Below are 57,671 nucleotides of genomic sequence, written 5' to 3'. Positions count from 1 at the left end.
TCCACGCTTTAATAATTCCTCGAGTTCGGCCTTAGGTCGAATGCTTGAAAACATAAAAAAAATACCTCCCAAAAATAATGAATAATAAGGTAATAATAGCATATTACAGAGTGTTTTAATAGACATTTCAAATGTCTTTGCTAAAATGAAAATATCTTATTACAGCAGGGAATGTGGCAAATATGTATACAATTATTTACATGAAAGCTGATTATGAGCCTTGGTGGAAGTTTGAAGGCTGGGAGGCTTTTATTCAAACAAATGAAACATTTGAAACGGAGGAGCAATTTGAGGCAGCATTACAAAGAAAACTACAGCACTTCCGAATAACATATGACAATGAGGTAACGAAAGAAGGGGGATTTTGGGCCTTCTGGTCAGAGGACGAAAGTGTTTTTTGTGAAGCCTGTGATGATGATGTACAAATATATCACGGTATTATCGTTTTGAAATCTGAGGAATAGAAATAAAATTTAGAAATTAAAAAAAAAACATTTTTCTTTATTTGACAAAATTATGAATGCCGGTTATACTTAGTTTAACAATTAAATTGCTTCACCGGAAACATGAATTCACATATTACAAAAAGTGATCGCGTTAGTTCGGTACTCTTTGTAATATGTGAATTTTTTCATTCGCTGAAGAAATTACATATTGTTCACTTTTATTTTTTGGAGGTTTTCTTAAATGAAACAAGGTACAGTAAAATGGTTTAACTCAGAAAAAGGTTTTGGATTCATCGAAGTTGAAGGTGAAAACGACGTATTCGTACACTTCTCAGCTATCCAAGGCGAAGGTTTCAAAACTCTTGACGAAGGTCAAAAAGTGGAATTCGAAGTTGTAGATGGCAACCGCGGACCACAAGCTGCTAACGTAACTAAACTTTAATTCTCAGTAATTAAAATTACTTTCGTTAAATTAAGGCATCCTATTGATATAGGATGCCTTTTTTTTGCATGCTTCGAACATTTGAGAGTTACAAAATATGAACGCTAGTGAGCTAGTAATATGAAAGTTACATACTACTATTAAGACGGATCAAAAGTTAAGCTTGACTGAGAAAAATGATGGGGAGGAATAAATCGATTTTTTAAATTGTGAAAATAATTTTATTATGTAAACAAAATAAAGTGCTTGTCTCGTTAGTTTGAGGACAAGCAACTTTTCGCACAATTTACTTATTTAATATACGCTGTAGCACTTCAACAGGTATAAACAAACCGACACGACCATAGGGATCTTTTTTCGCCGTTGCAAAAACGATTCCGATAACTTCACCAGCAGCATTAATGACGGGACTGCCACTATTTCCCCGATAAACAGGGGCTTCCATCATCATAACAGGCTCCTGCCAATCCTCAAGGTATGTTGATTCCAATAAAGTACCTTCATTTGCAATGCCCGTAAATGCTAGTGGATTACCAATGAAATAGACATGCTCATTTTTGCTATAGCTAGGATTTTCAGCAAGTGAGAGGGAGGGTAACTCATCACCAGTAACTTGCAATAATGCTAAATCTACGTCTGGGAAACTTTGCAGTAACTTGGCACTCATTAAACCTTCCTCAGGGAAAATGACGAATAATGATTGAGCATCTTCTACAACATGTGCATTGGTTACGATAAGGCCATCTGAAGAAATCGAAAAACCAGTGCCTTTACTAGAACCTGTAGAGATCTCTACAACAGCTTTTTTATAGGTTCTTATATCTTCTTGCGCTGATAGCCGAGAAGACACCTTCAAAAATTCAAGAGCTGGAATGGAGTAAATTTGAAAGATAAGTGCAAATGTATTCAAAAACAACACAAATGCCATACTCCAGACAATCCATTTGACAATTGGTTTTTGTTTTTTAGGCTTTTTTCCTTGCTGACGTTCTTCTTGTTCTAGTGCTAACGCCTTCTGCTGTTCAGCGAGGACAAGCTCAATCAATTCTTCTTCCGTCAAATCCTCATCTGTTGTTGACCTATGTATATCATTCATAAAACCCCTCCTTACCAAAAAATGAAAAGCTCTAAGCAGGACACTTGTGAAGTAAATTCTTATTCAATTTTTGTAGGGTAGAGGTAATAACAAACGATTCTTATTTGTTGTCACCATCGTGTCTTTTATACAAACTATATCGTCATTATACCCTCTGAGCGTGAAACTAAATATCATCATGATAGACAGTTGTTCCTGTAGTGAAAGTCGGATTGATTGAATTGCACAAGCATTAAAGATCTTTCCTACTTTATATTAGGACTCATACGCAGATTCCTTCATTATACGCGAAGTAAATAGGTTATACGAATGTTATGAAAACCAGTTTTCTAAAAAGGTAATCTCTTTACTAGTCGCATTGACGCGTGCACGTAAGCCGATGGGCATGGCATGAAGGGGATGAGTGTGGCAGCAATCAACATCCGCGATAATAGGTATAGTACGTCCATCTAGCTGCTCTAGCAATACATCATAAGGCTTTCTCCCGGTTCCCAAATCATCATATTGTTCATGTTTACCTAAAATAATCGCTGAAGCTTTGTCGAAAATGCCGTGTAGTTTTAGCATAGCAAAGTTTTTCTCAACAACCGCAATTGTTTTAGAAGTATCTTCAAGAAGTAAAATATCTCCTTCATTTATGTGAGGGAAGTAAGGTGTTCCAATGAAGCCGTACATCGTATTTATATTTCCACCTATTAAACGACCTTCAGCAATGCCAGGTTGCACTGTAATCCATGAATTATGATGTTGAGTTTTTTCAGTCGTTTTTTCTAACCAATTTAGTCGATCATCTGTCCAAATAGGTGGGATTTGCATGTTATAGGGAATCGATAATGAATGTAAAAACAAATCTTTAAAATATTGCTCCGTATAATGGACAAAAGGTGGAAATTCACCAAATGTAGAAGCAACAGAAGGTCCATAAAAGACAGGAACACCAGTCTTTGCATACATTGCAAGGAGTATAGCGGTAACATCAGACAATCCTATAAGTATTTTTGGATTCTGCTTAAATGCTTCATAGTCTAGATAGGGCAGCATACTATTGGCGTTAGTACCACCCATAGTTGGTAAGATCATTTTGATGTGGGGATCACGAAGTAGGGCATTCAGCTCTTCTGCTCGTTCTTTCGGTGTACCGGAGCGATAAAAATCTTCTTTTCCAGTTAACGAGCCTTCTTTTATCGTAAAGCCGAATGCTTGCAGACGTTCCTTTCCTCGTTCATAGCGAGCCTTTGCAATAGTCGTAGCTGGTTTAGAGGGCGAGTAAATGCCAATGGTATCGCCTTTTTTTAATGGGGAAAACATAAAATACCTCTTTCAATTTAAGATAAAAGCTATTATACATGATTTTACAATTTAAAGAGTAGTATACTTGTTTTGACGAAAGTCATGTAAAAAGTAACTGAATTGAATAGTTATAGCAGAATACAATATAATAATATTATGTAAACTTAAAGTTAGAAACTTGTAAGAAAGTCTCTTATTTAATAAGATAGAAATGTACTTACGAAAATGGGGGGCGTTATTATGTATCGACAAGTAGATGATTTTTTAAATGAGTGGTCAGCATCAGCACAAGGTACTATTCAAGTATTAAAAGCAATAACAGATGACAAGCTAGAGCAAAGCATCGTGGAAGGTCATAGCACACTAGGTTGGTTAGGTTGGCATTTAGTTGGTGCTACTGGTTATTTCAGTTACTTGGCAGGTTTAAAGGTGCCAATGACTCGACAAGAAGATCCAATTCCATCTACAGCTGCTGAAATTGTAGCTGCTTACGAAAATGTAGCAAATAGTGTGAAAGAGGAAGTGGCAAAGCTATCAAATGAAGATTTGCTGGAGGAAGTAAAAGGCTTCACTGGACCAATAGCTAGAGGTGCACTATTACGTGTAATGGTCGATCATCAAACGCATCATCGTGGACAAATGACAGTGCTCTTACGTCAAGCGGGCTTACCGGTACCAGGCGTATTGGGACCAACGAAGGAAATGCAAAAATAAACGTAAATGGCAGATACACAGTGTATCTGTCTTTTTTTTATGAAAAGATTTATTGTTCTTTGCTTTCTTGTAATAAATCAAACATCGATTTTTTATAAGTAAAGGCAGGTATAAAATAACAGGGTTCTCCTTTTTGAATAGGAGAACCCTGTTTGTTGTTAGTTTAAGCCTTGACTATCTTTCCACTCTAGGAATTCATCATAAGTTAATAGTTTATCTAAAATTGTGCCGTCTTCACGGATTTCGATGACACGGTTCGCAATTGTTTGGATGAACTGATGGTCATGAGATGTGAAGAGCATCGCACCTTTGAAACGCATAAGTCCTTCGTTTAGTGCTTGAATAGATTCAAGGTCAAGGTGGTTCGTAGGCTCATCCAGTAAAATAACGTTTGCTGTGGCAAGCATCATTTTTGATAGCATACAACGAACTTTTTCGCCCCCTGATAAAACTGAAGGAGATTTTTTCACTTCTTCACCAGAGAATAGCATACGACCTAAGAAGCCGCGTAAGAAGCTTTCTGTTTCATCATCAGGAGAATATTGACGTAACCATTCCACTAATGATTTCTCTGAACCTTCGAAGTATTTATCGTGATCATTTTCAAAGTAGCTTTGAGAAGTTGTTACGCCCCATTTGAACGTACCAGCATCTGCTTTTCTTTCGTCCATTAGAATATCAAGAAGAGCCGTTTTTGCCATTGGATTACCAAGTAAAATGATTTTATCTTCTTTGTTCATTGAAAAGCGAATATCTTTAAATAGTGTTTCGCCTTCATTGCTTGCTGAAAGGCCTTCCACTGTTAACACATCATTACCGATTTCACGTCCAGTTTGGAAGTTGATAAATGGATATTTTCGGCTAGAAGGTTTAATGTCGTCAAGCTCGATTTTATCCAACATTTTCTTACGAGAAGTCGCTTGGCTTGATTTCGAAGCGTTCGCAGAGAAACGAGCAACGAATGCTTGTAGCTCTTTAATCTTTTCTTCTTTCTTCTTGTTTTGGTCTGCCATCATTTTTTGTGCTAATTGGCTAGACTCATACCAGAAGTCATAGTTCCCAACATATAATTGGATTTTAGAGAAATCAAGGTCAGCAATATGTGTACATACTTTGTTTAAGAAGTGACGGTCATGGGATACGACAATAACCGTATTTTCAAAGTTAATTAAGAATTCTTCTAACCATTGGATTGCTTTTAAGTCAAGGTGGTTGGTAGGCTCATCTAGTAATAGAACGTCTGGTTTACCAAATAGAGCTTGTGCTAATAATACTTTGACTTTGTCAGAACCTTCAAGGTCAGCCATTAGCATATAGTGAAGCTCGTCGCCAATCCCTAACCCGTTTAATAATGTTGCTGCTTCTGAGTCAGCTTCCCAACCATTTAGGTCAGCGAATTCACCCTCTAATTCAGCAGCACGCATGCCATCCTCATCAGAAAAGTCTTCTTTTGCGTAGATAGCGTCTTTTTCAGCTTTTACTTCCCAAAGACGTTTGTTGCCCATAACAACTGTATCTAATACATTGAATTCATCGTATTCAAAGTGGTTTTGTTTAAGGACTGATAAACGTTCGTCCTTACCCATAGATACGTGACCTTCTTGTGCTTCAATTTCACCAGAAAGGATTTTTAAAAATGTTGATTTACCAGCACCATTTGCTCCGATTAAACCGTAGCAATTCCCCGGTGTGAATTTTATATTTACGTCTTCAAATAGTTTACGATCGCCATAGCGAAGACCTACATTACTTACTTGAATCATGCAAGTTCCTCCTTTTTTCACAATGGCACTAGTATATCATGAAATATGTACCATAGTCTATAAACATTATTAAATCAACGTTTAGCGTTATGGGTTGTCAGGTGTTTGAGTGGGATAGGAGAGTTGGGTAATGTTAATAAAAAGTGAATCCAGATACTTTTATATGTATTTTATCGTCTCTAAGGTAAAGAACAGGTAATATTAATGAAAGCCCTCTCTAGTGGCATGGGTCGTACTCATCAGTTCTGATGTTTCTTTGCTTATCAATCCATTATTACGCAAGGGTCTGTCACAGTTGTATAAGACATGATTTTATAAAATATACAATAGAAAAATGTTATTTATATCATGTTACAGATGGTTCGGCAAATATAAATAAAATAAACGGTAATAGTATTACAATCGAATAAATATATACATATTGATAGGTGCGTTAAGTTTTTCTCTCTTTTATTTTATACAAATTATTTCTCAATTTTCTTATGATGTACACAAGGGGGAGTGAAAAAAATTGAGAGATAAACTAAAAAAACACTTAAATGAAGATATGTCATTTTACGGTAAGTTTAAAAATTATGGACTAAGAAATATCCAAATGGAAACAAAAAGAAGAAATTTAAAAGTGACGAAAGTTGAAAGAGTGTTACTGCATGACTTATACGATTTCGAAGGTAATTTTATGTGTGATCATATATGGGTAAGTAACTCTTCTTTATTTAAAAATCAAAATGTAAAAGACGGTGATATCGTACAATTTAAAGCGGTTGTTGATAGTTATATAAAGGGGTATTTTGGGAAAAAAGATGATAAAAATACTGCCTAAAATTAGATTATGGTCTTAATCATGTAAGAGATGTTAAAATCTATCAGGGTGAGTTAAATATTGGATGAATATAAAAAATGGAGTTACTCTTATTAAAAGAGTTGTAAATGATTTAGTTGGTAGTGTTAAGAATGAAGAATTGACTTATGAAACTACCATGACAAAAATTGCTGAATTACAAGGACTCACAATTGAATAATTAACTTAAAAGAATTTTCAATTTGGCTATGAATTATTTTACTAAGTTTTTACTGATATATGCAGGGTTAGGCAGTATACTAATAAAGTAAAAAGGTTTACTTCAGTAAAATAAGGTATATTATATTTGTTGAATAGATTCTCTTTAAAGACAAGAAAAGTAGGTGAACAAAGTGGGGAAATATCAATTGGATACCAAAGGTCAGGTGGCTGTGGCAAAGTATCATGAAAAACATAAGCCGGCCAAATTTGATAGAAAGCAGCAACTTGAAAAAATACGTGCGGAGTATTTGAAAAAAAAGCAAAAACAAACAGATAAATAATACGATTGAAAACATAGGAAGACTAAAATCTCCCTATGTTTTTCTTATTCGAAGTTCTTTTTTCAATTGATGATAGAGTTTATTATTCTCCTAAATTTCAGATTCGGTGACAAAAAACTCGTCATCAGATATTCATTCCTCACTAATTGATTTTGACATTGAAACGACATAGCCATTATTTAAAATAATAACGTTGTAAACAAGGGGTTCACCAGCTACGATTGAGTGGGAATAATTAAATAACAATTAGAAAAAGCTTGGAGAGCATTAGAAATTAATCCTTCTCATCCTGATTTTGATTTTTGGATGGAGGATTAACTATTTCAAGAGAAAATATACAAGCCCTCACTATTTTTCACAACTTGCTCAAGCAAATCACCCGTTTCCAATGCTTCCGCTAACACATTCGTTTCGGTAACATCGACGTTTTTCTTGTACCAGCTCTTTATATAATCCTTTAAATGATTAATAGCAATACGCCACAACCATGTCTTCAAGCTGGCATGCCCCTGATATGTTGAGAGAGCCTTATAGCACTTGATAAAAACCTCTTGCGTCAAATCCTCAGCAAGGGCTGTATCATGTACATATGTATAAACAAGCTGCAGAACCGTTTGCCCATAATCGGTCATTAGCTCCTCAATCACCTGATCACGTGATAATCCGCTTGCTGTTATTGTTTCCTCCATATCGTCCCTCCTTACGTGTTCATTCATTAGACGATTGCCAAATATTACTGGTTTTACTTTTATTATATAAAAACCATTGTAAATGTGTTGTAAGTACTCGTTAGCAAAACAGAAGAGTTCTAGATGGCAAGTATGAGGGGTACTATTAATTAGTAGGGGGAAAAGACAAAACTTTATCAGAATAGATCCTTTTAATTTTATAATAGTGGAAAGGGAGCGGATTTTGAAAAGATTTTTATTTATTTTGATAATCATCATAATGATTTGCATTGTCTTTAGTAAAAAAATATTTTCAATTGATGATCATAATGCTTCTGAATCTAAGCTTTACATCAATGTGTTTGATCCTAAAAGTTTGAAGTTTACATTCTATCAATTTGACCAGCTTCAAAATAAAAGTAAATTCTTATTAAGTAAGGAAACGGGGGATTATACTGCTTTCACTTATTCTGAAGGGAATAATAAATTGTATTTTGCTGATGGCATAACAGATCATACAATACAATTATTTGAAAATGACCTAAACACGAATCAAATGAAACAATTAACCACTGTATTTAATAACGTTGATTTTATCCAAATAGACAAAGATCAAAAAATCATCTTTATGAGAGTGCTATTAAGAGATGCATTTAGAAATTTTCATATAGCTACGTATAATCTTCAAACAAAGAAAATACAAATATGGGAAGAAGAAAACAACGATAGAAGTGTTTTAGATTTTAATTATAACCCGAATAATAATCAATTAATTGTAGTCTCTTTCTCCGAGAACGAAGATCAGAAGAAACTTACCGAGGCTAATAAAAATCAAACGAAATTACAACCGACCAAATACAGTTTAGATATTTATGATATTGAAGGACAAAAAAAGAAACATATAGCCGATGTTGAGAGATTTATAAGTGGAGCATCATTGGCACCAGATGCTAGCTCAGTAATAATCAGCTATGATGAAGCCGTAGACAGTCCTATTTCGCATGTTGTTGAAATAGATATCCAGTCAAAAAAGGTAAAGACTTTACTAGATAGTGCTGGTATTTATTCGAAAATTCGCTCCGTTAAATTCGATGAAAACAAAGACGGATTTTATTTTTTATCTAGTATAATTGATGAAAATAAACGTTATAGTATTTTAGAAATGCCTAAAGAGAGCGTACTGTCATACTATGACTTCAAGAAAAGTAAGGTGCGAAATGTATGGAGGGCTGAAAAAAGTGTTATTGTTAATTATTCAGCAGAACATTTTTAATGTACAATTTACTTCTTAATAATTCTGAAAAGACTGTTGACTTAAAATGGTGACTCGTGTAGAATATTTTGAAATTACAGTTAAATTCAGTGAAAAAGAGAGTAGTTTATGGAGTTACTGGAAAGCGAATTAGGGATGGTGTGAGCCTAATGCAGCAGCCATAAATGAAACGCACTTTGGAGAAGATTCTCGAATTAGAAGTAGAGAATATCGGGGAGTCACCTCGTTAACAATGGAAAGTGGTCATATTATATGGCAACTAGAGTGGTACCACGGGATTACTATGCTCTCGTCTCTATATTTAGAGATGGGGGCTTTTTTTTATCTTCATTCAGTAGAAATCTCTTACCTCTATTGGTACGAGATGAAAAGGAGATGTGGTCCCTTTTCAGTGAATGTACAAACACCTACCGAATGAAGATAAAGCCTCCGGCGGATGTCACGGATTTTCAAAGGAATGAATTGTGCTGGCACAATTCAAAATCCGGACGCAATTACGCCAAGGCGAAATTGATTTTAAATTGAGAGGAGAATGAACATGAATACACAAATCGCGAAAAGAATCGCTGTGGCATTAAATAACGAGCTGTCTGTCAATGACATTCAAAAATTACTAGAAAAACCGAAAAATATGGACTTAGGGGATGTGGCATTTCCGTGCTTCACGCTGGCAAAAAAATTTAGAAAACCCCCCCACACAATCGCTATCGAAATTCAAAACAATTTAAGCAGTGATTTAATACAAGAGGTTCAAGTATTAGGAGGGTATGTCAATTTATTTTACGATCAGCCAACGATTACACATCAAGTGCTTAGCCAAATAGTAAAAGAAAAAAATTTATACGGAACTCAACAGGAATCGAAGGGGAATATAGTGTTGGATTTTTCCTCACCTAATATAGCGAAGCCTTTTTCCATGGGTCATTTACGTTCTACAGTGATCGGCAATGCTTTGGCCAATATTGCGGAGAAAAATGGCTATCAAGCAATCCGCATTAATCATTTAGGTGACTGGGGAACACAGTTTGGTAAGTTAATTGTTGCCTATCGAAAATGGGGATATCAAAAAACGATTGAAGCTGCCCCAATAGAGGAACTGTTAAAAATTTATGTAAAGTTCCATGAAGAAGCGGAGCAGGATGAAACACTCAATGAACAGGCACGTAGCGCATTTAAAGCATTAGAAGACGGGGATGAAGAGGCGCTAGCTTTATGGCAATGGTTTAGAGATGCATCACTCGAAGAATTCAAGACCATTTATCAACTGCTCGGGATTAACTTTGATTCATTCGCTGGGGAAGCGTTCTACAATGACAAAATGGCTGCTGTTGTTAAAGAGTTGAAAGAAAAAGAGCTGCTTGTGCAATCTGATGGTGCTTTTGTTGTTGAAATCGATAATATGCCACCATGCTTAATTACGAAAACAGACGGTGCCACGCTCTATGCTACACGTGATTTAGCAGCTGCTATTTATCGTAATCAACAATATGGCCCTAAAAAAATATTTTATGTTGTAGGGCATGAACAATCTCTTCATTTTAAACAACTATTTAACGTGATTGAGAAGATGGGATACGATTGGGCAAAAGACTTACAGCATGTGCCTTTTGGGATGATTCTAAAAGACGGTAAAAAAATGTCGACGCGTAAAGGAAAGATCGTTTTATTAGCGGATGTACTAAAAGAAGCGATTGCTACTGCGAAGCGAAATATCGAGGAAAAAAATCCAAATCTAGTGGATAAAGCGAACGTCGCACGTCAGGTTGGTGTAGGAGCGGTTATTTTTAATGATTTGAAAAATGATCGTCTTCATGATATTGAGTTTTCGATTGAGCACATGATGCATTTTGAAGGGGAAACAGGGCCATATATTCAATATACGTTTGCACGTATCTCATCTCTATTGGAAAAAGCAAATGAACATAGTTATGAAGTATCGTTTGAAGCATTAGGGGAGCAAGCATGGCCGGTGATTTTATTGTTGGAACAGTTTCCGAAAGTAATTGCCAACGCTTTTGAGCAAGCAGACCCATCGCAAATTGCTAAATATGCCTTACAATTAGCGCGTCAATTTAATAAATATTATGCACACAATAAAGTATTGGTCGATGACAACCAAAGAACATCACGATTAGCGTTTTGTCAATGTGTGGCCGTTGTTTTAAAAGAATCGTTAGCATTATTGGGAATCGCTGCGCCTAAAAAAATGTAAGGACTATTCATTAATTACCATGAAATTGACCGATACTAGAAAAAATGGTAAAAGGAAATAGTGAGAATTCAGAGGTCTGACAATAATGTTAGATTTCAGTTGAATTTTTAACCGTATCAATAGAGAGAAGGTTTTTAGAAAGTATGGAGAAAAAGCAATGGCGTGTTTCCATGGTAATTGTGGTTGTTAGTATTTTCTTCGTTGCGCTCAATATGCGCCCAGCAGTCACAGGAATAGGGCCACTATTTAATGTACTTTTGGAATCACTCCATATATCAAATATCAAAATGAGCTTTTTAACATCTATTCCGGTGTTTTGTATGGGACTTTTTGCACCATTCGCAGTACCATTACAAAGGAAACTCGGAACAAAAACAGCTATTACGCTCTTAATAATTATCCTAGCATTAGCAAATGGGCTACGATTTTTAAAAGAAAGTTATGTGCTACTTGTAGTCACAAGCTTTGCTGCAGGATTTGCCATTGCACTTATTGGACCTATATTAAATGCTTATATAAAGAAAAAATTCCCGCACCGTTTTACTACCGTGGTAGGTATTTATTCATTTGGAATAGGAACAGGGGCAACATTGAGTGCGGCACTAACAATAACATTTTATAATCATTTTCATGAGAGCTGGACAATAGCGCTTGGCAGTTGGGCAATACTTGCTATCATCGCTCTTTGTATATGGGTCCTAGCAATACAAAATCAAGAGCTGCCAGAGACTGGTGTATTGACAGAAAATGCAGCACGAAATCCTTGGAAAAATGCCCGTGCTTGGACAATTTTAATTTACTTTGGCATACAAACATCGTTGTTCTTCTCGATAATGTCTTGGCTAGTACCGATATTACAGGCTAAGGGCTTTTCCCTTATTGCTGCAAGCTCAATGCTAACATTTTTGTCTATTGTACAAATGATTGGAAATATTTCGGTCCCCATACTAATGGAAAAATGGTCGAGTCGAATCGGTTGGCTCTTTTCTTTAGGGGTCTTAGGCGTGTTTGGCTTTGTGTTGCTATGGTTAGGCTCAGGATCTTTGTTATGGATTGCTGTATTAATCATAGGTATCGTATTAAGCGGCTTATTTCCAATTGGTTTATTGTTACCATTGGATGAGGCAAAAAATGATGAGGAGGCCAATAGCTGGTCATCTATGGTGCTTTCAGGTGGCTTTGTAATAAGCTCCATTATCCCTATACTTATCGGCTATTGCTATGATGTGACTGGAAACCATACATTTACTTATATGATTTTTATAATATTAATGATTGGCATTATAGCTACTACAATTATGCTAAAGAAAAAATAATGTCGAGACATGCGCGAATTTACGAGCATGTCTTTTTTTCAAAGCTACAGCAATTAGACACGAGAAAAGCCGATTTCACCTTGTGTATTAAAAATCGGCTTTTCTTTAGTTTTCATTTATTTTGAACTTTTATAAGATCTAGACGCTTCCGAAAAATGTTCATTATTATATATCTGCAATAATGTATCTGAGAACAAGTTGGTTTGGTCCATCATGATTCTATGTCCGGCATTTGGAATGATAAATAATTTTTTATGGGGAGCATTAATGTTATGAAAATATTCTTGGGCAATAGTATAGGGAGCCTGCCAGTCATTTTTACCTAAAATATAATAAATGGGAACTTTATAATCTGAGGAGTCAGTCGTCAGGTCAAAGTCTTCTAAAAATTCATGTACCTTGCTGTTTGCCTTCAGTCCTTTTGAAAACGCCAAAAGATCCGATAATTTAAAAATAGGACTTTTAAAGGCAGTTATAAATACAGGAAGATCACTCTTCACAGCTAAATCATATTTCCCTTGAAGTTTTCGTATTTTCATACACTTCTTTAAAAACTCACGATTAAATTTTATTTTTTCTCCAGGATAAGCTCCTATAGCCTCAAGCTTTTTTATCATTAGCCTTTACTACTTGTTCCTTCATTTTTTCATAAGCAACACGCTCATTTTCAAGAAAGGAGACAACTTGGGCAACTCCAATATAATAAGCAATTTCTTCAGGATATTGCTTGATAAATATACTTCCTAAAATAGTGCCCCATGATCGTCCGAGTAAAATGATCTTTTTCTTATTATATTTTTTCTTTAAATATTGAATAATTCCATATAAATCTTGTAACATGACATCTATAGTAGGATATTTATCTGGGTTTTTAGTAAGCGTTTTTCCAGCACCACGCTGATCCCAATGCACAATCGTAAAAATTTCTTCTAATTTATCTTGAAAAGCATGTGCAAAGAGAGATTCAACACTACCAGGACCACCATGTAAATAAAGTAATACCGGGTTATCATGATTAGTTCCTGCATGAAATAAATAATGATTTACATCGTTAACCGAGACAAATTCTTCAATATTAATTAACTTCTCGGATTTGTTTTTCATTTCTCATTCTCCCTTTTTATGATTTCTTCGTCTTTCAAACTCCTTTAAAACGTACAATTGAACGTCATTTTGATTTTCATCCATTGTCAAGTTACTGTGCTCTTCAAAACCATCCTGTTCTTCACCATCAAAACTATATAACTTCTTTAATAGACCCCACATTGTCTCTAGCTCATTAGTAGAAAAATCTTTAAAAAGATCCGCTAAAAAGTAAACTCCTTTTTCTCCTGCCTCTAAAGTAACTTGTTTTCCAAACTCAGTGATTTTAGTGTTGACCGCACGTTTATCATGCTCGCTAGGGGCAATTTCAACGTATCCCTTGTTTTTCATCGTAGTGACTAGTTGTTTTACATTCTGTTTAGTCGTTCCTAGTTTTCTTGCAATATTGTTGAACGATGTTTGGTCTTCAGGTAAATGAGCAATCGCTAAAATAGCCATAAATTGTCTTGATGTTAATTTCTCTAAATATTGATCGGATTGTACTTGAATTTTATTTCCAAGCGAAAAAAGTGCTGAATAAATTTGCTGCATTAAAAATAATTCTTGGTTCATGGACAATATATTGTCTATAAATAGCATTAGCGAGAAGCCTATCTTTTTTTAATAACATTTTAACTGCAAATTATAAGTCATTTTTCATAACAAAGCTAAAAAAGAGACGCTTTTTATAGGTATAACGGATTGAATAAAAGGTGAGAGTACTATTTTTATAACACCCATCTATTAATAATATTATTATGTAAACTTGAAACGTATAAAAACCTTGTTTATGATAGAAAGGAATAGATGTTTAACCTCTTTCAGCAAATTTTTTTTGTAGCGAAAGCAAAGCGTCAGCTACAGAAGTCGCCACTCTATAGGTGACGAGATTCGCTGAAAGAAGTTAAAGCCTCCGGACACAATTATTCCGAGGCATAATTGATAGAAAGTTTTGGTGAACGTATGCGGAAAAAGATGCTCATTCTTGGAGCAACAGCTTTATTATTAACGGGCTGTGGAAATGAAACATTGGCAGAGGTGTTTCAAACTAAAAAGACCGATGTGAAAACGGAAAAGGCTGTGACGAAGCAGCAAGAAAAAATTGTACCGGAAGTAAAAGTAATTGGTGAGAACGGAATCGGTGCAGGGATCATTGTTAAAAAAGAGGACGATAAGCTCTATATTGTGACAAATGGTGCGCTCGTATCTTCAAAGCCAACTGCGCTCGTACAATTTAATAATGATAAACTTAAGGAAGCCGATGTGCACTTTATATCTACAGCTTATAATATGGCCATTTTAGAAGTACCTTATAACGCATCGGTAAAGGTGCCGACCGTCTATAACGGTGAATTAAATCAGTTAGCTGTTTATGTTGATAGCTTACCGCACATCATAAAAAAATATAGTGACAGAGTAGCATCTTATTACATAGATGCGGATCAAAATACACTTATGGGGAGCCCAGTTCTAGAAGCAGAGAATGGTGAACTTGTGGGCATCTATTTTAAACGCAAGCAAAACGGTGTAACACAGCCGTTTATATTGCCATTTAAAGATATTGCACAGTTATTGGATGAATGGATCGAGGGTAATATGAAGACAAGTGATCGACTAACTCAATCCAAAAACTTACATCCATATATAGAACAGGGCGATAAAGAAGCAGTCCAGCAAGCTATCGATCAATACGGAAAGAACATTTTTGCTTATAATGTCGATGAGGTAAAGTTGTTTTTAGATACATTTTATAAACATTTAAAAGCGGCTGTTGACATTCATGATGCTAGTGTCATGAAGCCTTTCGTTGGTACAGACGATTTACAAAGCACACTGGATCATATGGTAGCGAATTATTCATCCAAACAAGCGAAAATCCGTTTTTACAATACGTCGATTAAAAACATCAGCATGGAAGGACAAAATATTGTAGTTCGTGCTATAACAGAATATGTACTAACAAATTCTGCTGGTCAAGAGGCACTAGCGAACTCTATGATGGTATATGAAATAAATAAAAATGAACAGGGCGAGTATAAACTTATTCGTCTAACAACTGAGGAGTGAAAAGTTGGATGGAGCAAGCAAGACAAATGCTACAACATCATTTTGGCTATGATTCATTTCGCAATGGACAGGCACCAATTATTGAACAAACATTACGAGGTCAATCAAGTCTTTGTGTGATGCCAACTGGCGGAGGTAAATCAATTTGCTATCAAATTCCGGCACTCATGCTAGATGGCCTCACAGTCGTCATATCTCCTTTAATTTCTCTTATGCAAGATCAGGTAGAAGCATTACGTGCTGCAAATATTCCGGCCGCGTATATAAATAGTACTTTAACCGTGCAAGAAGTGAATGAAACGATGCAGCTAGCGAGTGCAGGGTATTTAAAGCTTCTTTATATAGCGCCAGAGCGATTAGAGAGTGCAACATTTTTACAGGTATTATCGAATTTATCTGTACCTTTGCTTGCTGTGGACGAGGCACACTGTATATCCCAGTGGGGTCATGATTTTAGACCAAGTTACCGAGCAATCCAAAAATTATTTACATTGTGGCCGCAAAAGCCAACTGTCTTAGCACTTACAGCAACAGCTACACCAGCTGTTTGTGACGATATTAGACAATTATTAGATATTGATGAGCAATCAACTGTAATTACCGGCTTTTCGCGCGATAATTTAGCATTCTCTGTGTTAATCGGTGAAAACAAAGAGCGCTACATAAAAAATTATTTAATGAAAAATAAAAATGAAGCGGGTATTATTTATGCAGCGACACGAAAGGCTGTAGACGCAATCTATGAGCTCTTAAGTCGCTCGGGCGAATCTGTAGCAAAATACCATGCAGGACTGTCAGAGGACATGCGTATGTCAGAGCAGGAGCGCTTTTTAAAAGACGAGGCGCGCATTATGGTAGCTACCAATGCATTTGGAATGGGTATTGATAAGAGTAATGTACGCTTTGTCATTCATTATCAAATGCCGCGCAATATGGAGAGCTATTATCAGGAAGCGGGACGTGCAGGGCGTGACGGCTTGCCAAGTGCCTGCATTTTGTTGTATGCATCAGGTGATGTTCAAACACAGCGCTTTTTAATTGAACAGACGCAGGATGAAACACGAATTGCCCAGGAATTAGCGAAGCTGCAAACGATGGTTGATTATTGTCATACAGAAGGTTGCTTACAAAATGCCATCTTAACATATTTTGACGACGAAGCAGGCAAGCCTTGTAGCCGTTGTAGTAATTGTAATGATGGACGGGAAGTTAAAGATGTGACAGTGGATGCACAAAAGGTGTTAGCCTGTGTCGTAAGGATGGGGCAAAAATTTGGTAAGACAATGGTCGCCCATGTGTTAATTGGCTCCAAAAATCAAAAGGTCGCTGAATTTGGCTTTGCAAGGCTGTCTACCTATGGCATTTTAAAAGGCCAATATTCCTCAAAGGATGTCTTAAACTTTATTGAGTTTTTAATTGCAGAAGGCTTATTGGCCGTTAAACACGGCACGTTTCCGACTATATATGTATCAGAGGAAGGCAAAGGGGTTTTACTTGGGAATCGACAGGTCATGCGAAAAGAAGCTGTCACTGTTCGCAAGCTTGTAGACAATGATCCGTTATTTGAGCATTTACGATTATTACGGAAAGAGATTGCAGATGAAGAGAAGGTACCACCGTTTGTTGTGTTCTCTGATAAAACATTACGTGATTTATGTGATAAAAAACCGACAGAGCTAGAAGACTTACGACATGTTAGTGGGATTGGTGAAGTGAAATTCGAAAAATACGGCAAGCGTTTCTTCGATGCTCTTCAGTCTTTTTTGAAAACAACAACAAACTAAAGGAAAAAGGGAAGTGCTTAGAATTTACGCACTTCCTTTATATTTGCAAAGTATTACAACTTACTATTTCTCCCAAAACTCGATTAGTCGACCATCAGGATCTTTAATCCAAATAAACTTTCCAAATTCACTAATCTCTTTTTCCTTTTCAAGAGTTACACCAATATGTTCAAGATGCTGAATCGTCTCGTTTATGTCACGTACTTGGAAATTTATCATCACTTGTTGTTCTGTTGGAAAATAACTGTCATCTTCGGTAAAGAAAGAAAAGATCGTCTCATTTCCTAATTGGGGTTTAATCACAGTCCCATTCCAATTTTCTATTTCAATCTTCAATACTTCACTGTACCATTTTTTTACAACATCAAGATTGTTAGTTCTCCAAAAAATTCCTCCGAAACCTTTTATCATCGTTTCAAACTCCTGTCTGTCGTTAAATTTTTGATTTTCGATTGAATGTTAAGTACAATTTTAACATAAATATCCATTTAAAAATCACTTCAAAAGAAAAACTAAAGAGGTGATTTTTATCCAAAGCTACAGTACCAAAAATAAAAAAACCCGGGAATAATATCCCGGGCATGATCCTCACTTACTTATAGTGCTCCATGACACACTGCCTCGCTTCCGCATAGATCTTAATTTTTTAAGACAACTGTGCTTTAGCTTTTCAGCTTTGATGGTCCTTCTGAGTTACCGGTCAGCCCCACTCATCGGGTTAACCCTCCTTGTCATTGGATTTGAAGTGAAATCTTTAATAGTATAGACCGGTTATTATTTTTTATACACGTTATTAAAAGAAATGAAAAAATCCATTTTGAAAACCTTTATACATTGAGTAAAATAGGTGAGTGTTAATCAAAATTGAATTTCTTATGTAAGTTATTTCTCCCAATGCTTATCGATAAACTGATCTCGGCCAGAAAGCACTCGGTCCTGCTGATAATGTTCCGACTCTTTTTTATAATAGTCTTGATGATAATCTTCTGCAGGGTAGAAGTGCTTGGCATCGCGAATTGTGGTTACGATAGGTTTATCAAAGCGACCACTTTTTGCTAGCTTTTCCTTGGATGCTTCTGCAATACGCTTTTGCTCTTCTGAATAAGTAAAGATTGCCGTCGAGTATGATTCACCACGGTCATGGAATTGACCATAAGCATCCGTCGGGTCAATTTGCATCCAGTAGATATCAAGGAGCTGCTCATAACTAAAAACGCTAGGGTCAAATTCAATTTCGACTACTTCTAAATGGCCAGAAGTTCCTTTTTTGACATCATCATAAGTAGGGTTGTCTAAATGGCCACCCATGTAGCCCGAAGTGACTTTATGTATACCATCCCATTCAACAAATGGCTTTACCATACACCAAAAACAACCGCCAGCAAACGTAGCTTTCTCAATCATCTTCATCATCCTTTCTTTCGTGAAAATATTATAGCATTATTTTGTTCATAACTGGCAAATAGGGTGTAAAATAACCTATAAATAATTGTTGATAGAATTCGCAACATCATTTAAAATGAACCTTTCTTTATATGGAATCGTTACATTAACTATAAAAAATAGAGGAGTTAACAGTTATGGAAGAGCAAGATTATACAAGACGCTCGCAACGTCCCCAAAAACGTCGCTTGCGTAAAGGGAGAACTTTCTTCACATTGCTATTACTTTGTGTCATTGTCATTATAGGTTATTCTGTTATGCAATATCGAAGTGGTCTAAAATTGGCAAGTGATACAAAGGTAGCCCAAGAGGATTTCACAGGTGATACAGTAAAGGGCGATGTTGAAAACTATTTATTATTAGGAATCGATTCTCGTGGTGAAGAAAAATCACGTACAGATACAATGATGGTATTATCTTGGAATAAGAAAACAAATGATGTTAAGCTCGTGTCATTAATGCGAGATATTTATGCGGATATTCCAGGTTATAAATCCTATAAGCTTAATACGGCCTACTATTTAGGCAGAGTTCAATTATTAAAGGATACGATTGGTAATATGTTTGGCCTTCCGATTAATCATTATGCAGTTATCGATTTTAAAAATTTTGAATCACTTGTAGATATTATTTCGCCAAATGGTGTTGAAATCGATGTAGACAAGGATATGTCCGAAAAAATTGGGGTTTCATTAAAACAAGGTGTGCATAACTTAAATGGTAAAGAATTACTTGGCTTTGCCCGATTCCGTCACGATGATAAAGGGGATTTTGGTCGGGTTGAACGTCAGCAAAAAGTTATCGAAGCATTAAAGAATGAAATTTTATCGCCTCAAAATATGTTGAATTTACCAAAATTCGTTGGTGCTGCACAAGGATATATAACAACGGACTATTCATCAGCAGGAGAGATTCAACAAGTGCTGAAAATGGTGTCGAAAGGTAAGGTCAAAATAGAAAAAGCAACTATTCCAATTGAAGGTAGTTATAGTTTCAAAAACATTAGTGGTGTCGGTGATTCAATTATTATTGATGTCGAGAAAAACAAAGAATTTTTACGTAATTTTTTAGGCATTTCCCTAGAGTGATTTTTCGCAAAATCCAACATTATCCTGTACTATATGGATATAGGATTTGTATTGGGGTGAGTAGATGGAAAAAGAAAGACCAAGGGAGCGTTCGAATTTCTTTTCAACGAAGTTTATTCGCTTTTTAGGTGGTAAAAACTTATTTTTTACACTGATTATTTTATTATTGTTAGCATGCGTTATTTTTATGTTCCAAAAAGTTTCCTTTATATTTACCCCGCTTAAAGTTTTATTTGAGGTAGTTATTCTACCAGGGGTACTCGCCAGTATTGGATATTATTTATTACGTCCAATAGTAGGGCTTTTCGAAAGATGGCGTATCCCAAGAGTTTGGGGTATCTTTCTTCTATATATCATTCTGATTGGCATAATAACGTTATTAGTAGTACTTGTCTATCCGTTTTTAAGAGATCAGTTTACTAATTTAGCACAGGAATTCCCAGGGTATTTTATGGCGTTTACACAAAATATCGCTGATTTTTTTAATAATTCACGTATCAACGAATACTTAGATAAAATTAATTTAAACTATGATGCAATGGTGAAAAATTTTACAACGGATGCGGTAGATACAGTAAAAAATACAGCTGCGAATTTAGCGCAAGGCGTGGCATCTGGTATTACTGGCTTCGTTTCAACGTTAACAGGAATTGTTTTATCATTAGTTACGGTGCCATTTATTTTATTTTACTTACTCAAAGATGGCGAAAAACTACCGAGTTTTATTTTAAAAATGTGCCCGCCACGCATGCGCAAAGAAGTACACGAAATTTTCCATGACATGGACAAGCAAATTAGTTCTTATATTCAAGGGCAAATTTTAGTGTCAATGTGCATAGGTGCCATGGTGACAATTGGCTTTTTAATTATCGGTATGAAATATGCCTTATTGCTTGGATTCCTTGCTATGATTACGAGTGTGGTTCCGTACTTAGGGCCAGTGATCGCCATTACGCCAGCGGTCATTATCGCTCTTGTAACATCTCCATTCATGCTTATTAAGCTAGCCATTGTTTGGACGGTCGTACAGCTCATTGAAGGAAAATTCATTTCTCCACAAATTATGGGTAAATCACTTAGTATTCATCCAATTACAATTATTTTCGTGTTATTAACGGCCGGTTCTTTATTTGGCGTACCAGGTGTCATTTTAGGGATTCCAGGCTATGCCATCATTAAAGTGCTTGTGTCACACTTATTCAAGCTATTTAAACACCGTTATAATCGTTACGAAGATGAGATCCATCAAAAATATGATGTGTAATGAAGAGACAGTTACTGCGAACGTGCAGTAGCTGTTTTTTTATTAAATTGATCCTTGCATTAACGATAAGAATCTTCCACTTAAGAGGTGTCAATATGTTAACCTTATATTAGGGTCGCAAAGAGGATGGAGGGAACAGAGAATGAATTTTATACCGATTAATTTACAAGAGAAATTAGCTAAATTCCAAGATCACTGGTCTCCAAAGGTTATTGCTGAAATGAATGATTATCAATTTAAGCTAGTCAAAGTACAAGGGGATTTTGTTTGGCATAAACATGAAGATACAGATGAAGTCTTTATCGTCATTGAAGGGAATTTAATCATTGAATTTCGTGTTAGTGTATGTTGAGGCTCAAGCACCTCTACATGATGTCCCAAGCTAAGAATAAAACTATAGAGCCATTCATTTTCTGGATACGCCTTTTTTACTAGCCAACTGCCATCCTCAGCTGGCAAAAGTTCTTCAATACCAAACCATTCTTCTGCTAAATGCCGAGCTTCATCCTGGAATCGAAAGACAACTACTGGTACATCGGATGGCTTGAATTTACGCTTGCCTTCGACATGCTTCTGAGTAGCTGGATCGAGCCCTTTCATTCTTTTTAGTTTAAAAAGGCGAAACTCTTTTTTCTCTAGACAATAAGCTTGAAGATACCATTGCCTCCCTTTGAGAATGAGCATATGTGGCTCTACTATTCGCTGGGATACTTCACCTTCTGCATTTGAATAGGTGAAGTAGGGAAAACATTGCTAGTCGTGCAGAAAAAATAGCGACAATTTACAAAAATGACAAAGCAACCTGACAATCAGTTGTCAGGTTTATTATTTTATACTGGTTTTATTCTATAATAAGGAGAATGATTTAGGACATAATGAACAAAAAAGTATGACTGAATGAAATCACATATCGTCTGAAGACAACATAACTACGAAATGAATTGAACCTAGCCGAATTGAGGTATTATCCTCCTTCACGTTAGCTGGAATTAGTACTGTTACAACAAACGAAGCCAAACGAAGCCAAGATGGCAAAATTGGTAAGTTATTCGAAAAGTTCCATTCTTAAAATATTGGTAAGAAGCTAGTAATTCATATACAAGAGGATGGTCATTATAGCTGTTACTTCAACTAACTATGAACAGGGAGATGCGGGACTTTATGAAGTAATGGTCAGCGTACATGTACAGGAACCATTACAGCTTCAAAACCTAGATATGATAAAAGCATTTACTGTTCCTGCTGCAAAATATGCTGTATTCGTCACAGAACGTGGACCAATTATAGAAATGATGCAGCGTACTTGGGCTGATATTTGGCAATGGTCACAGCAGCCAGGCAATAACCGAGCATTCACAGGTGATTTTGAATATTATAGCAAGGATATTAACCCAGAGGACGGACAGCAGAAATTTATATTTCGATAAAATAGCTTTCATGTTGTACTAGACAATTTGAATCGCTTTTAGAAATTTATTAATCGTACGATTGAGTATTGATTAGTTTGTTATTTTTAAAAAAGGAATGATTAATATGAGTGCAATTGAAAATAGCAAGGTGGAGGAAGTATTCAAACAGTATCCTAAACACATTCAGTCGAAACTATTGATTCTTCGTCAATTAATTTTGGATACGGCAATAGAGACAGAAAACGTTGATCATGTGGAAGAAACGGTAAAATGGGGAGAGCCTAGTTATATCACAAAAAAAGGGAGTACAATTAGATTAGGCTGGAAACAATCAAACCCAGATAAATACGCCGTGTATTTTAACTGTAATACGAAGCTAATTGATACGTTTAAAGAGGTTTATAGAGATTTATTCAACTATGAAGGTAATCGAGCGATTGTATTTGCTGAAAATGATGAAATACCAGTAAATGAATTAAAACAGTGCATTGCATTGGCACTCACTTATCATACTCGAAAACATCTACCAATGCTTGGGATATAATAAATAGACGTTAAAACATTTTTAGATGAAATTGTTTTACTTCAAAAACAACATATTAAACGATAGCAAAAACCCTTCCAACAATTAATGTTAGAAGGGTTTACATGTTGTTTATATGATTATTTTTGTGATGTAACTTGCATTTGTGCTAAACGATCAACAGCTTCTTGTAGCAATTCTTTCGGTTGTACTAAGGCTAAACGTAAATAGCCTTGTCCAGCTGAACCAAATACTGTACCAGGGACTGTCACGATACCAGCTTGTTCAATTATTTTAAAGGCTAGCTCTGTGCAGTCAATATCGTACGGATATTTTGCCCAAACGAACATGCCACCGTCAGAAGGGGCTGCATCCCATCCTAATGCACGTAAGCCGTTCATCAATGTTTTATGGCGTTCTGAGAATGTTGCACGTAGGCTTGCCGTAATTTCCTCTGCGTTATCAAGTGCTACGACCGCAGCATCTTGAATTGGCTCGAAAATACCGAAATCTAAATTTGATTTTAATTGTTTTAAGATCGAAATCATCTCAGCGTTACCAGCGATATAAGCGATACGTGTACCAGCAAGGCTGAAGCTTTTCGATAATGAGTTAATTTCCATTCCAACTTCTTTTGCTCCAGGAGCGGCTAAGAAGCTAATTGGGCCTTCACCTGAAAAGTAGAACTCAGAGTATGCCGCATCATGTAGAACGATGATGTTATATTTTTTCGCAAAAGCAATGACTTTTTCAAAATAGGCTAATGAAGGCATTGCAGGCACCGGATTACCTGGTAAGTTTAAAATTAATAGCTTTGCTTTTTGTGCAATATCTTCAGGAACAGCATCTAAGTCTGGTAAGTAATCGTTGTCAGCTGTTTGAGGCATATAGTAAGGTGTTGCGCCTGCTAGATGAATCCCTGCATCATAGGCAACGTAAGCTGGGTTAGTGGATAATACGATATCTCCTGGGTCACAAAAGGCGATTGGTAAATGCACTAATCCCTCTTGAGAGCCAATTGTTTGAATGATTTCAGAAGCGGGATCTAAATCTACATTGCTACGACGTTTATAATAACGACTAACAGCTTCATAAAAACGTTGCGTGCCTGTTAATGTATAGCCGTAGGATTCTGCTAAGCCCGCTCTATACGATAAATGTTCGCGGATTTTAGCGTCAGGGGGTAGGTCTGGACTACCTAAGCTTAAGTCAATCATTTTCATGCCTTTCGCTTCCTGTTGCTTAGCATGATTTTTTAAATCTCCGAAAATTGCTGCTGTAAATAAAGACATTTTTTTAGATGGTACGATTTTCAAACTAGTACACTCCTTATAGTTCTATAACAGAATAGTAGTTCACATTTTATCATACTAAAGCACATAAAGGAAAAGTTATTCTGAAAAAAGAATATATTTCTATAATAAAGAAGATGTGTGCTTAGGCTAGCAGATATAATTTAACTAAAGATGGAAATAATAACATTTGACGGAAAAAGTGATATGTTTCTGCTATCATGAAATGGAAAGGAGCTGTTAGTCATGAATGTCTATTCTTTAAGTGGTCCAAGTGGAACAGGGAAAAGTACAAGCGCACTTGTATTCGCCCATAAAATCGGGGTACAGGCTCTTATTGATGATGGTCTTCTCATTATTAATGGAGTGAAAGTAGCAGGAATCTCCGCAAAATTTGAGAAAAATACGATAACAGCTGTTCGTCGAGCCATTTTTACAGATGATATCCACCGTGAGGAAGTAAAAAAAGCACTTGATACATATAAGGTGCAGTCGATTATACTGATTGGCACGTCCGATAAAATGACAAAGACGATAGCTAGACAGCTTGAGCTTGGTCCTATCGATACATACTACTATGTTGAGGATGTGCGTTCCCAAAAAGAAATTGCAAAAGCTCGCTTTATTCGGCAGACACAGGGGAAGCACGTTATGCCAATACCGTACCGTCAAGTCGAACAAAACTTTTTTAAACGACTCGTTCAAAAAGGGATGGAGATTTTCTCTACAAAGCGTGAAAAAATAGGGGAGACGACGATTGTTCGTCCTGATTTTCAACAAGAGTATATTGATATCGGTAGGCATGTTTACGTACAGCTACTAACGTATTGCTGTGCAAAACAACATATCGTACACAAAGTCGAGCACGTTCAATTCGTATTAGGTGATCTAGCACAAGCAACGATTACATTACAGCTAAAGCTACCCATTTATTATTCCTTACCAGATCGATTGTATGCATTACAAAAAATGATACAAGCGGAATTTCATCAGCATTTTGGTTATGAATTAGATGCGATTCATCTCCACATTAAGTCGGTCGTGCTAAAGCGAAAATCTTAACAAACAGGTACTCCATTCGCAAGAGAGGCGAGCAGAGTACCTGTTTGTTATTTTGATTGGCGAGTAAATTGTGGTTGACGTTTTTCTACAAAGGCACTGCAGCCCTCCGTAAAATCCTTTCCGACAAACGGTGTTGAACCTTGCCATAATGTAGGTACACTGTCCACGCATTCTTGCACAGATTTCTTCACAGCTAGTAAAGATTCAGGTGACATTCCGGCAACTAGCTTACCCATGCGAATCATGTATTTATTTAAGTCTTTTTCAGTTACTAAGTAGTTAAGCATGCCAAGCTTAAATGCTTCTTCAGCTTTAAACATACGACCGGTAAATACTAAATCCTTTGTTGTAGAAGGGCCAACTAGTTGAACTAAACGCTGTGCAAATTTGTTATTTAAAGTGATGCCTAATTTACCGACAGGGATTCCTAGCTTTGCTTTTTCAGAGCCGATACGGATATCACAGGCTAATGCAAGCTCTAAACCAGCTCCCATTGCGGGACCATTTATTACGCCAATAGTTGGAATCGGTAAACGCTCAATTGTGGAAATCGTTTTTTCCATATGTACAAATGCTTCTTCTGCTTTTTCAAGGGAAATGGCGTTGAATTCTTTAATATCAGAGCCGGCCGTAAAGTTTTCACCAGAGCCGCGTAGAATCAATACTTTATTTTTCGGATTATCTAATACTTGTAGGGCAATTTTAGCTAATTGATCCCACATATTTGCTGTTAGCGCGTTTTTAGCCTGTGGGCGATGGATTGTAATAATCGCTAGCCCAGCAGTTTCTTGATAAATAATTTTTGCGTCTTCTGCTTCAAGTCGAGTTGTTTTTACTTGCATACTTGAAAAGCCCCCTAGATTTTATAGTTGATACACTTATTATATAACACAAACGGTGATAAACACTAAATTATACGAATTTTCATGTAAATAAGCCCTGTTATACAAGAATAGTGGCATTTTAAAGAAATTGTACTACAACAGTAAGAGGGGGATTGCTATTGTAAGAAAGCAAAAGATATGAGACACTGCTAGCGGACCATTTGAACATTGGAAGCAGGATAATGAATGAATACTACAGATTATCCGACATTACATTTTATATAAATTAATAATAAACGTACGCACCCAAAATATAGTAAACTAAATTTAAAACACGCACAATTTATAAGGAGGTAGCAAGATGAACACACTAGTGGACGCTTGGAACAGCTATTTATTACTTTTAAATTCTTTAAAGAAAAGTGCTGCTACTAAAAAGCAGTACAATATAGATGGACAGCAATTTTTAGCGTTTGCTCATGACAATAACTACTTGTATGTGGATCATCATTTAAAAGAATTGTTATTGGTATATAGTAATTATTTAAAAGAGACCTATACAAATGTCAACACATTTAATCATAAAATTGCTACATTACGAGGCTTTGTAGACTTTGTCTTTTTAAGAGAGTGGGTGGAGCCATTTGACTATGAGGGTATTTTAGAGCCAAAAAAGAGGCAAAAAGAAGCTTTAACATTACTGACAAAGAAGCAATTAATGCAAATTGCGAATATCTGGCCATCCTATTTTCAATACGCTAAAACAATGGAGCATGCATGGCTAGCAAGACGTAATGGTTGCATTGTCCAAGTACTGATGGAAACAGGATGTAAACCAGCAGAGCTTGTACGTATGAAATGGTCTCATATTCTTCTTGACTCATCGGTGATTTACATTGCTAATCAAAATGGCCGTAGAGAAATAAAGCTTTCTCCAATAGTAATGGACATGCTTTCGCACTATAAAGAGGCAACAGAGGAATTACATGAAGAAAAGTTAGGAGAATGGCTTTGGGTTAGCGACGCTAGTCAATCAAAAGCCATCTCAACAAAAACAATTGAACGAATTTTCCGAACAATATCAAAGGATATCGGCACAAATGTGAGAGCCACGGATTTGCGCTACACCGTCATGCAAAAGGCATTTCAAAGTGAAAAAACAGTCGAAAATATTCAAGAAAAAATGGGCTATGTTCGAAAATGGGTGCTTACGGAAAGACAGGAGCGTTTTGAATAAAGATAGTTTTTTCGTCTGTATTGGATTGTTATTAAGCGTGTACAAATTATTAATAACAATGGAAATTTGTGCACGCTTTTAAAAATTAATTAATGGAGGTTATCATGAATTATTTTAATAGTAAGGCATTTGAGGAACATTGAAAAAATACATATAGGGGTAGTGTCAGGAAAATGCGGATTTACAACGATAAGGAAATTCCAAATTAAAAAGCCCAACTTCTCTACAAATCAAAATAGAGAAATTGAGCTTTTCAGTTACTTCATTTATTTATTGAATTCATTAACTGGAAGAAGTATTCAGGTTTATGAGTCTTATTTAGGTTATACCATGAATGTAATGCATCTGGTGTAAATACATCTATTTTTTTCAGTACCTCCATTGCAAATTCCAGAGGAGCTATTCCTGATGCAGTAACTAAATTCGCATCAGATACCGCAGATCCCAACTCATAGAACTTTTCTCCTTTATAGTTAGGACATACCATTTTAGTATATTCTAAGCTATTACTTGTATGCTTTCTAGTATCTAAGTATCCCATATTCGCGAGGCCCTCAGTTGCACCACAAATTGCAGCAACAATAGTGCCAAGCTTTAAAGCTTGGCCAATTCTTTCCAAGATAGGTTGATGAATTTCTTCACTCCAAGTAGTCCCTCCTGGTAAAATTAAAAGATCTTTACTCTCAAGAGTACATTCATCAAGGGAAATATCTGGTTTTATGCTCAGTCCTCCCATAGTAGTAATCATTTCTTTATTAGCTCCTACTGTAATTACTTTTAAAGGTGCTAAATCTTTTTTGAAATATCTTCCTGAGTTTAGTTCAGCAATTAAATATCCATATTCCCAGTCCGACATTGTATTAAATACATATAGAAAAACTTTTTTTGTTTGCATCCAATAACACTCCAATCACAATTGATATAGCTATTATAATATAACTTCCCTGACAGTTAACGTCAGGGAAGTTATCATACTTGATGAAATTTTATTAATTCCGACAGAACTTCAATAAGTCTTTTTTTAAGACTTATTGGCTCAATAACTTTAATAGATTTATTGTACGGTAAAAGTAAATAAGGTACATATGTATGTATCATATCTTTTTCTAGAAGAAAAACTGCTTGATTTGAAGTCCGTTCTTGTAAATAATGTCCTAAAAACCAATGTTGGCAAATATCAGCCAATACACTTTTATCCCCATTAATAACCAAAGAAATAATCCCTTCCTTATCTTCTATAGTTGGAAGAAGATTTTTTATAAAAAAGTCACGTGCTGAAAAATTTTCTGGCCGGTTAAACTTATTTTCGGTTAGCATTAGACTTTCAATTCGATCTACTCTAAAACTACGGATATCATTCCTAAGATGACAAAATCCAATCACATACCACTTATTATTCCAATAGATAATTCTGTACGGATCGACCAATCTATAATTTAATTGCTTTTCGCCACTTTTATGGTAAAGAATTTTTACTGAGTTCCCGTCAGCTACGGCCTGCTCCAACTCCTTCAAAAAAGGTTCCATAGAGAGTGAACTTAATCGACTTATTACTTCAAGACTAGTTAAATGTTGGTTTATCTTTGTTTCCTGCTCTTGATTTGAGTATTTACTTAGTTTTGAAATGGCCCTATTTAGTGCTTCACCTCCATAATATCCGGCTTCTTCTGCAAAAACAGCAGCGTGAAATAGTGAAGTTTGCTCCTCAAAATCAAAAAAAAGAGGAGCCTCAATAAAATTGTTCAATAAAGTGTATCCACCGTTATGTCCTGGTTCTGAAATTATAGGTACGCCACTTGTTGAAATTGTATCAATATAACGATACACAGTCCTTATATTCATCTCTAACTTTTCTGAAATTTGTTTTGCAGTAATTTTTTCACCTGAACGAAGCATCCATAGAATTGCTAACATATTGTCAATTTTAGGCATATAATTCCACCTCTATATGAAATTTATTTTCTATTATATATTTCCGATTTTTGGTATAACTCATCAACTGTTCCTTTCCGATAGCTTTCTATATAATGAGGCCCTAGACACATTTGTAATTTCACAAATTTGATTTACAGTCATATCTCCCTCTTTATAAAGCTTTACTGCATAATTCATTCCTGCATGATTTTTATGGTACTTCTTTAACCGACCTTTAAACTTTCCTTCTTTCTTAGCCAGTTCAATCCCTTCACGCTGCCGCATACGGATAAGATCACGTTCTAATTGGTTTACACCCGCCATAACCGTAATTAAGAATTGGCTGTAGGGATTATCTTCTGATAAATCTAGCCATGTATCTTTTAAGGATTTTAAATTTGCCTTTTTACTCCGTATGTTATCGATTAATTCAAATAAATCTTGTGTACTCCGAGTAATCCGAGTTAAGTCCGTAACATAAATGATGTCACCTTCTTGTATATCCTCTAACATTTTTTGAAGTTGCTCACGATCTTTTGTTGCTCGGGAAACTTTTTCTTCAAAAATAATATCCATTCCGATTTCGTTCAGTTGCTGAAATTGCCTTGAAGGATTCTGGCTAGTTGAACTGACACGTATATAACCGATTTTTCGCAAAATATCACCTCATTTTTGAGACAAGTCTTATGAGAAGCTCTTAACTATGATTTTATCAGTCTCCTACACTTGTATCAATAGAGTACACTCTATTGATATATAATTGAACTAATTAACTGAATAATTACAGAAATGAGATGATACTGTATGAAAATTGCGAGAGGTAGAGAATTGCTTACACCAGAACAGCGGCAGGCCCTTATGCAAATTCCTGAAGATGAGTGGGTGCTAGGAACCTACTACACTTTTTCCAAACGAGATTTAGAAATTATAAATAAACGAAGGAGGTGGCGATATTTGAGGAGCCCCCTCATTGAAAGATAAAGATAGGCTTTCGCTTTATAATAAAACTTTGAATACTACATTTTTTGTTGATTTTGGTGAAGGTACTACCCACGGAAAGCGAGCATCCGTGGTGGAAATCAACCTAGCAGTTTAATAAATATGGTGTAAAATTAGTTGATCAACACACCTTGTTTGAAATCAAAGAATCGTCATGGTCTTCTTATAACTGACTGAAAATAATATTCTGAATTATAGAAATTTAAATGGTTTCTATAAATAAAAGACGCTAAAATTACCTATATTTTCTTTGTTTATCTAAAATAATTTTTGCTTACAATATGTTATTTTGACACATCTATTTATAAATTTAATAGGAGTTCATTCTATTATTAATATAAAAAATTCCTAAATGCATTTTTATTCATTTTTTATAATAAACATTAATCATTTACAAAATGTTACACTTAGTATTTTTTGATTCGAAAGGGTAAATGAATTAATTTTCCTAGCGATTATTTATAAAAAATAAATTGACAGTCAAATGTTTATGACTTAATATGAGTCTCAGCATAATAATATAGCTCTTATTAATAACCGTTGAGACGAGGGGTCGAAGATACGGTGGCCAAACAATTTAGTTCATCATGAATTAAATCCAGTGGGCCGAACCTGAGCACAAAATTTATCTTTTGTGAACAATAAGAGGAACAGCAGCTGATAGTATTCGAAGCTTTCCTTAAAATTGGGTGAGCTTTTTTTTATGCCCTAAAATCTATAAATTTGTTAGGAGCAGTGAAAATTGTCAGAAACAGTATTATTCACATCGGAGTCTGTATCGGAAGGACATCCAGATAAAATTGCAGACCAAATTTCAGATGCAGTATTAGACGCAGCATTATCACAAGATCCGCTATCACGTGTGGCATGTGAAGTATTCACAACTACAAACACAGTAATTGTTGGTGGGGAGATCACAACAAAAGCAGAACTAGATATCGAAAAAATTGCCCGTGATACCCTAATCGGCATTGGTTACACAGATGATCAGTTCGGTATTGATGGTCATAACTGCAATGTACAAGTTTTAGTACACACGCAATCTCCTGATATCGCAATGGGTGTTGATTCTTCAAGCGATACAAAAGAAGTTGGTGCAGGTGACCAAGGTATTATGTTCGGTTTTGCGACTAATGAAACTGAGAACTATATGCCTTTAGCAATTGAAATGGCACATATGCTTGTAAAACGTGCAACTGAGCAGCGTAAAAATGGTCAATTCAAATGGGCTCGCCCAGACATGAAATCACAAGTAACAATTGATTATTCAGATAGTATGCAACCTAAAATTGATACTGTGTTAATGTCAATACAACATGATGATGATTTTGACCGAGTAGCGTTTATTGATCACGTTACAGAAAATGTAATTAAAGCTGTTGCAAAGCAATTTGGTATGAATGAAGACTTCCGCATTTTAATTAATCCTACTGGTCGTTTCGTAGTAGGCGGACCACACGGAGATGCAGGTTTAACGGGACGTAAGATTATTGTTGATACTTATGGCGGCGCAGCTCGTCATGGTGGTGGCGCATTCTCTGGTAAAGACTGTACAAAAGTTGACCGTTCAGCGGCTTACGCAGCGCGATACGTTGCGAAAAATATTGTTGCAGCAGGCTTGGCAGATAAATGTGAAATCCAATTATCATATGCAATTGGTGTAAGTGAACCAATTAGTATCGCTTTAGAAACATTTGGTACAGAAAAAGTAGCGAAAGAAGAAATTTTAATAGCGATTCGACAATTGTTCGACTTAACGCCAACTGGCATTATTAACATGCTAAATCTACGTAAACCACAATATCAACAAGTTGCAGCTTATGGTCACTTTGGACGTAGTGATGTAAACGTAACTTGGGAAAAAACAGACAAAGTTTCAGAATTACAGCAACTCTTAGCAGTTGCTATGGGACAGTAATGGAGTGCGTGCAAGATCGAGTGGCTACAGAGGAGTTTTTAGTCACTCAAGACCGCATGCCATTATTTGAAGCTTTAGTCAATTATGCTAAACAAGAAGTTACGCCGTTTGATGTACCTGGACATAAAATGGGGCTTCATGAAAACCCATTAAAATGGACGCTTGGAGAAATGACATTAAGAATGGACGTAAACTCGATGAAGGAGCTTGATTTATTAAGTCATCCGGAATCGGTTATTAAAGAAGCTCAGCAATTAGCTGCACAAGCATTTAATGTAGACTACGCTTACTTTTTAGTAAATGGAACTACTGTAGGTATTCTGGCGATGATTTTAGCGACATGTAAACAAGGAGATACATTGATCGTTCCTCGTAACTGCCATAAATCAGTTATGAACGGCATTATATTAAGTGGTGCAAAACCAGTATTTATTCAACCTGAAGTTGATCAACATTTTGGTATTGCACACGGAATTTCAGTTGAAAATGTAAAATCGGCGCTTGCAGAAAATCCACAAGCGAAAGCTCTACTTGTGACGTATCCAACATATTTTGGTTCGATGAATAAACTGCAAGAAATTTGTAAACTCGCACATGAACAAAATGTAACAGTTATTGTTGATAGTGCACACGGAGCGCATTTAACATTTTTACTAGATGCAAACGATGCGATTAGTGCTGGTGCAGATGCAGTAACGATCAGTATGCATAAAACTGGAGGTTCATTAACGCAAAGTTCGCTTCTTTTACTACAAGAAAAACGAATCGATTCGAAGCATTTGCAAAAAGTATTAAATATGCTTCAAACGACGAGTGCAAATTATTTATTAATGAGTTCTTTAGATGTAGCACGAAGGGATTTAGCGGTGTTTGGACAACAACGTTATAGCAATTTAAAGTCAATTGTTGATGCGGCAATTGAAGAAATTGAAAATAATTCACGTTATGAAGTACTACAAGCTGAATACGTACAACAAAATTTCAATCAATCCTATGATTGGACAAAACTTGTTATTCGTGTGAACGATATCGGTTTAACTGGATTTGAAGTTTACACAATATTGAAACAACAGTATGGAATTCAAGTAGAACTTGCAGAAGGATATGTCATAATGGCAGTCATTAGTCATGTTGATACGAATGAAACAATCGGTAAATTAGTACATGCGTTAAAAGATATAGAATGTAATCACGCTAAAAAAGACGCGATTCAATCAGCTTATGTGACAGCGAATCAAATAAATAGATTAGCTATGACACCGCAACAGGCGTGTAATGCTGAAACAGAAACAATTTTAATTTATGATGCGGTAGGACGAATTAGTGCAGATACATTAATGATTTATCCACCGGGAATACCACTAGTAATCCCCGGAGAAGTTATTTCACAGGAATTAGTAGAATTATATAACTTCTATTTTCTTAATTTTGGGAATGTTTTGAACGAAACGAAAGAAGAAAATTATATAACAGTCGTAAGGGAGATAGATAAATGAGCATTGAATTATCAACATTAGGTAGACACGTATTAATCGAATTTTATGGTTGCCCAAGTGAAATTATTGAGCAAAACGCTTTAATCGAGCAGTTTATGAATGAAGCTGCAGACTATTCTGGGGCAACAATTGTAGAATCTTGTTTCCATCATTTCAACCCATATGGTGTTTCGGGTGCAGTAATTATTGCTGAATCACATTTAACGATTCATACTTGGCCCGAATACGGATTTGCATCTGTAGATGTTTACACTTGTGGCGACTCAGTAAGTCCTTGGAAAGCAGCAGAATATTTAGAACAAAAACTGCAAGCGAAAAAGACAGAATCATTTGAAGTACCTCGTGGAATGGCAGATAAAATCCGCCAATTTGCAGAACAAAAAATTGATACAATATTAGTGAAACAAGAAGTATTAGAGGGCGTGATTTAATGAAATGGTATACAGAACAATGGAGCAATCACTGTAAATTTTCAATCGGATACAACGAAGAAATTCATAGTGAACAATCTCCGTTCCAAAAAATCGATTTTTATAAAAGTGAAGAGTTTGGTACTTTCTTCACTTTAGACGAATTGATGATGGTCAATGAAAAAGATGAGTTCGTTTATCACGATATGATTACGCACCCAGCATTCGCTACCAACCCAGATATAAAAAAAGTATTAATAATCGGTGGTGGTGATGGTGGTACGGCTCGTGAAGTACTACGTTACAAATCAGTAGAAAAAGTAGTAATGGTTGAAATCGATGAGTTAGTATTCCGTTTAAGCCAAAAATACCTTCCAATTACAGCGGCTGGTGTCGAAGAAGATCCACGTATGGAAATAATTTTCGATGATGGTTTAGCTTACGTTCAAAACGCAGCTGATCAATCATTCGATTTAATATTAGTAGATTCTACTGATCCAATTTCAGTCGGTGAAGGTTTATTTACAACAGCTTTCTATAAAGAATGTTACCGTGTATTAAATGAAAAAGGAATTTTAATTAACCAACACGAATCACCATACTTCGCGGAGTATGCAGAAAACATGCGTAAAGCACATAAAAAAATAAAAGGTATTTTCCCAATCGCAAGCGTATATCAATTCCATATGCCAACATATCCATCGGGACACTGGCTATTCGGATTTGCTTCAAAAGCATTACATCCAATTAAAGATATACAAGTAGATGCTTGGGACAAATTTGGTCTAAAAACGAAATATTATAATACAGATTTACACGTTGGTGCATTCGCACTTCCTACATTTGTGAAAGAGGCACTTGATTGTGATGAACGTTAGCACTTTTATTGGTTGCGAAAGTGACTAGTCTAATTCAGAAATCGTATTATTCGGTATTCTTTTCGACGGAACAACTAGTTTTCGTCCAAGAACCGCTTTGCAATGCAAGTAATTCGTCAGATTAGGTAAACCAGAAGTTTAAACTTATTGCATAAAAAAGTGAATAAACACAAAAAAGTCGCCCAAGAGGCGACTTTTTTTGTTGTAGGTCTAAAGGTGGAAGATAAATAGTATTTAATAGAAATATTGACAATTATTTTTCAGACAACTAAGCTTAATTAATAATAGAGCTGGAGAGGGGATTGCCAGTGGAATTCATTAAATTAAATTGTCCGAATTGCAATGGAAAAATTGAATATAGAGAGGGACAATCATTCAAATGTCCTTTTTGTGAAACTGAAATAATGTTGAAAGAGAATAAAGTTTATTATGTTGATCAGACGATTAATAATTATTATGGTACAACTTCTGCGAATAAAGCTACACGTCCAAAAACGAATTTAAAAGCGCTTTTAATGATACCGATTGTCATCCTTTGTGTATTCCTTGGCTATTTTCTTTTGAGCGGCAATCAAACAGAATATGGTAACCATGAGGACATACCTGTTCGGAAAATGCCTGAAAGCGAAGTTCTTTTATTCTTTTTAAAAGATATTTTTGATAAAGGTGAGGCTATGCCGACTAAAGAAGAAATCGCAAGTATCCGTTATTTGGCAGCCTACTATTCTGAAAATCAGTGGCATTTTGATTACAGTCTTGACGATCCATTTACAAATAAGCAAGCCGAAATTTCTAACTATATTATTATGGATAAATTATTAAATACACAGAAAATCGAACAAAAAGATTTTGAAGCCTTCACTGGTCTGACGGTATTGAATTTAATGGGCGATTATGAAATATCACAAAGTGAAAATGTAAGCTTCCGACATCTAGAAGGTTTAAAAAGCTATACAGGTAGCTTTAATGAATCTTTTAGTAAAATTGCTGAATATTTTAGCGATAAGTCTAATGTTGTAGAGCTCTCTATTCAAATTAGAAGTAATGAAGAGCTTGCTTTATTATTAGAGTTTCCTAATCTTCAATCACTTGAAATTTCGTATTACACCGAGACGGTTACAGACTTCCCTCTTCTGAATAAACTGCCGTTAAAATCATTGTCTTTAAGATTTGCCAACGATTTGAAGTGGTTGTCTTCATTAACTGATTTAGAGTCGTTAACAATAGATTTTAGTGAAGCGACAGATTTTAGCTCATTCTATTCACTGAATCAATTACAAGAATTGAAACTTACAGCGGTAAAAAATTTAAAAACGCTTGATTTTATACAAAACATGCCCAACTTGCAATCGCTTGATCTTGAAAATATGGATATTACGAATGTCGAACGCCTTAGAGAAAAGTCTTCATTGACAAAACTGCGTTTAGCTTCTCTTTATAAATTAGAATTGCTTGATATTGTGAACAGCCTGACTTCACTGACCGATTTATCGATAACTGGTTATAGTGGCCAAATAGCATCGATTGTAGCACCTCATTTAAAAAAAGCGGAATTAAAAAGTACTTTCCTACCCAAGTTAGAGGCACCAGCTTTAAAAGATTTGACGGTTGATATAAGTGGAGCACAGTCGTATTTGAATGGAGCAGAATTACTGAAATACCCACAGCTAGAACAACTTACAGCAATGGAGTCTGGCGATTTTATAGGCATCGGTTCTTTAAATCGTCTCCCAAATCTGCAAACAATAAAGTTAAATGAGACCACTTTTTATGAAGAGACGAGTGAATTATTCAATTTACAGCATGTAAAAACGTTAAATTGTACTAAGTGTAAGTTTCAAATTAATAGTCAAAATTCGTTTAATAACAACAAACTGGAACATTTAACTTTGAATGATGTATCTTTCCGAATAGGTAATGGTGACTGGGTGTATGAAGTTGATAAGGTTATGCCTTACTTTGCTGGCTTTTCAGCTTTGCGTTCATTCACTATACAAGATAGTTCACTACAATCGTTAAGTTTTATGGAAAATTGGCAACAAATTGAGGTGCTTCATTTGGAAAATAATGCTATATCAAATGTAGAGCCTTTAGTGAATTTGCCCAATTTGAAAAAGCTATATATTTTAGGAAATCAGGCGCAAAATAAATCTGTTCTAGACAATGGAATTGTGATTTATTGAGGCAATGTGAATATAAATATAAATCCTCACTGGTTATTCTGTTCGAAAAAATATTAATGAATCTAAGCTCAGCAAAATGGTTAGTGTTCTGCTAAAATATAGGGTAGAATAACAGTGGATTTTCCGTTGAAGCATTTATGGGAAGATTTTATAAAAAAATCAATTTGACGTTTTGTACTATTTTTTGTATTATATTGAAGAAAAGAATGCCCGGACTAGAACGGGAGAGGTTCATAGCTGATACCCTCTATAAAAAACTATGGAAACATGATAATATGCCATGTCCATATAGGACGTGGCTTTTTTCTATGTTTTTACTTATGTTTTAATAGAATGATTGGTGATGCCTCTCTTGAAAAGTGTTGGGAAACATTTTACAAGGAGGTTTTTTTATGTCTGGCCGAAGCCATGAAGAAGGTTGAGGGATTTAATATTATTGGGTAACCAAGGTACACAATATTCGTTAAAAAACTAAGAAGAAAGTAGCACTTTTTCTTCTTCGATATAAGGGAGTTTTTATAGATGAAACAGGAAAAAGCGATTGTTGTATTTAGTGGAGGTCAGGACAGTACAACCTGTTTGTTCTGGGCAAAAGAACGTTTTGAAAAGGTTGAGGCAGTAACTTTTGATTATGGCCAAAGGCATCGTCTTGAAATTGAATGTGCGAAGGTGATAGCAGGGGAGCTCGGTGTCAAGCATCACATTCTTGATATGTCACTCCTGAATCAGCTTGCTCCAAATGCATTGACACGACAAGATATAAAAGTAGTAGACGGAGGAAATGGTGAGCTTCCATCGACTTTTGTACCTGGTCGAAATCTTCTGTTTCTATCATTTGCGGGCGTTTTAGCGAGTCAAGTAGGAGCTAAGCATATTGTAACTGGCGTTTGTGAAACGGATTTTAGCGGATATCCGGATTGCCGAGATGTTTTTATTAAATCCTTGAATGTAACGTTAAATTTATCGATGGATGATTCCTTTGTGATTGATACACCGTTGATGTGGCTGAATAAGGCACAGACATGGGAGCTTGCTGATCAGTTTGGGGCACTTGAATTTGTTCGGGAAAGAACGTTGACTTGCTATAACGGTGTAATAGCAGATGGCTGTGGTGAATGCCCAGCATGTAAACTGCGAAAAAAAGGGCTTGATGAGTATTTAAGTTATAGGAAGGAGTCTTAAGGTATGTCAGATTTCAGAATCGTCGAAAAGCTCCAAAAAATAGATGAAGATATTCAAAGAAATCAATTGAACTATCATGCAAAGCGTGTTCTTGTAAGCAAAGAATTTACCTTCGATGCTGCTCATCATTTACATAATTATGAGGGGAAATGTAAAAACCTGCACGGCCATACGTACCGCGTAGTTTTAGGACTGAGTGGATACACAGATGAACGCGGTTTGATGATTGATTTTGGCGATATAAAAGGAATATGGAAAGAAAAAATAGAGATTCATTTGGATCACCGTTATTTAAATGAAACGCTTCCACCTATGAATACGACGGCTGAGAACATTGTTGTTTGGATTTACGAAAAGTTGGCTGAGGCTTTGCTTGATGAACAAAGATATAACGGTGCGCGTGTAGAGTTTATCCGGCTATATGAAACTCCGACAAGCTATGCAGAAGCGAGACGGGAGTGGATGGAAGTTGAGTAAGATACCTGTTATCGAGATTTTTGGACCGACGATTCAAGGCGAGGGAATGGTAGTTGGCCAGAAGACAATGTTTGTGAGAACTGCCGGCTGTGACTATTCCTGTTCTTGGTGTGATTCATCGTTTACGTGGGATGGCAGCGGAAAACATCTTATTGTCCAAATGACAGCGGAAGAGATTTGGTCTGAGTTGAAGCGTCTTGGAGGCAGTGGCTTTTCATTTGTCATGATTTCAGGCGGCAATCCTGCACTCCATCAAAATTTGGAAGAGCTCATTGCAATTTTAAAAGAAAACGACATAAAAGTCGGGGTGGAAACACAGGGAAGTAGGTGGCAAAAATGGATGTATGAGATTGATGAACTGACAATCTCACCAAAGCCACCTAGTTCTGGAATGACCACTGACTATTCGGTGCTCTCTAATATCTTCGAAAAACTTAAAAATCGAAACAGTAATCACCATATATCCCTCAAAATAGTCGTTTTTAATCAAGAGGATTACGATTATGCTAAACAAATTCACCATCGATATCCGATGATTCCTTTTTATCTCCAAGTCGGTAATGATGATCTCACGACAACTGACAATTCACGATTAATTATACATTTATTAGATAAATATCATGCGCTGATTGATAGAGTGATTAAGGATGAGGAATTAAGAGATGTTAAAGTACTGCCACAGTTGCATACCCTTGTTTGGGGGAATAAAAGAGGTGTATAGTTTAAGATGGCATTAATTGAAGATTAAAATCCGAAAACAATAGATCTTAATAAAACCCCTGATTCTTCTGCCTAGCGTAGAAAAATCAGGGGTTTTAATTTAAAACATTACACGTTTTTGTTACAAGTGATTCAATGCTTTGACACTCACTTTAACTGTTAAATCATGCTTTCCACCGGAATAAACACCCTCAACAGGGCTTATATCGGAATAATCACGGCCAATGCATAAAATAATGTGATTTTCTAATACTTCTACATTATTAGTTGGATCGAGACCAATCCAACCGATTCCCGGTATCATGACTTCTACCCAAGCGTGGGTTGCAATATCACCGATCAAGGCAGAGTTTTCATCGACGTATAAATAACCGCTAACATAACGAGCTGGAATTCCTTTAGCTCTTAGCACCGCAAGCATGACATGTGTGAAATCCTGACAAACACCTCGCTTTTGGACGAATGCTTCACTTGCCGTTGTCGTAACATTGGTTGCACCAGGGAAGTATTCAAAAGTCGAATATAAATATTGCATTAAATTTAATGAAAATAGTACAGGATTTTCAGCATGACCAATTGCATGATAAACTTCCTCTAACTGATTTTCTGTCATATACGTAAAGTGCGTAGACTTTAAATAGGGCAAATAATGCTCATAAAACAGTTGCGAGTGAAAAATGGTCTGCATTTCTGGTGAATATTGAATGCGATGAATAAATGGTGCACGTTGAATGCTGACAATAGAGGTCGTTTGAATTTCTAGCTCTTGATGCTGCTCAGGTATATAAAAAGTGCCAACCGTATTGCCCCATATATCTGTATGCTCACGCGTTAAAGATGAAGGTGTAATGGCAATTCGATAGGATAATAAGCGCTGACGCTCATCGCCCCTTGGCTTTAAGCGGATTGTATTTAGGCTTTGATCGACTTCAGACTCATATTGAAAAATATTAGTATGTTGAATTTCAAATTTCATTGTGTCCGCTTCCTTTGGATTACTGACTTGCTTGTTGAAAGGGAGCTGTGGTTGATTCCTTTCAAGGTTGTACGCTGGGTTCATATAAATGATAAATTGTTACAAATGTATTGCCAAAATCAATACATTGACACAATCTTTCCTCCATTAATAAAATCGTTTCCTCTAATGTAATATTCCATAAATCTACATTCATCATGGCAAATAATAAACTTTTTAATGGGGTATGAAGCTCTAAAAACTTTGCTGAAAGAGGATTGTTTTCTAAACAAATAAATGCTTCTTCTAATTTTTGTAAGCAAAACATCACTGAACGAGGGAAATGCTTATCATGTAATAAATATTGAATAACGCAAAGTAAATTGGTTTGGCGATGCTTTTGCAAATAAGACTCCGTCGCCCCTGATAAATCGAGTAAAAATGATCCGTCCGCTTCTATTAAGGAGATGGCTATTTCCCTATGTTGCTCCAGTATAATTAAAACCATACGAATCGTCTTTTCTGCACGTTCTAACCATTTCCCAACTTGCATGAAATAAAAGGGTAAATCTCGATCCATCGAGCCTTCGATAAGCCCTGTAACCGTCAAAGAAGTCTTTCGAACATTTTGCAAAAAAGAGTTAAGTACGGTTAGTGGAATTGGTCTTTCTCGTCCCAATATTTCTTGCTGTAAGGATAAATAAAAGGCATTTTGTAATTCCCAAAGTTCAATGGGGATGCTATCTCGAGCTACACGAGCGTTTTCTCTAACCGCACGTAAAGTAGCATGAAGGGCGTTACTATTATTATTAGAAAAGAGTAGATATTCGATAAGTGTATTGACACGAATCGATTCATAAAAGGTCAAGTACTCTTCCTTCGAGGCACAAATATTCAACACCGCTTCCCAATGATCAATGTATTCATTTTCTTTGCCAGATTGCTCCAACATATTCAACAGCTGTACTTGTAATATATGTGCATTCGTTTGTGATCGTTCACTATATCGTGCCATCCAGTATAGTGCATCGGCTACTCGACTTAGCATACTGCAATTCCTCCTTTAATATCCATGTATCTTTTGCTCCTCCGCCCTGAGAAGAATTCACGACTAAAGATCCTTCTTTTAATGCTACACGCGATAAACCTCCTGGAAGCACATAAATATCCTCGCCCTTCATCACATAAACACGTAAATCGACATGACAAGGATAGAATCTCCCATCCTGGAAGGCTGGTGCTCTAGACAAGTTAATTGTTGGTTGTGCAATGTATTGAGATGGGTTTTCTATAATTTTTTCTTTGAAAATAGCCATTTCTTCATCACTCGCATGTGGACCAATTAACATATCATAACCACCAGAGGCACTAACGTTTTTTATGACAAGCTCTTTCATATGCTCAAGGACCCAAGCTCGATGTCTATCATCAGCTAGATGATAGGTTTTCACATTGTTTAAAATAGGTTCCTCTTTCAAGTAGTAGCGAATCATATCTGGTACATAGGCATACATCGCTTTATCATCAGCAACACCGTTACCAACAGCATTTAAAATAGCAATATTTCCAGCCTTATAAGCATCCATAATATGAGGAACTCCAAGTAAAGAATCTTCACGAAAAACAATAGGATCTAAGAAATCATCATCAATTCGTCGATAAATAATATCAATTTGCTCTAGACCGTAGATTGTCTTCATGTATACCTTATTGTCTCGGACCACTAAATCATGTCCTTCGACAAGCTGAATATTGAGCTGTTGTGCTAAGAAAACATGATCGTAATATGCCGAATTATACATGCCTGCTGTTAAGAGGACAGCTTTAGGTTCTACATTTGGCTTCATGCCGGGTGGCCGGTGAGCAAGGAGTACCTTCTTCATAAAGGCCATTTGTTTATCAAGAGATTGGATCGTATGTTTAGAGAAAAATTCAGGATACACTTCCTTCATAGCAGATCGATTTTGAAAAACATAAGATATTCCTGAAGGATTTCGTAAATTATCTTCTAACACGTAGTAAATACCATTTTCGTCACGAATCAAATCGATACCAGCTAAAAAAATATGATTATCGATAGGTACTTTTACACCAAGCATTTCTTTATAATAATATGGATTGTTTTCGATGAGCTGTATCGGAATAAGCCCATCCTCAACAATACGCTGTTCATGGTAGACATCATGTAAAAAGAAATTTAAGGCTTTTACACGCTGCTTCATACCAGCATCAATTTCTTCCCACTGTTCATGTGGAATTATTATAGGTATAAAATCAAAGGGCATTGTACGCTCTGTTCCACCTTGTGCACCATATACGGTAAATGTTATACCTTGTTTAAGAAATCTTGAGTGTGCTTGCTGATATTTTTCTTCTAATTGCTCCTTTGTGAAAGCATGTAGCTTATTATGGAAAGACCGATAATGAGACTTCGGTTGATTGCCATCGAACATTTCATCAAAAAACAAACCAGATTCATAGAATTTCATCATATGGATCGCCCTCCGAATTTAAGTAGTAGAGAAAACGTGTTAAACTTAAAATGAATACATAAAAGGAGCTAAAAAAATGACAATCATTAATTTAATGCAAGCCTATGAGCTAGACAAGCTTTCAAAATTAGATTTTACTGATGAGGAAATTGTACGCACATTGCAAGCAGGGGATATATCAGTTTGGCAGGAAAAAGTACCAAACTATGAATTTTCCGAAACAATGGCACTTTATCAAGAAGGGAAACAATCGTTCTTGAACGCTCTGCATGGCAACTACCGTATCAAATATGTAACTTTGCCAGGCATTCAACGTTTACTGTATCTTCGTTTCCAATTAGAAGAAGGTAAGAATTATCAATTATTAGAAACAGGAATTCAGCATCTAACTTGTAATGAAGAAACTATCGAGAAGCTTCAACTTATGCTATCAACGAACTGGTCTGTAGCAAAACAAGTAGATGGGACGTATAGTATTTTTGTTAAGTAACGGTTTTCGCACAGAAAACATTTATTGTTGCTGTCGCTTCGCTTTCGCACAGATAAAACCGTGTTGCTGTCGCTTCGCTTTTGCACCGGTAAATAATGCGTCTGAAATCGACAAAAACCAAATAATACCATGCGCATTGTGAGAAGAATCGACACGTATAGTTACCCGTCTTTCCGTTTTTCGAATCGTCTCATAGCATTTAACTCACTAGATTTAAATATTCATTTTTTTCGCGTTTTATACCTAAATCGTGAAACTTTCAAAAAACTTTTAAAAAAGGTGATTTTCTTTCTAAAAGAGAATCATCTTTTTTATCGCATATAAACAGAATGTTTGTTCTTAAATGTAAAAAAGGGCATTTTTTTCACCATAAAGTTCCCAAATTTATATTTGGGAACGTTTTTTCGTGGTAAAATAGAGAAAATAGAGGTGATTTTATGGAAAAGACGAAGCTTCCTAAAATAATGAGAGATTTCCTTGTTTATTTAACGACGATTAAAGGGAAGTCTCATCGCACAAGAAAAGAATATGAATATGATTTGACATTATTTTTCCGTTTCTACATAGCAATCCAGAATGATATTGATTTATCAGATTTAACGAAAATAGATATTTCTACTATTTTAATAGAAGATATTCGAGAAATGACACTGGAGGATCTTTATTTATTTATGGAATATTGCGAGGTGCAGCGCGGGAATTCCGCATCTGCGAGAGCACGTAAAGTAGCAACGTTGAAATCATTTTTTAAATACCTGAAAGGGAAACGTCGTCTTATTGAGGAAAATCCGGCAGATGAATTAGAAACACCAAAAATAGGACGGAAAAGACCTATCTATATGAATATCGAGGAAGCCACACAATTTATCGATGGTATCCAGCCAAATCGTGCTTCACCAAGGAATTATTGTATGATGATGTTTTTCTTAAATTTAGGGATACGTGTGACAGAGCTTTGTCAGCTAAATAGGTCATCTATACAAGGACGCTACTTAACTGTTGTTGGTAAAGGGAATAAAGAACGGACAGTTTATTTGAATGATAGCTGCATCCAGGCACTTGCAGACTATGAAAATAGCGGAAAGACACAATATAAAGGTGAGGAAGAGGAGCCTCTTTTCGTCTCACAAAAGGGAACACGCTTTACCCGTCAAACCGTCGCAAAAATCGTTAAACAAATTAATCAGCAATCTGGACTTCAAAAAGAACGACTGACACCACATAAGTTACGTCATACTTCCGCAACAATGATGTATAAATCAGGGGCAGATATTCGAAGCCTTCAGCATATACTGGGGCATTCAAGTGTTGCAACGACGCAAATTTATACACATATTGAAGATGAAGAGCTACAACATGTACTCGAAAATAATCCATTTAATATTGTTCGTACTAGAGAGCAGTTCATTGAATAACACAGTGCAACAAAAAAGCCGATTATCCTTACATAAAGGAATCGGCTTTTTAGCACTATAATTTGTCATCGATAGAGTTTGTTAGCTCAATAAACTGTCTTTCAATTGGCGTAAATTCGTGGTTGAAACGAGTAATTAAATATAAATCAACATATCTAAATGATGAAGGTATATCTAAGTATTGTTCAATGTTATATCGACTTGCTATACGTTTAGAAACTAAAGTTATTCCCATGCCCATCATGGCAAATTGGATTAACGTTTCTGAATCGCCCACTTCAATAATTTCTCCATGCGTAATACTTAGACTCCTATAGATATTTTGTAATATTGAAAGATACAAACAGTTTTCAGAAAGAACAAGTAAGTTTTGTTCACTTATAAAGTCCTCGAATATTGTACTCCGATCAATACCTGAACCTATGACGACCATTTCTTCAATAGCTACTTTTTTATACTTTATATTATTATTTTTTAATGATCCAATCGTATATGCTACATCAATTTTTCCTAGGAGAATTTGATTTTCTATAAACTCTGTTGAACCTGTTTTTAAAGTTACCGATAAATCAGGGTATGTTTGATAAAGCTTATTTAAAGCTGAGGATATTTGAGTTCCTCCCATTGAAATCATCGTACCTACTCGGAGTTTTTCATCATGTTTTTTCATCATATTTTCTGTTTCTTCCCAAACAAACAATAATTTCTTAAATTGATGATATATTTTTTCTCCCTCTTTCGTTAGTGTTACACCTTTAGAATTTCTAATAAATAATTCTTGGTTATAATGGTTTTCAATTTTTTTAATTTTTGCCGTCATATTCGATTGTAGGTGATTCAATTTAGTGGCAGCAGCAGATATACTTTTTAGTTCTGCAACTGATACAAAAGCTTTCATGTTTTCAATATCCATTTCCATTCACATCCATCAAAAAAAGTGATAGCACCATCATAAATTAACATTTAATATGATGTCCCGTTTTCATTATACTGTATAAAGTTAATAATATTTTAAAAGTTTTGGAGGAATCGTTAATGGAAAATAGAATAATAAAAGTAGGGATTATAGGTGGATCCATGAATAATCAATGGGCAAGTCAAACACATATTCCAGCTTTGAAGAACAATCCCTTTTACAAACTAACAGCAATCGGAACTTCGAACATGGATACCGCTAAAGAAAGTGCCAAAATTTTGAATGCTCCTCATGCTTTCACAAACTATAAGGAATTGGTTCAATCGAAAGATGTCGACTTAGTAGTAGTGAGTATCAAGGTCCCTCATCATTATGATGCTGTGATGGCAGTATTAGATGGAAATAAACATATTTATTGTGAATGGCCACTAGCTATCAATACGGAGCAAGCTAAAAAAATGGCTAAATTGGCAGACGAAAGAAATATTCATCACGCAATTGGACTACAGGGAAGGCAATCTCCAGAGGTAAATTATTTAAAACAAGCAATTCAACAAGGGGATATCGGTAAGGTTATTTCCTGTACTATGCAAGTTGCTACACAAGGGAAAGGGGGAATAACAGATGAAAAAAGCCGTTATCTTTTACACGAAAATAATGGTGCAACCCTTCTTTCCATTAACGGTGGCCACTCTTTAGATGTCCTCTGTTATATTTTAGGTGATTTCAAAGAATTATCGGCTACAATGAATGTCCATTTTACTGAAGCGCTCATACAAGAAACAGGCAAGACAACAGAAAAAAATACAGCTGACCAAATATTAATAAACGGGACGCTAGTTGATGGTACTTCAGCATCTGTACATATACAAGGTGGAGTTTATCCTGCTTTTCAATTAGAAATTAGGGGAGAAAAGGGAGCATTTCGCTTAACACAGAAAAATTCCTATGGTCATGTTCAATTTGGTAACCTTATCGTTGAAAAAATGATACATCCTAATAATTTGCATAACTTTAAAGATGTTTTATATGAAGAAGTAAACATTCCATCAGAAATAAATAATGACGCTATAGGCTATGTGAATCAAGCTTATACGATGTTGGCAAAAGATATTATTCAGAGTACAAAGCAAATTCCAAATTTTAATGATGCTGTCAAACTGCATCGGTTGTTAGATACAATTCGAAAATCTGCAAAGACTGGTAAACGAATACTTCACATCGTATAAAACATATACAGAAAAGGGAGTAAAAAACTTTAGTGGAGGAGATACCATATGAATCAGTTAATAAACGATCATTTATATGAAACAAGAAATAACTTAATAGAGGAAATTAAATTATTAAGTGATACTCAATTGAATGTTAAGCCTGATGCGAACAGTTGGAGTATTGCCCAAGTTTGCCATCACTTAGTTTTAGTGGAGGAGTCTTCAGTAAAAGCGATTGCATGGGGATTAAAACAAGAAGGTAATAAGCAAAAAATGGAACGTAAAAATGTTCAACTTATTATAGATAGAACAAAGAAAATTACAGCACCAAAAATTGTTGAACCAGCTGAAGACTTTTTTGCAGTTCAGCAAATTATTGAGTTGTTAGACGATTCAAGAAAAAAATTAACGGCTTTCCTTGATACAATTGAAGATCCATCAATATTAGTTGAAAAATCCGTGAAGCATCCTGCCATTGGTGAATTACCTCTTGATCAATGGGTAGAACAAATTTATTTTCATGAACAACGACATATTGGACAAATCAAAGAAATCAAAGCATTAATTAAAGTTGAGCACTAATGAACTAAGCTAGAAAAGGAAAACAATGAATGAAAAAAAGAAAAGTAAGACATTATGTTAAAAAAATTATAAAAGAAATTAAAAATTCAATCGCATTAGAAATAATCTGGAACATCTTAATTTTTATTCCTAGAATGATTATTAGATTATTGAAGAATATATGGTGAAGCTCCAATTTCTCGTGATCAACAAAAGTGCTTGATAAATAGACATAAAGGGAAGGAAAGAGCAACGAGCCTTTCCTTCTTTTTTGTGTTTTATGGTATAATTATCATTATTTACTATTTTTAGATAGGAGAAGTTATGAAGATTTATAAATTAGCATGTATATGTACGTTTCTTGTACTCTTATCAGGGTGCAATACATTTTCAACTAAAACAGAAGTACAAGCTTCAAAAGTAACATCAGAGGTTGTAAAAAGTGAACCTATTGTTGAGGATATCACTGACGAAGAATCAGTACGAACGTCTTACCCAATTGAAATTGATGAAGAGATAGCGGCTCCGATAGGTGAAAGTAAATCATATTTTACTTATGAGGGAGATGTTCCATTTAAAATATCCTTAGCAAACACTGGTACTGAGAGCTTTATATACAAAATTCGAAACGTAAATAAAGAAACAAAAGTTGTAAATGGTGTTTTAAAAAGTAACGAAAGTTTTGAAAAGGTTTTTGACGGATTTCCTGAAGGAGCTTATGTTATCTCTTACGTTGTAGAAGAGGAAGAGCCTCCTGCAAATATAAAACTAAAGGTAAAGGTAGAGTTACTTCCTTAATGTCTTTAATATTCGAAAATGACGAGAGCCATTGTTTTGATCATTCTTTTTTCAAAACAATGGCTTATTTATGCATGAAATTAAGACTTAAAAGTTATTTTTAATCATTTTTTTGTAAAACTTGACGAAATAAATCATCTGTTATATATTAAATGAAAATAAAAATAACTGTTATAAAACAGTTTTGTTAGAGGAGGAATTCTAATGTCAAAGTATCGTGATGGTTATGAATTTTATTGTGAGATGTGTGAGCGTTATGGTTTAGAGCCAATTTCATTCCGCTATTTTGTGCTACAGCTATCGCAGCAGCAACTTTCAGCTTATAATATGCAAGCGAAACAATTAGGAATTTAGAAGGAGTGATTAAAGGATGTGGTTATGACGGAAGCCGACGTGAATATTTTATGAAAAGCCTAGCCATACTAATTTAAATGGATTGGGCTTTCGTATATTTGAAAGAAATACCAGAAAATTTATTGACACAGCAAACTAACTGTTATATATTATTAACAAAAAAACAATTCTGTTATAGAACACGACATATCCATCAATTATCACAAGAGTAATTAGAATATAATAACGAAGTTGCACAAACGAAAGGGAGTTATTAGGATGACAGATTATCGAGAAGGCTATGATTTTTATCGTCAAGTATGTGAGAAACACGGATTAGAGCCAATAAATTTTCACTATTATATTTTAAACTTATCTCAGGAGCAACTAGATGCCTACAATGAACGTGCCAAAACATTGGGAGGTCAAATAGAATATGAAGTCTCTTAGCTTATAAAATGCCTACTGCCTATATGTGACAGTAAGGCATTTTTTGGATATAACATAAATGAAGAAAATATTCAAGTATCGTAAAATTACAGAAAGTTCATATGTTCTAAAGGTAAATAGACTAAACATAACATATAAATAGCACTAAGGTAATTAAAGTGTTCAAAAACAAACGTTATAAGTAAGTTAAAAGACCTTGTTTTTGAGGTCTATTATATTGAAAACCATCAAATATAGATTTGAATGTTTTGATATTTGGGTTGAATTAACTGCTTTTCTAAGACTATAATATAATTACATAATAAAGGGCGATATCCCATAACTTTATACCCCATTTAAATATAAAGCAAAAGTACTAAACCCTTCTAATGAACGGAGAATGAAAATGACGAATATCATGCCTAGTAGTATCAATCAAATTAACTACAGTCTGAAAGAATTACAAGATATTTTTTCAGCAATGAATAGTTCAATCATTGTAGCAATTACAGATCGAACTGGGAGAATTACGTTTGTTAATGATCATTTTTGCAAAATTTCTAAATATACTCGTGAAGAATTATTAGGGCAAGATCACCGTTTACTCAATTCAGGATTCCACCCAAAATCTTTCTTTAGAGAGATGTGGAAAACTATAGGCAAGGGTGACATGTGGAATGGCGAGGTCTGTAATCGCGCGAAGGATGGTAGTCTTTACTGGGTGAAGACAACGATTATTCCTTTTCTTGATGACAATGGCAAACCGTATCAATATATTGCTATACGAGTCGATATTACTGCCCAAAAGGATATAAAAAAGATAACCCATATTGCTTATCACGATGAATTAACGGGGCTACCAAATCGTCGTAAGTTAGAACAACGTTTAGAAAATGAATTCCATCAATCTCGACGCACAGGTGAGAAGTTTGCGTTGTTTTTCATTGATGTAAATCGTTTTAAAAACATTAACGATGGATTTGGTCATATCATCGGGGATATGTTCTTAGTGGAAATGGCGAATCGTTTACGCAACGTTGATTATACATCCAATTCTATTTACCGCCACAACAGTGATGAATTTGTTATTATACTAAACGATGTTGACCGTATTGAGGAAAAAGCCGAGGAAATAATCAGCGTCTTTAATGAGAGTTTTATTGTTGAAACGTTTGAATTTTACGCAAGTATTAGTATTGGAATTAGTATTTTCCCAGATCATGCAAACTCTGTTGAGGAATTATTGAAAAATGCAGATATCGCTATGTATGCTGCGAAATCTACACGCGGTAATCAATTTCGCTTATATCGTCCTAACATGGAGGAAATCAATGATAAGTGGCTATTACTTGAAACAAAATTACATCAAGCATTAAAAAAAGATATTTTAGAATTACATTATCAACCAAAAATTAATTTAAAAACGAATAAAGTGATTGGCATGGAGGCATTACTTCGCTGGCATGATCCTGAACTAGGTCATATGCCACCGGATCGCTTTATTCCATTTGCTGAGGAATGTGGGCTCATTAATGATATAGGGGTATGGGTGTTAAAAAAAGCATCTGCTCAGGCACGCACTTGGAATAAAGTACATAATTTAAACTTACGTGTTGCCGTGAACATTTCCCCGATTCATATTAGTACGACAGGTTTTGTCGCAATGATACATGAAGTGATTGCAGAAACAAAAATTGATCCACTCTTCTTAGAAATCGAAATTACAGAAATGAGTATGTTAGATTATACGGAAGACTTAATTAATACAATTAAGCAATTAAGAGCACTTGGTATTACGATTTCATTAGATGATTTCGGAACTGGTTATTCGTCGCTAAATTACTTAAAAACATTCCCAGTAGATGTTTTAAAAATAGATCGTGCATTCGTCCGTGATATCGTGCCTGAAAAATCAGGCATTGCCATGATTTCAGCTATGATCTCTCTAGCGCATGCCTTAAATCTGCAAGTAGTAGCAGAAGGTGTCGAGGAAGAAGCAGAATTAAACGTGCTGCGTGAACATGGCTGTGAGTACGTACAGGGCTATTATTTCAGTAAACCATTATCGGTAGAGGACTTTACGAAACTGATAGTAGATGATAGTTACATGTAGACAATGTGGAGGATCTTGACCTTAATTTAGGGCAAGATCCTCTAAGTGTTTATGGTTACTTTATTATGAAAAGCAATTTTACAACAAATGAAGAGTAAGTTTTACTGTTTTCTTTTTTTGGCTAGATAGAAGCAATTTGGTCACAGGGAAGTAAAGTCTATTTTCTGATATTTCCCGAAAAATAATTGTATTTAATGAAATATTTGAAATCATTCAACTGTTTTGCTAAAGTTATATAAAATATAAATTGTTGATGTGGCCAAGTAAGTAAGAATAGTGAAACAGAGAATATAGCAATTGCTGAGAGCTATATCACCGCTTCTTATCTGAAACCTACCACGGAGATGTTATGCAAACATAACCGAGTCGTTTTCGTTACAAAACGTTAGAGGGTTTTAAGGTTTTCTTAAAACTAAATTCAAGGTGGTACCACGTTTAGTCGGCACAAAGACGTCCTTATTTGGAGGACAGCTTTGTGCTTTTTATTTTTTCAGTAGGTAAAGTTACAAAAATGGAGGAGAAAATATGACAACACAACAAAATGATTTTTCAAAATGGTACATCGAGACAATCCAAAAGGCAGACTTAATGGATTATACACCAGTTCGCGGCTGTATCGCATTTAAACCAGATGGCTATGAAATTTGGGAACATATTCAAGAAGAGATGGACCGTCGTTTTAAAGAAACAGGTCATCGCAACGCTTATTTCCCTATGCTAATCCCTGAATCCTTCTTCCAAAAAGAAAAAGATCATATCGAAGGTTTCTCACCTGAGCTTCCTTGGGTAACGGAGGCAGCCGGCGAAAAATTAGAAGAACGTTTAGCACTTCGTCCAACTTCTGAAACGATGGTTGGCCATCTCTATTCGAATTGGATTAAAAGTTACCGTGATTTGCCGGTCTTAATTAATCAATGGGCAAATGTTTTTCGTTGGGAGAAAAAAACACTTCCGTTCATTCGAACATCTGAATTTTTGTGGCAGGAGGGTCATACAGCACATATTGATGAAGAGGATGCACGAAAAGAAACAATGCAAATGTTAGCTATCTATAAGGAGGTAGTAGAGGGTTTACTTGCCATTCCTGTCTACGATGGACAAAAAACACCTTCTGAACGTTTTGCAGGCGCAGTAGATACATTTTCTATCGAAGCAATGATGAAAAATGGCAAGGCCGTACAAGCTGGTACCTCTCACTATTTAGGGACAAAGTTCGCTGAAGCCTTTGATATTAAATATTTAAATAAAGCCAATCAGCATGAATATGTACACACAACATCCTGGGGGACTTCCACACGTTTAATAGGTTCAGTAATTATGGTTCATGGTGATGAGCAGGGTCTAATTTTGCCGCCACGAATTGCACCGACCCAAGTTGTCTTAATACCTGTAGGTCCATGGAAAAAGAACCCTGAAATTATGGGGAAACTAGATGACATCTTTGCAATCCTTAAGAACAAGGGAATTCGAGTACGTCTAGATGATTCGGACCAATCACCAGGCTACAAATTTAATGAATGGGAATTGAAAGGTGTACCAGTTCGAGTTGAACTAGGACCACGTGACTTAGAGAAAAACCAGGCATTGTTAAAAGCACGAGATGAAGAGGACAAGCAATCCATTGACCTGAACGACATTGTTGCAGCAATTGAAGTGGAACTAACAACAATGCAAAGTCGATTATTCGATAAAGCACGTAAATTCCGTGATGAAAACGCTCATACAAATATCGATACACTGAAGGATTTACAGCAGCATATTAACATTTCCAAGGAAAACGGATCTATTCCTGGCTGGATTCTTGCTGGATGGTGTGGAGCCGATGCATGCGAGGAAAAAGTGAAAGAAGAGACAAAATATACTTCTCGTAACATTCCATTTAACCCACCAACTACGAAAACTACATGTATTTGCTGTGGAAATGAAGCGAAACATACAGTTTGGTTTGCTCAGGCTTACTAAAAAGAGTAGTGTATTAAGTTGTCAAATTTTGCTTTCATACAAAAGTATTTAGCTTTTGTAATCTTGATATTCGCAAGAACCATTGTACCTTTCACTGTCCTTTCGATACAGGAAAACACTGCTACTGCGGTAGTTACAATAGATGTTTTCTGCGATGGATAATCGCAGGAGGAGATGCTTTTTGCGCGAAAGCTAAGCGTCAGCAGCAAATTGTCACTATCCTCGTCGCAAAGGAGATGTCTCAAAAGAGCTTTTCAGACATCTCCTTTTGTATTTTAGACTAGCTTGAACAGGAACGTTCGTTCTACAATAGACTTAACTTGAATCGAGGAGCTCGTTTTATGACATTACAGTTCCCACAAGAATTCGAGAAATACCGTTACTTTACAACCTGTTATACAAATTGACACGATTGAACTTTAAAAGCAAGTTCGAAGGCAATCGCCATTTACCATTAACAATGGAATATCCTAAAAATGAAAAGAGCAGCCATTTAAGCTTTTAGCACAAATTAATTTCACATGGGAACATGGAGAACATGCGACAGGTCGATATTCGTTTATTTGTTTTCAACACAGGAAGTAACGTAGCGGTGAATGAATAACTGGAACGGACAAGCAAGGGGCATCTTCTATATGAAAATATTTCAGAAGATCAAAGCTTATGTTCCTTAGTGCTGGTCATCTAACTCCGGCTATAATGTGCTGGTCATTAGCCGGATAGTTGGCTTCGGTTAGGATGCTTTCAGAATAATGAGGAAACCGTAAAACATGATAAGGTCAGTTAATTAACAAGGAGACTACTACAATGACAAATGATACTTTACAATTATCCCAGAAATGGCGAGAAGAGGGGTTACGTTATGCAAGTGAGATTAATGCCTACGTGCGCAGAGGATTAGAAAGCAACTGGGAGGCACCAGGAGAGGAGCCGTCTGAAGATTCACGTGGACAATTAGCTTCGCAAGTGTACAAGTTTATTAAACAGGCGAATAGAACAAAGGAACTGGAAACGCTCCGTGAACAGTTTCCAGCTGCTTCTTGGCCATTTCAAGAAACGCACAGCCAACTAATGCGAGCTGTTTATCCAATTGCACTTCTACGTGATGGTGCATTACTTGTTGTAGCGCAAAATGAAGATTTATCACGCACTGTCTATGTGATGGATAAACAGGAAGCAAACCGTATCGAGCATGTACAAGCGGCAAGTTGTTCTGCGGATGGGCGCGACATTGCTTTAATGGATGAGCAAGGAGTTCGTATCGTACGTGAGCTTGATCGAGAGTTGAACGGCTCTCTGCTGGCTACATACACATGGGCGACAATCATCGACCAATTGCGCGAAAAATATCCCGACATTGAGACCTTACAGCCAGAAAGCTATCGAAACGCAGATGTCATTCTATTCGCTGATGGCACGAAGTTATTGGTGGTGTCGCATGACGGCATCTATTTAATTGAGAAAACAGGTGCCCTCTTGTTGGACCCGACAGTGGAAAATATACGGGAGTGGTCAAGGGAAGATGATGACTTGACAGCAAGTTTAGCGATGCCACATGGAGTTGTTTCGCGAAGCGGCAGATGGCTGGCTTATGGAAGTCAAGGCAGCGAGCATTTGTTGCTGGATATGGAAAAGTATGCTACGTACTCGTTTGAACCGATGTCGAGTTATCCCCATTACAGCTTGTTCAGTGCCAATGATGAGCATGTTTGGTTCAATGCATGTCATTTTTACAATGGATGTACGCTAGGTATTTCACTCCATGATCTTGAACAGGACAATAATGAAGAACCCCTTTCAATAGATGATAGTATGCGTGTATATGCCGGTGTTGCAGTGCAAGGGGGCAACATCATGGGTGACGCATATGGTTATTTACGAATGATTGATTTGGAGGGGAATGAACTTTGGCGTTACTTCGTATCTGGGACAATCAGTGGCATGGCATTAAACTCTGACGAGACAATATTGCTTGTCGGTACATACAATGGAACGCTACATGTACTTGATTTGACTAGTACAGAGCCAAGTCCGTATGAGATTAGCACAAGTTCAATACGTGAATCGTACCGCTGGATCTTCTGGGATACTCAACAACCACTGTACTGGTAGTTTTTATAGGCAAAATCGACGAAACTATAAGGTTCTTTTTATCAACATCATATGTATTTGAAATGACAGATACTTTTAATAGTTTGCGTTTGGTCTAAATTTCAAGTGTTAGTAAAAGTAATTTATTAATGGCTAAAGGTGTCACGATGGAAACATCTAAATGGATTCCTTTAATTAACATCTGAGATGAAGAAAAGATTTGTGTAGGAACAAGAGTTAGGTTGTACAATGTAGATCTAACTCTTGTTGAAGATAACAAAGATGATTACTACGAATACTTAATAACATCTATATTATGACAATGAAACGCACTTACAGCTAACGGTTCACTTTAGAGCTAATATCAAAGGAAGTGAAAGTATGTTTTATCCGATTGGCAACACAACAATAGATTCTGATAAATATAGAGAAAAATTTGCAAAACGTTATTATCTGCCTTTTATGAAAGAATTGATAGACTTATCAGGATGTTCTTTAAAGGAAGCAAAAGAGTTGATTGATTTACTGACTACTCCCACAGCTAAAGCAGTAGGAGTAGTCAGAAGAGGTACAAGATACTTGTTTAGCTGAATTACAAGATGATTGAGAGGGAGTTGGATTATGCCAAAAAAATTATTGAATATGTTAGAAAAATGGTATGAGAAAAATCAACATGAAAAAATTGTAGAAGCGATTGAACAATTGTCTAAACCAGAGCGAGATTACGAAATAGTAGGTCATTATGGTCGTGCGCTTAATAATTTAGGGCGTTATCATGAAGCGTTGTCCCAGTTATGCACAGTAAAAAAACAGGGCCAACTAGATGCGGATTGGCATTGGCGTGTTGGCTATGCTTATTTCTATATCCAGGAATGGCAAGAAGCACTGGCTGCATTTGAAAAAGCGAAGGAATTACAGTTTGATACTAGAACTGAAGAGTATATAGTAGCCTGTCGGAATATTATGAAAAAGTCAGCGGAAGCGCTAGATGATATCAAGCTTGTACCTTTTCATGAGCGTAATTTCAGTCAATTTTGGGAAAAAAGCGATTATGCGGATAAAAATTATGTAGAAGTATCCCCCACTACTGAAATGATTGCTTCTATAGAAGAGGAACTTGGCTATAAATTGCCAGCAGATTATATTTGGTTTATGCAACAACAGAACGGCGGTATACCAGTAAACACTTGTTTTCCAACGGCTATGCCGACTTCTTGGGCAGAAGATCATGTGGCGATTACAGGGATTATGGGCATTGGTCGCGAAAAGGCTAACAGCTTGTGTGGCAGTTTGGGAAGCAGTTTTATGTTGGAAGAATGGGGCTACCCAAATATTGGCGTTGTCATAGCCGATTGCCCGTCAGCAGGTCATGATGTCATTATGCTTGATTATCGTGCATGTGGAGCAGATGGTGAACCTGCTGTTGTACATGTAGATCAAGAGGCAGATTACTATATTACTTTCCTTGCGCCGAACTTTGCGACTTTTATTGTCGGATTGGTGAATGAGGAAGTATTCGATACATCTGAACAAGATAAAATTGACGATTTGGATATGGTGAAACATGTACCATTCTCTCCTTTGTTACAGTCGTTATGTGAGAAAGCTGGAGAGGGAAATCGGATAGAAGCAGTTATTCGAGGTATTTGTACGCAAATTGTAGAGGACAAAGGCTATTTTGCTTTACATGCAGACGAGATATCCATGCTGATGTATGATATTCAGTTTTGGTTGTACACTGGTGCTAATTCGAAGGTGACGCAAGCTCAATATTTAGCGGATTACAAGAATATCATTGCACTTGCACAAGGTTTCAGTACAGGAGGATATGCCCCAGATTTTGTTTCAAGTTGGTTAAATGAACGCATAGAGCAGGGGGAAATTGTAAGTCAAGAAGGGATATTAAGTTTTACAGCGGATAAGCTAGCTAGTCTACATGCTCAAATGGTGAATGAAGAACTAAAACCGTTTAGTTGGCTAGAACATGATAGTGGAAATATTTCGTTCCTGTTAGAAGTAGGCATTTATAAACAGGAGTTGTTTGAAACACGAGCAGACGAAGGATTCCAAGGTAACGGCTACGATTGG

57 protein-coding genes, 3 pseudogenes, 1 riboswitch and 2 other annotated features (2 of these 63 running past the window's edge) are annotated in these 57,671 nt (G+C 35.9%); of the genes and pseudogenes, 40 read left to right on the top strand and 20 right to left on the bottom strand.

The window, feature by feature from the left end:
• On the bottom strand, positions 1 to 54 hold the 5' portion of the coding sequence (locus ACQKOF_RS05605) for a methyl-accepting chemotaxis protein (RefSeq protein ID WP_427554482.1). The gene continues 1,674 nt to the left of window position 1, outside the view; 54 of the gene's 1,728 nt are visible here — the first part of the coding sequence; its start codon is at positions 52 to 54; its stop codon lies beyond the left edge, outside the window.
• A gap of 128 nt (positions 55 to 182) precedes the next feature.
• Here ACQKOF_RS05605 and ACQKOF_RS05600 point away from each other — a divergent pair, with 128 nt between their 5' ends.
• Complete coding sequence (locus ACQKOF_RS05600; protein WP_427554480.1) at positions 183 to 464, top strand: DUF1033 family protein; 282 nt, start codon at positions 183 to 185, stop codon at positions 462 to 464.
• Positions 465 to 687: 223 nt separating this feature from the next.
• Positions 688 to 888, top strand: a complete 201-nt coding sequence (locus ACQKOF_RS05595; protein WP_004230088.1) for a cold-shock protein — start codon at positions 688 to 690, stop codon at positions 886 to 888.
• A 286-nt stretch (positions 889 to 1,174) separates the two neighbouring features.
• Here ACQKOF_RS05595 and ACQKOF_RS05590 read toward each other — a convergent pair whose 3' ends face one another.
• Together ACQKOF_RS05590 and ACQKOF_RS05585 are read right to left on the bottom strand one after the other, a co-directional pair.
• A complete protein-coding gene (locus ACQKOF_RS05590; RefSeq protein ID WP_427554478.1) occupies positions 1,175 to 1,984 on the bottom strand; it encodes a S1C family serine protease in 810 nt (269 codons plus the stop codon).
• A gap of 312 nt (positions 1,985 to 2,296) precedes the next feature.
• Positions 2,297 to 3,292: a S66 family peptidase gene (locus ACQKOF_RS05585; RefSeq protein WP_427554476.1), complete on the bottom strand. Its 996-nt coding sequence runs from the start codon at positions 3,290 to 3,292 to the stop codon at positions 2,297 to 2,299.
• A gap of 222 nt (positions 3,293 to 3,514) precedes the next feature.
• Between ACQKOF_RS05585 and ACQKOF_RS05580 the strand changes: the two genes are divergently transcribed.
• The gene (locus tag ACQKOF_RS05580; protein WP_427554474.1) at positions 3,515 to 3,988 is read left to right on the top strand and encodes a DinB family protein; all 474 of its coding nucleotides are present in this window, start codon (positions 3,515 to 3,517) and stop codon (positions 3,986 to 3,988) included.
• A 158-nt stretch (positions 3,989 to 4,146) separates the two neighbouring features.
• Here the strand turns inward: ACQKOF_RS05580 and ACQKOF_RS05575 are convergent, their stop codons facing one another.
• The gene (locus tag ACQKOF_RS05575) at positions 4,147 to 5,751 is read right to left on the bottom strand and encodes an ABC-F family ATP-binding cassette domain-containing protein (RefSeq protein ID WP_387082953.1); all 1,605 of its coding nucleotides are present in this window, start codon (positions 5,749 to 5,751) and stop codon (positions 4,147 to 4,149) included.
• Between the two features lie 511 nt (positions 5,752 to 6,262).
• Between ACQKOF_RS05575 and ACQKOF_RS05570 the strand changes: the two genes are divergently transcribed.
• The 3 genes from ACQKOF_RS05570 to ACQKOF_RS05560 all read left to right on the top strand — a co-directional run bounded on the left by ACQKOF_RS05570 (position 6,263) and on the right by ACQKOF_RS05560 (position 7,095).
• Entirely contained in the window at positions 6,263 to 6,574 is a 312-nt protein-coding gene (locus ACQKOF_RS05570) for a hypothetical protein (RefSeq protein ID WP_427554472.1), read from the top strand.
• A 64-nt stretch (positions 6,575 to 6,638) separates the two neighbouring features.
• Entirely contained in the window at positions 6,639 to 6,773 is a 135-nt protein-coding gene (locus tag ACQKOF_RS05565; protein ID WP_427554470.1) for a hypothetical protein, read from the top strand.
• A gap of 172 nt (positions 6,774 to 6,945) precedes the next feature.
• Positions 6,946 to 7,095, top strand: coding sequence for a hypothetical protein (locus tag ACQKOF_RS05560; protein ID WP_427554468.1), 150 nt, complete (start codon positions 6,946 to 6,948; stop codon positions 7,093 to 7,095).
• A 323-nt stretch (positions 7,096 to 7,418) separates the two neighbouring features.
• Here ACQKOF_RS05560 and ACQKOF_RS05555 read toward each other — a convergent pair whose 3' ends face one another.
• Positions 7,419 to 7,784 carry a sigma-70 family RNA polymerase sigma factor gene (locus ACQKOF_RS05555; RefSeq protein ID WP_427554466.1) on the bottom strand — a complete coding sequence of 122 codons (366 nt, stop codon included), beginning with the start codon at positions 7,782 to 7,784 and terminating at the stop codon, positions 7,419 to 7,421.
• Positions 7,785 to 8,007: 223 nt separating this feature from the next.
• Between ACQKOF_RS05555 and ACQKOF_RS05550 the strand changes: the two genes are divergently transcribed.
• From ACQKOF_RS05550 to ACQKOF_RS05540, 3 genes are all read left to right on the top strand, one after another.
• On the top strand, positions 8,008 to 9,036 hold the full coding sequence (locus ACQKOF_RS05550; protein ID WP_427554464.1) for a hypothetical protein: 1,029 nt from the start codon (positions 8,008 to 8,010) through the stop codon (positions 9,034 to 9,036).
• An 80-nt stretch (positions 9,037 to 9,116) separates the two neighbouring features.
• Positions 9,117 to 9,336, top strand: a binding site (T-box leader).
• A gap of 238 nt (positions 9,337 to 9,574) precedes the next feature.
• Positions 9,575 to 11,248 (top strand): arginine--tRNA ligase, encoded by a 1,674-nt coding sequence (gene argS, locus ACQKOF_RS05545; protein ID WP_427554462.1) that lies wholly within the window; start codon positions 9,575 to 9,577, stop codon positions 11,246 to 11,248.
• Between the two features lie 143 nt (positions 11,249 to 11,391).
• Complete coding sequence (locus tag ACQKOF_RS05540; protein ID WP_427554460.1) at positions 11,392 to 12,564, top strand: CynX/NimT family MFS transporter; 1,173 nt, start codon at positions 11,392 to 11,394, stop codon at positions 12,562 to 12,564.
• A gap of 116 nt (positions 12,565 to 12,680) precedes the next feature.
• Here the strand turns inward: ACQKOF_RS05540 and ACQKOF_RS05535 are convergent, their stop codons facing one another.
• From ACQKOF_RS05535 to ACQKOF_RS05525, 3 genes are read right to left on the bottom strand one after another with little or no spacing between them, the layout of a single operon-like run.
• A complete protein-coding gene (locus tag ACQKOF_RS05535) occupies positions 12,681 to 13,181 on the bottom strand; it encodes an alpha/beta fold hydrolase (RefSeq protein WP_427554458.1) in 501 nt (166 codons plus the stop codon).
• Complete coding sequence (locus tag ACQKOF_RS05530; protein WP_427554456.1) at positions 13,165 to 13,668, bottom strand: alpha/beta fold hydrolase; 504 nt, start codon at positions 13,666 to 13,668, stop codon at positions 13,165 to 13,167. Before ACQKOF_RS05530 ends, ACQKOF_RS05535 begins: the two co-directional genes overlap by 17 nt.
• Before the next feature lie 3 nt (positions 13,669 to 13,671).
• The gene (locus ACQKOF_RS05525) at positions 13,672 to 14,247 is read right to left on the bottom strand and encodes a MarR family winged helix-turn-helix transcriptional regulator (RefSeq protein WP_427554454.1); all 576 of its coding nucleotides are present in this window, start codon (positions 14,245 to 14,247) and stop codon (positions 13,672 to 13,674) included.
• Positions 14,248 to 14,586: 339 nt separating this feature from the next.
• Here ACQKOF_RS05525 and ACQKOF_RS05520 point away from each other — a divergent pair, with 339 nt between their 5' ends.
• Positions 14,587 to 15,714 carry a hypothetical protein gene (locus tag ACQKOF_RS05520; RefSeq protein ID WP_427554452.1) on the top strand — a complete coding sequence of 376 codons (1,128 nt, stop codon included), beginning with the start codon at positions 14,587 to 14,589 and terminating at the stop codon, positions 15,712 to 15,714.
• 8 nt (positions 15,715 to 15,722) lie between these two features.
• Positions 15,723 to 17,498: a DNA helicase RecQ gene (recQ, locus tag ACQKOF_RS05515; RefSeq protein ID WP_427554451.1), complete on the top strand. Its 1,776-nt coding sequence runs from the start codon at positions 15,723 to 15,725 to the stop codon at positions 17,496 to 17,498.
• 63 nt (positions 17,499 to 17,561) lie between these two features.
• Here recQ and ACQKOF_RS05510 read toward each other — a convergent pair whose 3' ends face one another.
• Complete coding sequence (locus tag ACQKOF_RS05510) at positions 17,562 to 17,909, bottom strand: VOC family protein (protein ID WP_427554449.1); 348 nt, start codon at positions 17,907 to 17,909, stop codon at positions 17,562 to 17,564.
• Positions 17,910 to 18,380: 471 nt separating this feature from the next.
• Positions 18,381 to 18,902: a peptide-methionine (S)-S-oxide reductase MsrA gene (gene msrA, locus ACQKOF_RS05505; RefSeq protein WP_427554447.1), complete on the bottom strand. Its 522-nt coding sequence runs from the start codon at positions 18,900 to 18,902 to the stop codon at positions 18,381 to 18,383.
• Positions 18,903 to 19,078: 176 nt separating this feature from the next.
• Between msrA and ACQKOF_RS05500 the strand changes: the two genes are divergently transcribed.
• The 3 genes and pseudogenes from ACQKOF_RS05500 to ACQKOF_RS05490 all read left to right on the top strand — a co-directional run.
• Positions 19,079 to 20,029 (top strand): LCP family protein, encoded by a 951-nt coding sequence (locus tag ACQKOF_RS05500; protein WP_427554445.1) that lies wholly within the window; start codon positions 19,079 to 19,081, stop codon positions 20,027 to 20,029.
• Positions 20,030 to 20,093: 64 nt separating this feature from the next.
• Positions 20,094 to 21,293 (top strand): AI-2E family transporter, encoded by a 1,200-nt coding sequence (locus tag ACQKOF_RS05495; protein WP_427554443.1) that lies wholly within the window; start codon positions 20,094 to 20,096, stop codon positions 21,291 to 21,293.
• A 142-nt stretch (positions 21,294 to 21,435) separates the two neighbouring features.
• Positions 21,436 to 21,630 (top strand): annotated as a pseudogene (locus ACQKOF_RS05490) (cupin domain-containing protein); the annotation flags it as partial.
• Between the two features lie 68 nt (positions 21,631 to 21,698).
• On the opposite strand, the pseudogene ACQKOF_RS05485 reads toward ACQKOF_RS05490, so the two are convergent.
• Positions 21,699 to 21,977, bottom strand: a pseudogene (locus tag ACQKOF_RS05485) (WYL domain-containing protein); the annotation flags it as partial.
• Positions 21,978 to 22,399: 422 nt separating this feature from the next.
• On the opposite strand from ACQKOF_RS05485, the gene ACQKOF_RS05480 reads away from it, so the two are divergent.
• Together ACQKOF_RS05480 and ACQKOF_RS05475 are read left to right on the top strand one after the other, a co-directional pair.
• Positions 22,400 to 22,720: a GyrI-like domain-containing protein gene (locus tag ACQKOF_RS05480; RefSeq protein WP_427554441.1), complete on the top strand. Its 321-nt coding sequence runs from the start codon at positions 22,400 to 22,402 to the stop codon at positions 22,718 to 22,720.
• A 106-nt stretch (positions 22,721 to 22,826) separates the two neighbouring features.
• Positions 22,827 to 23,246, top strand: coding sequence for a DUF1801 domain-containing protein (locus tag ACQKOF_RS05475; RefSeq protein WP_427554439.1), 420 nt, complete (start codon positions 22,827 to 22,829; stop codon positions 23,244 to 23,246).
• 119 nt (positions 23,247 to 23,365) lie between these two features.
• On the opposite strand, the gene ACQKOF_RS05470 is transcribed toward ACQKOF_RS05475, so the two are convergent.
• Positions 23,366 to 24,541, bottom strand: coding sequence for an aminotransferase class I/II-fold pyridoxal phosphate-dependent enzyme (locus tag ACQKOF_RS05470; protein WP_427554437.1), 1,176 nt, complete (start codon positions 24,539 to 24,541; stop codon positions 23,366 to 23,368).
• A 222-nt stretch (positions 24,542 to 24,763) separates the two neighbouring features.
• Here ACQKOF_RS05470 and ACQKOF_RS05465 point away from each other — a divergent pair, with 222 nt between their 5' ends.
• Entirely contained in the window at positions 24,764 to 25,579 is an 816-nt protein-coding gene (locus ACQKOF_RS05465) for a hypothetical protein (RefSeq protein WP_427554435.1), read from the top strand.
• 47 nt (positions 25,580 to 25,626) lie between these two features.
• On the opposite strand, the gene ACQKOF_RS05460 is transcribed toward ACQKOF_RS05465, so the two are convergent.
• Entirely contained in the window at positions 25,627 to 26,421 is a 795-nt protein-coding gene (locus ACQKOF_RS05460) for an enoyl-CoA hydratase/isomerase family protein (RefSeq protein WP_427554433.1), read from the bottom strand.
• A 343-nt stretch (positions 26,422 to 26,764) separates the two neighbouring features.
• Between ACQKOF_RS05460 and ACQKOF_RS05455 the strand changes: the two genes are divergently transcribed.
• Positions 26,765 to 27,640, top strand: coding sequence for a tyrosine-type recombinase/integrase (locus ACQKOF_RS05455; protein ID WP_427554431.1), 876 nt, complete (start codon positions 26,765 to 26,767; stop codon positions 27,638 to 27,640).
• A gap of 262 nt (positions 27,641 to 27,902) precedes the next feature.
• Here ACQKOF_RS05455 and ACQKOF_RS05450 read toward each other — a convergent pair whose 3' ends face one another.
• The 3 genes from ACQKOF_RS05450 to ACQKOF_RS05440 form a co-directional block, all read right to left on the bottom strand.
• The gene (locus ACQKOF_RS05450; protein ID WP_427554429.1) at positions 27,903 to 28,535 is read right to left on the bottom strand and encodes a type 1 glutamine amidotransferase family protein; all 633 of its coding nucleotides are present in this window, start codon (positions 28,533 to 28,535) and stop codon (positions 27,903 to 27,905) included.
• Positions 28,536 to 28,609: 74 nt separating this feature from the next.
• Positions 28,610 to 29,572: a helix-turn-helix transcriptional regulator gene (locus tag ACQKOF_RS05445; protein WP_427554427.1), complete on the bottom strand. Its 963-nt coding sequence runs from the start codon at positions 29,570 to 29,572 to the stop codon at positions 28,610 to 28,612.
• Between the two features lie 63 nt (positions 29,573 to 29,635).
• The gene (locus ACQKOF_RS05440) at positions 29,636 to 30,211 is read right to left on the bottom strand and encodes a recombinase family protein (RefSeq protein ID WP_427554425.1); all 576 of its coding nucleotides are present in this window, start codon (positions 30,209 to 30,211) and stop codon (positions 29,636 to 29,638) included.
• Positions 30,212 to 30,358: 147 nt separating this feature from the next.
• Between ACQKOF_RS05440 and ACQKOF_RS05435 the strand changes: the two are divergent.
• The 10 genes and pseudogenes from ACQKOF_RS05435 to queE all read left to right on the top strand — a co-directional run.
• Positions 30,359 to 30,499, top strand: a pseudogene (locus ACQKOF_RS05435) (DUF4158 domain-containing protein); the annotation flags it as partial.
• A gap of 25 nt (positions 30,500 to 30,524) precedes the next feature.
• Positions 30,525 to 30,650, top strand: a complete 126-nt coding sequence (locus tag ACQKOF_RS05430) for a hypothetical protein (protein ID WP_427554423.1) — start codon at positions 30,525 to 30,527, stop codon at positions 30,648 to 30,650.
• Positions 30,651 to 31,295: 645 nt separating this feature from the next.
• Entirely contained in the window at positions 31,296 to 32,471 is a 1,176-nt protein-coding gene (gene metK, locus ACQKOF_RS05425; RefSeq protein WP_427554421.1) for a methionine adenosyltransferase, read from the top strand.
• A complete protein-coding gene (locus tag ACQKOF_RS05420; protein ID WP_427554419.1) occupies positions 32,471 to 33,967 on the top strand; it encodes an aminotransferase class I/II-fold pyridoxal phosphate-dependent enzyme in 1,497 nt (498 codons plus the stop codon). The genes metK and ACQKOF_RS05420 overlap by 1 nt, the downstream gene beginning before the upstream one ends.
• Positions 33,964 to 34,398, top strand: coding sequence for an adenosylmethionine decarboxylase (speD, locus tag ACQKOF_RS05415; RefSeq protein ID WP_082332640.1), 435 nt, complete (start codon positions 33,964 to 33,966; stop codon positions 34,396 to 34,398). The genes ACQKOF_RS05420 and speD overlap by 4 nt, the downstream gene beginning before the upstream one ends.
• On the top strand, positions 34,398 to 35,255 hold the full coding sequence (gene speE, locus ACQKOF_RS05410) for a polyamine aminopropyltransferase (RefSeq protein WP_427554417.1): 858 nt from the start codon (positions 34,398 to 34,400) through the stop codon (positions 35,253 to 35,255). Before speD ends, speE begins: the two co-directional genes overlap by 1 nt.
• Positions 35,256 to 35,563: 308 nt before the next feature.
• Positions 35,564 to 37,438, top strand: a complete 1,875-nt coding sequence (locus tag ACQKOF_RS05405) for a leucine-rich repeat domain-containing protein (RefSeq protein ID WP_427554415.1) — start codon at positions 35,564 to 35,566, stop codon at positions 37,436 to 37,438.
• A 220-nt stretch (positions 37,439 to 37,658) separates the two neighbouring features.
• Positions 37,659 to 37,705: riboswitch (PreQ1 riboswitch) on the top strand.
• A gap of 255 nt (positions 37,706 to 37,960) precedes the next feature.
• Positions 37,961 to 38,620 carry a 7-cyano-7-deazaguanine synthase QueC gene (gene queC / locus ACQKOF_RS05400; RefSeq protein WP_427554413.1) on the top strand — a complete coding sequence of 220 codons (660 nt, stop codon included), beginning with the start codon at positions 37,961 to 37,963 and terminating at the stop codon, positions 38,618 to 38,620.
• Positions 38,621 to 38,623: 3 nt separating this feature from the next.
• Positions 38,624 to 39,097, top strand: a complete 474-nt coding sequence (gene queD / locus ACQKOF_RS05395; protein ID WP_427554411.1) for a 6-carboxytetrahydropterin synthase QueD — start codon at positions 38,624 to 38,626, stop codon at positions 39,095 to 39,097.
• Positions 39,090 to 39,818 carry a 7-carboxy-7-deazaguanine synthase QueE gene (queE, locus tag ACQKOF_RS05390; RefSeq protein ID WP_427554409.1) on the top strand — a complete coding sequence of 243 codons (729 nt, stop codon included), beginning with the start codon at positions 39,090 to 39,092 and terminating at the stop codon, positions 39,816 to 39,818. Before queD ends, queE begins: the two co-directional genes overlap by 8 nt.
• A gap of 120 nt (positions 39,819 to 39,938) precedes the next feature.
• Here the strand turns inward: queE and ACQKOF_RS05385 are convergent, their stop codons facing one another.
• The 3 genes from ACQKOF_RS05385 to ACQKOF_RS05375 form a co-directional block, all read right to left on the bottom strand.
• Positions 39,939 to 40,793 carry a transglutaminase family protein gene (locus tag ACQKOF_RS05385; protein WP_427554407.1) on the bottom strand — a complete coding sequence of 285 codons (855 nt, stop codon included), beginning with the start codon at positions 40,791 to 40,793 and terminating at the stop codon, positions 39,939 to 39,941.
• Between the two features lie 61 nt (positions 40,794 to 40,854).
• On the bottom strand, positions 40,855 to 41,820 hold the full coding sequence (locus tag ACQKOF_RS05380; RefSeq protein ID WP_427554405.1) for an alpha-E domain-containing protein: 966 nt from the start codon (positions 41,818 to 41,820) through the stop codon (positions 40,855 to 40,857).
• Complete coding sequence (locus tag ACQKOF_RS05375) at positions 41,774 to 43,264, bottom strand: circularly permuted type 2 ATP-grasp protein (RefSeq protein WP_427554403.1); 1,491 nt, start codon at positions 43,262 to 43,264, stop codon at positions 41,774 to 41,776. Before ACQKOF_RS05375 ends, ACQKOF_RS05380 begins: the two co-directional genes overlap by 47 nt.
• Positions 43,265 to 43,340: 76 nt before the next feature.
• Here ACQKOF_RS05375 and ACQKOF_RS05370 point away from each other — a divergent pair, with 76 nt between their 5' ends.
• Together ACQKOF_RS05370 and ACQKOF_RS05365 are read left to right on the top strand one after the other, a co-directional pair.
• Positions 43,341 to 43,754: a hypothetical protein gene (locus ACQKOF_RS05370; RefSeq protein ID WP_427554401.1), complete on the top strand. Its 414-nt coding sequence runs from the start codon at positions 43,341 to 43,343 to the stop codon at positions 43,752 to 43,754.
• Between the two features lie 437 nt (positions 43,755 to 44,191).
• Positions 44,192 to 45,169: a tyrosine recombinase XerC gene (locus ACQKOF_RS05365; RefSeq protein ID WP_427554399.1), complete on the top strand. Its 978-nt coding sequence runs from the start codon at positions 44,192 to 44,194 to the stop codon at positions 45,167 to 45,169.
• Positions 45,170 to 45,224: 55 nt separating this feature from the next.
• Here the strand turns inward: ACQKOF_RS05365 and ACQKOF_RS05360 are convergent, their stop codons facing one another.
• Entirely contained in the window at positions 45,225 to 46,082 is an 858-nt protein-coding gene (locus ACQKOF_RS05360) for a LysR family transcriptional regulator (protein WP_427554397.1), read from the bottom strand.
• A gap of 122 nt (positions 46,083 to 46,204) precedes the next feature.
• Here ACQKOF_RS05360 and ACQKOF_RS05355 point away from each other — a divergent pair, with 122 nt between their 5' ends.
• From ACQKOF_RS05355 to ACQKOF_RS05310, 10 genes are all read left to right on the top strand, one after another.
• Positions 46,205 to 47,314 (top strand): Gfo/Idh/MocA family protein, encoded by a 1,110-nt coding sequence (locus tag ACQKOF_RS05355; RefSeq protein WP_427554395.1) that lies wholly within the window; start codon positions 46,205 to 46,207, stop codon positions 47,312 to 47,314.
• A 48-nt stretch (positions 47,315 to 47,362) separates the two neighbouring features.
• Positions 47,363 to 47,878, top strand: a complete 516-nt coding sequence (locus ACQKOF_RS05350; RefSeq protein ID WP_427554393.1) for a DinB family protein — start codon at positions 47,363 to 47,365, stop codon at positions 47,876 to 47,878.
• Between the two features lie 303 nt (positions 47,879 to 48,181).
• A complete protein-coding gene (locus tag ACQKOF_RS05345) occupies positions 48,182 to 48,655 on the top strand; it encodes a hypothetical protein (protein ID WP_427554391.1) in 474 nt (157 codons plus the stop codon).
• A gap of 204 nt (positions 48,656 to 48,859) precedes the next feature.
• On the top strand, positions 48,860 to 49,009 hold the full coding sequence (locus tag ACQKOF_RS05340; protein ID WP_370044033.1) for a transcriptional regulator: 150 nt from the start codon (positions 48,860 to 48,862) through the stop codon (positions 49,007 to 49,009).
• Between the two features lie 258 nt (positions 49,010 to 49,267).
• Positions 49,268 to 49,438, top strand: a complete 171-nt coding sequence (locus ACQKOF_RS05335; protein ID WP_387082889.1) for a transcriptional regulator — start codon at positions 49,268 to 49,270, stop codon at positions 49,436 to 49,438.
• A gap of 385 nt (positions 49,439 to 49,823) precedes the next feature.
• The gene (locus ACQKOF_RS05330; protein WP_427554388.1) at positions 49,824 to 51,530 is read left to right on the top strand and encodes a putative bifunctional diguanylate cyclase/phosphodiesterase; all 1,707 of its coding nucleotides are present in this window, start codon (positions 49,824 to 49,826) and stop codon (positions 51,528 to 51,530) included.
• Positions 51,531 to 51,771: 241 nt separating this feature from the next.
• Positions 51,772 to 51,991 (top strand) — a binding site (T-box leader).
• A 64-nt stretch (positions 51,992 to 52,055) separates the two neighbouring features.
• Positions 52,056 to 53,492 carry a proline--tRNA ligase gene (gene proS, locus ACQKOF_RS05325; protein WP_427554386.1) on the top strand — a complete coding sequence of 479 codons (1,437 nt, stop codon included), beginning with the start codon at positions 52,056 to 52,058 and terminating at the stop codon, positions 53,490 to 53,492.
• Between the two features lie 807 nt (positions 53,493 to 54,299).
• Positions 54,300 to 55,604, top strand: coding sequence for a PQQ-binding-like beta-propeller repeat protein (locus tag ACQKOF_RS05320; protein WP_427554384.1), 1,305 nt, complete (start codon positions 54,300 to 54,302; stop codon positions 55,602 to 55,604).
• 360 nt (positions 55,605 to 55,964) lie between these two features.
• Entirely contained in the window at positions 55,965 to 56,174 is a 210-nt protein-coding gene (locus tag ACQKOF_RS05315) for a hypothetical protein (RefSeq protein ID WP_427554383.1), read from the top strand.
• A 30-nt stretch (positions 56,175 to 56,204) separates the two neighbouring features.
• Positions 56,205 to 57,671, top strand: the 5' portion of a protein-coding gene (locus ACQKOF_RS05310; RefSeq protein WP_427554381.1) for an Imm51 family immunity protein. The gene runs 198 nt beyond the window's last position; the window shows 1,467 of its 1,665 coding nt (coding positions 1-1,467); the start codon lies at positions 56,205 to 56,207; the stop codon falls past the right edge of the window.

It is taken from the genome of Lysinibacillus sp. NPDC093190, assembly GCF_050280425.1.
Taxonomy (GTDB): Bacteria; Bacillota; Bacilli; order Bacillales_A; family Planococcaceae; genus Lysinibacillus.
This window is presented reverse-complemented; position numbering and strand designations above follow the sequence as displayed.

Coding starts and splice junctions, on each gene's coding strand:
- ACQKOF_RS05600 (WP_427554480.1), top strand. CDS start 183: ATGTATACAATTATTTACATGAAAGCTGATTATGAGCCTTGGTGGAAG.
- ACQKOF_RS05595 (WP_004230088.1), top strand. CDS start 688: ATGAAACAAGGTACAGTAAAATGGTTTAACTCAGAAAAAGGTTTTGGA.
- ACQKOF_RS05590 (WP_427554478.1), bottom strand. CDS start 1,984: ATGAATGATATACATAGGTCAACAACAGATGAGGATTTGACGGAAGAA.
- ACQKOF_RS05585 (WP_427554476.1), bottom strand. CDS start 3,292: ATGTTTTCCCCATTAAAAAAAGGCGATACCATTGGCATTTACTCGCCC.
- ACQKOF_RS05580 (WP_427554474.1), top strand. CDS start 3,515: ATGTATCGACAAGTAGATGATTTTTTAAATGAGTGGTCAGCATCAGCA.
- ACQKOF_RS05575 (WP_387082953.1), bottom strand. CDS start 5,751: ATGATTCAAGTAAGTAATGTAGGTCTTCGCTATGGCGATCGTAAACTA.
- ACQKOF_RS05565 (WP_427554470.1), top strand. CDS start 6,639: ATGAATATAAAAAATGGAGTTACTCTTATTAAAAGAGTTGTAAATGAT.
- ACQKOF_RS05555 (WP_427554466.1), bottom strand. CDS start 7,784: ATGGAGGAAACAATAACAGCAAGCGGATTATCACGTGATCAGGTGATT.
- argS (WP_427554462.1), top strand. CDS start 9,575: ATGAATACACAAATCGCGAAAAGAATCGCTGTGGCATTAAATAACGAG.
- ACQKOF_RS05540 (WP_427554460.1), top strand. CDS start 11,392: ATGGAGAAAAAGCAATGGCGTGTTTCCATGGTAATTGTGGTTGTTAGT.
- ACQKOF_RS05535 (WP_427554458.1), bottom strand. CDS start 13,181: ATGATAAAAAAGCTTGAGGCTATAGGAGCTTATCCTGGAGAAAAAATA.
- ACQKOF_RS05530 (WP_427554456.1), bottom strand. CDS start 13,668: ATGAAAAACAAATCCGAGAAGTTAATTAATATTGAAGAATTTGTCTCG.
- ACQKOF_RS05525 (WP_427554454.1), bottom strand. CDS start 14,247: ATGCTATTTATAGACAATATATTGTCCATGAACCAAGAATTATTTTTA.
- recQ (WP_427554451.1), top strand. CDS start 15,723: ATGGAGCAAGCAAGACAAATGCTACAACATCATTTTGGCTATGATTCA.
- ACQKOF_RS05510 (WP_427554449.1), bottom strand. CDS start 17,909: ATGATAAAAGGTTTCGGAGGAATTTTTTGGAGAACTAACAATCTTGAT.
- msrA (WP_427554447.1), bottom strand. CDS start 18,902: ATGATTGAGAAAGCTACGTTTGCTGGCGGTTGTTTTTGGTGTATGGTA.
- ACQKOF_RS05500 (WP_427554445.1), top strand. CDS start 19,079: ATGGAAGAGCAAGATTATACAAGACGCTCGCAACGTCCCCAAAAACGT.
- ACQKOF_RS05495 (WP_427554443.1), top strand. CDS start 20,094: ATGGAAAAAGAAAGACCAAGGGAGCGTTCGAATTTCTTTTCAACGAAG.
- ACQKOF_RS05480 (WP_427554441.1), top strand. CDS start 22,400: ATGGTCATTATAGCTGTTACTTCAACTAACTATGAACAGGGAGATGCG.
- ACQKOF_RS05475 (WP_427554439.1), top strand. CDS start 22,827: ATGAGTGCAATTGAAAATAGCAAGGTGGAGGAAGTATTCAAACAGTAT.
- ACQKOF_RS05465 (WP_427554435.1), top strand. CDS start 24,764: ATGAATGTCTATTCTTTAAGTGGTCCAAGTGGAACAGGGAAAAGTACA.
- ACQKOF_RS05460 (WP_427554433.1), bottom strand. CDS start 26,421: ATGCAAGTAAAAACAACTCGACTTGAAGCAGAAGACGCAAAAATTATT.
- ACQKOF_RS05455 (WP_427554431.1), top strand. CDS start 26,765: ATGAACACACTAGTGGACGCTTGGAACAGCTATTTATTACTTTTAAAT.
- ACQKOF_RS05450 (WP_427554429.1), bottom strand. CDS start 28,535: ATGCAAACAAAAAAAGTTTTTCTATATGTATTTAATACAATGTCGGAC.
- ACQKOF_RS05445 (WP_427554427.1), bottom strand. CDS start 29,572: ATGCCTAAAATTGACAATATGTTAGCAATTCTATGGATGCTTCGTTCA.
- ACQKOF_RS05420 (WP_427554419.1), top strand. CDS start 32,471: ATGGAGTGCGTGCAAGATCGAGTGGCTACAGAGGAGTTTTTAGTCACT.
- speD (WP_082332640.1), top strand. CDS start 33,964: ATGAGCATTGAATTATCAACATTAGGTAGACACGTATTAATCGAATTT.
- speE (WP_427554417.1), top strand. CDS start 34,398: ATGAAATGGTATACAGAACAATGGAGCAATCACTGTAAATTTTCAATC.
- queC (WP_427554413.1), top strand. CDS start 37,961: ATGAAACAGGAAAAAGCGATTGTTGTATTTAGTGGAGGTCAGGACAGT.
- queD (WP_427554411.1), top strand. CDS start 38,624: ATGTCAGATTTCAGAATCGTCGAAAAGCTCCAAAAAATAGATGAAGAT.
- ACQKOF_RS05385 (WP_427554407.1), bottom strand. CDS start 40,793: ATGAAATTTGAAATTCAACATACTAATATTTTTCAATATGAGTCTGAA.
- ACQKOF_RS05380 (WP_427554405.1), bottom strand. CDS start 41,820: ATGCTAAGTCGAGTAGCCGATGCACTATACTGGATGGCACGATATAGT.
- ACQKOF_RS05375 (WP_427554403.1), bottom strand. CDS start 43,264: ATGATGAAATTCTATGAATCTGGTTTGTTTTTTGATGAAATGTTCGAT.
- ACQKOF_RS05370 (WP_427554401.1), top strand. CDS start 43,341: ATGACAATCATTAATTTAATGCAAGCCTATGAGCTAGACAAGCTTTCA.
- ACQKOF_RS05365 (WP_427554399.1), top strand. CDS start 44,192: ATGGAAAAGACGAAGCTTCCTAAAATAATGAGAGATTTCCTTGTTTAT.
- ACQKOF_RS05360 (WP_427554397.1), bottom strand. CDS start 46,082: ATGGATATTGAAAACATGAAAGCTTTTGTATCAGTTGCAGAACTAAAA.
- ACQKOF_RS05355 (WP_427554395.1), top strand. CDS start 46,205: ATGGAAAATAGAATAATAAAAGTAGGGATTATAGGTGGATCCATGAAT.
- ACQKOF_RS05350 (WP_427554393.1), top strand. CDS start 47,363: ATGAATCAGTTAATAAACGATCATTTATATGAAACAAGAAATAACTTA.
- ACQKOF_RS05345 (WP_427554391.1), top strand. CDS start 48,182: ATGAAGATTTATAAATTAGCATGTATATGTACGTTTCTTGTACTCTTA.
- ACQKOF_RS05340 (WP_370044033.1), top strand. CDS start 48,860: ATGTCAAAGTATCGTGATGGTTATGAATTTTATTGTGAGATGTGTGAG.
- ACQKOF_RS05335 (WP_387082889.1), top strand. CDS start 49,268: ATGACAGATTATCGAGAAGGCTATGATTTTTATCGTCAAGTATGTGAG.
- ACQKOF_RS05330 (WP_427554388.1), top strand. CDS start 49,824: ATGACGAATATCATGCCTAGTAGTATCAATCAAATTAACTACAGTCTG.
- proS (WP_427554386.1), top strand. CDS start 52,056: ATGACAACACAACAAAATGATTTTTCAAAATGGTACATCGAGACAATC.
- ACQKOF_RS05320 (WP_427554384.1), top strand. CDS start 54,300: ATGACAAATGATACTTTACAATTATCCCAGAAATGGCGAGAAGAGGGG.
- ACQKOF_RS05315 (WP_427554383.1), top strand. CDS start 55,965: ATGTTTTATCCGATTGGCAACACAACAATAGATTCTGATAAATATAGA.